This window comes from Veillonella magna DSM 19857, from assembly GCF_000428745.1.
Classification (GTDB): domain Bacteria; phylum Bacillota; class Negativicutes; order Veillonellales; family Veillonellaceae; genus Veillonella_A; species Veillonella_A magna.
In genome coordinates this window covers 1-57,671 of the sequence record NZ_AUAN01000003.1, presented here as the reverse complement: position 1 = coordinate 57,671, position 57,671 = coordinate 1, and the positions used below count along the sequence as shown (strand labels likewise).

Genomic DNA, 57,671 nt, shown 5'->3' with positions numbered 1-57,671 from the left:
ACGATCACTGCCTGTGTCCCCAACCGCTGCGCCGCCAAGGCCACACCTTGCGCATGATTGCCGGCGGAGGAAGCGATAACACCGCGCTCCTTTTCTTCCTTCGTAAGCTTGGCAATCTTGTTATAGGCACCGCGTAATTTAAACGATCCCGTACGCTGTAAGTTCTCCGGCTTGATGTACACATCATTGCCGCATTCGTTGGAAAACACCGTACTATGGATGAGCTTTGTTTTTACCGTAACGGTACTCAAGCGCTCCCGGGCTTCCATGAAATCATATAGTTTATGCATTCTTATATCCTCTTAGTTTCTCATCATATAGTATCTTTTTTCTCTTTAATGTTTTCCCTCTAACGTTTTCCCTCTGACTTTTTTCACGGGCTTTTTTCTTCCCCGTATTCTCTCCATTTCTCTCCCGTCCATTGCTTATGCCGGTCGTTAGTGCTCCCCGCTTGCAGCCTCCACCTTAATCTTCAAAAATTTCGATAGCTCCTTCGGCTGCCGAAGATACATGGGCTGCATACTTGCGAAGATAACCGGTTACATTTGCTTTATACGGCGGTAATGCTGCCTTGCGGCGGGCAATTTCTTCATCGGAAAGTTTAACATTCAAACGACGATTCGGGATATCGATTTCGATGATATCACCGTCTTCGACTACGGCGATGGTGCCACCGGCGGCTGCTTCCGGTGAAACGTGACCGATGGAAGCACCGCGCGTTGCTCCGGAGAATCGACCGTCCGTAATCAATGCTACGTCTTTGCCCAATCCCATACCGGTAATCGTTGCCGTCGGCGTTAACATTTCTCGCATACCCGGACCGCCCTTCGGTCCTTCGTAACGAATTACCACTACGTCACCGGCTACAATCTTGCCACCGGTAATAGCTTCTACCGCTTCTTCTTCATTGTTGAATACCTTGGCCGGACCACTGTGAACAAGCATTTCCTTGTCAACGGCCCCTTCTTTTACAACCGATCCATCCGGTGCCAGGTTGCCCTTTAGTACCGCAATCCCACCGGTAGGATATACCGGCGCATCAAAGGGATGAATTACATCTTCATCCAATACCTTAGCGCTGTCTGCCACAACACCTTGTGTAGTAAGCATTACATTCTTGGCATCCTTCTTTAAGCGTCCATTATCGGCTAAGCGTTTCATCACCGCAGGGATACCGCCGGCTGCATGTAAGTCTTCGATGAAGTACACACCAGACGGTGAAAGCTTAGACAACTGCGGCGTGTTCTTGGCAATCGTATTGAAATCATCTAACGTAAGCTTCACACCGGCTTCATGTGCTACGGCCGGTAAGTGAAGCGCCGTATTGGAGGAACCGCCCAGTGCCATATCGACCGACACCGCATTGAAGAAGGCATCTTCCGTCATAATATCCTTCGGTCGAAGATCGGCGGCCAACACTTTCATAACCTGCATGCCTGCGCGTTTTGCCAAGCGAAGTCGTTCGGAATACACTGCCGGCACCGTACCGTTACCGGGAAGTCCCATGCCGAGAACTTCCGTCAAGCAATTCATGGTGTTCGCCGTATACATACCGGCGCAGGAACCGCACGTCGGACAAGCACTTTCTTCGATGGCTGCCAATTCTTCTTCGTCCATGGTACCCGCTTCATATCGTCCTACCGCTTCGAACACATCGCTCAATCCGATTTTCTTACCATTGTGCACACCGGCAAGCATTGCCCCACCGCTGACAAACACGGAAGGTAGATTCAAGCGAGCCGCAGCGATAAGCATACCCGGTACCACCTTGTCACAGTTCGGAATGAATACCATGCCATCAAACGGTGTTGCCATGGCTGCTGCTTCAATGGAGTCCGCAATAATATTACGCGTTACCAAAGAATACTTCATGCCGATGTGGTTCATGGCTAAACCGTCGCAAATACCAATCGTATTGAACTCCATCGGAATACCGCCGGCTTCGCGAATCCCATCCTTTACGGCTTGCACCAAATTTTTCAGATGCATATGGCCCGGAATAATTTCGTTAAAGGAATTGGCAATCCCGATAATCGGTTTACCCATTTCTTCATCAACAAATCCCAATGCTTTCAGCAAGGATCTATGCGGTGCTCTGGCTACGCCTTTTTCTACATTATCGCTTCTCATCATCGTAATCCCTCCATTGTGTGTTCGTGCACAACTATAACTCTCTCAACTTTCGCAACCTCGTTGCGTATGACGTATATATAATGTCTCTCTCATCTCTCGCCCGTGAAGGCCTCTCAATTCCCCGCATGAGCTCTCTCCTTCTCATGTGGTTCTCTCTCTTTTTCCTATGGCTTGTTATCTTGTATCTACCTTCTTTTACCTACAAAAAAAAGACGATTTCCAAGGAAATCGTCTTAAAAGCCATATATATCTAGGTTCCTACCGCGAGCTTTTATCACGGTACCCCGTATCCCCGAAAAAGGGAACGCCAAGCAACCGTATCAAGTACGGCTCGCACGGGCGGGGGTAAATGAATTCATGTTAAAAGCTTCTAAGACGGACGCTGTTAAGTTTTGTGTTTCGCTAATAATGCTAATAATGACTAGAATGCCAATAATTAGCAAGCTAATAATGACCAAAACCACTGCTAACATGATGTCCTCCAAAAACTTATAACCAATTCACCTATCCGCACCGACAAAACCAAATCGGTGCGGGATACGCCCACGCATCTCGACCTGCTACCGATCCGCTATATTCATAACCATCCGGATTAACCACATCCGTTTTACTTATTAATATAACGATTTCATAATCAGCAACTATATAATCCGTATATCACGTATCACTGTCCATTATAATAGCACTAACCGATGAAAAGCGCAACTAATTTCTAAAAAATATTTTTATTTTTTACACATTGTCCTTATTCAGTAGACTATGGCGATGACTGTACAAGGCATAGATCACAATTCCCAAGAGGCTCCAGCCGGTGAACAAGTACAGTGTATGCGATGATAACTGGGAAAATACAAATCCACAGAAAAGGAGTCCCAACGGTGCCACAATGTACACTGCAGGGCAACGGAAATCCCGATGCTCCGTAGGATATACACGGCGCAATACTAAAATCCCCGCACAGGAACACATAAAGGCAAAGAGCGTTCCGGCACTGCACATTTCCGCTACGATATGAATCGGCGTAAAACCGGAGATTAATGCGACCACTGTCCCCACAATCATAGTGATAATATGCGGTGTGCGATACTTACTGTGAATGCGGCACAATGCTTCCGGAATCAAACCATCACGGCTCATGGCGTAAAACGCCCGAGTTTGTGCGTAAATCATAACCAACAGCACCGTAGACAAGCCACACAAGGCACCGGTCCCCACGATGGCCGATCCCAGACGCGAGCCGATGTATTCCAATACGAAGGAAGCCGGTGCAGCCGTATCCAATTCGGGATAGGGTACAACGCCGGTCATCACCGCACATACGGCAATGTACAAAATAGTACAAATAATCAAAGAAGCAATAATCCCTACGGGCATATCACGACGAGGATTTTTTGTTTCCTCCGCCGCCGTAGCTAAAGCATCCACGCCAAGGTAGGCAAAGAATAAAATCGCCGTACCTGCCGTTACCCCTTGCCAACCGAAGGGCAGGAAGGGATCCCAGTTCGCTACATCCACATGAGGTCCTGCTAAAAACAAAAAGAGAAAGATGGTTCCGATTTTAATAAACACCAAGGTCTTATTCACGCGGGCGCTTTCACGAATCCCCAAGACCAATAGCACCGTCACAACCAAAACCGCCAGCATGGCCGGCAAATTTACAATGCCCCCTTCGAAGGGCACCGTGGTAAGCGACTTCGGTATATCAATGCCGGCGGAGTGCAAAATTCCTACCAAGTAAGCCGACCAACCGCCGGCTACGGCACTGGCACCGACGGAATACTCCAGGACGAGTCCCCATCCGACCCACCAACCGAAAAATTCTCCCAGCGATGCGTACGTATATGTATAAGCACTACCCGACACCGGAATCAACGACACCAATTCGGAATAGGCTAAGCAAACGAATGCACAGGTAATCGCAGCCAGTACAAAGGACAACATCAATCCCGGTCCCGCATATTGCGCTGCGCCGATGCCCGTCAATACAAAAATTCCCGTTCCGATAATAACACCCAAGCCGAGCAATGTAATATCCAGTGCACTCAGTGCTTTAGACAGCTTCTTTTCATTCGATGCCTGCACCAAGTCGGTCAAGGGCTTCCTACGTAACCAATCCATGGTTAATCCTCCTATCCTACAACAAAACTACATGTCCCATTATACACTAATCCGCCCTACCTGCCTAACGATATTCGCCATGCTGTTCTTGATAATAAAAGAGCAGCCATACGAGGAATTTTATAATTCCTTGCATAGCTGCTAAGTGAATAAAATCTGCTATTTTACTATTGCAATCTACCGTTTTACCATTGCCTTATGAATAAGACCGATGATAAAACCGGCTACGGCAAAGGTTACCCAACCCATACCCACTGCGTGGAACGGAACCTGCTGCTGGAAGAATGTTTCCAAACCGCCAAGACTAACGCCGGCCGTTTCGGCACCGCTTACCAAGGCAGCGATAAAGGTTAAGCCAATGCTCCATGCATATACACACTGACGACCGCCGAAGGCATTATTAAGAAATGCTAAGGCAATAATAACAATCGTCAACGGATACAAGAACATGAGCACCGGAATGGCGGATACGATAATCGTCTTCAAGCCGAACATGCCGATGAAGAAAGACACTACCGCAAAAAGAACGGCATATGCTTTGTAGCCCAATCCACCGAATACGCTGTGGAAATAAGTAGCGCAAGAAGTGATAAGACCAATGCTGGTGGTCAAGCAAGCCAGCAATACGATAACCGCCAAAATCATAGCACCTAAGTTACCGAATAAAATCTTCGCACTATCTGCCAATACAGGAGCACCTGTATCAAGGATACCCAACTGCTGCACACTGGTTGCACCGATGTTGGCAATGAATACATACACAAAGCCTAAACAACCAACGGCGATAAGCCCGGCTTTAAAGGTAGAAGCCGTAACTTCCTGTTTTGTCTTGGCGCCGGACAGCATAACAAATTCGATAACCAAAATACCGAATACCAACGAAGCCAACGCATCCAATGTGTTATAACCATCCAAGAAACCCTGTAGTACGGCAATACCGGCAGTACCGTATTCCTTTGTCGGTGCCTGGTACGCCCCCATAGGATCAATTAAAGATTTAATGATTAAGACAACGATAGTGACTAGCAACGCCGGCGTCAAAATTTTACCGATACGCTGAACCAACTTTTGCGGATTGATTGCCAACCATAAGGATACGACAAAGAATACAATTAGGAATATAGTCTGTGCCATATCGCTGCCACCATCTACCAAGAAAGGTTTAATCGCGATTTCATACGACACTGTACCGGTACGCGGAATAGCAAAAGCCGGTCCAATCGACAAGTACAACAAAATTGTAAAGATAAGTCCGTAAGCGGGGTGAACGCGGCTGGCCAACTCCTGTACGTTTTTACAACCGGAATAACCCATGGCCATAACGCCTAATAGCGGCAAACCTACCCCCGTAATGATGAAGCCCAATACCGCCCACCATACATTTTCACCGGCATGCTGTCCCAAGGACGCCGGGAAAATCAAGTTGCCGGCACCGAAGAACAAAGCGAACAGCATTAAACCGACAGCGATATACGCCCTGTTGTTTAATTTCACATCATTGTGTTCCATACTACCATCCTCCCTCTTAAAAATATAATTCGTAGCTAAGATTATACAACGCTTTTCCTCAATAGACAAATGTATTCTATAGATTTTTCTGCAAAAACGTATTACAATTTAGCATACTTGTCCTCTGAAACAGGATTTTATCGGTCTATGTCCTATATACACAAGCCGACAACCCCGTATCCTGTCTTCATAAGACGCACTTTGTCCACCCTATGAGTAATACTTATTCATCAACGCGTACATTTACCTTGACATCATAGAAAGTACTTCCCCAAGCGCAATCCGTCGGCCTGTCCGCTGTTAATGCATTTATGCCGTGCTCATCATCGGAGGAATATTTTTGCCACCACACACCATCGGATACTACCGTTCCCGGCAACACGGCTTCATCCGTAGCCAGTGTCATTCGCACCTCGCCGCGGTCATTGTAAAGAACAACTTTCGCTCCGTCACGAAGCTTCTTTTTATCCATATCTGCCGGATGCATACGCGCTTTCATCAAAGGGCCGTCACTGATAAATACACGTTCATTAAAGGATGAATCCAAAATGCGAGGGTCCGGTCCGTTGATCAACCAAAATTCCGCCTCGTCTCCATGAGGGGTGGTGTAACGCGGCATCGGCTCTTCATCGCGGTCCGTCCAAAGTTCAATCTTGCCGGACGGCGTTTTAAACTGCAACTTATAATCCTCGGGCAATGTCATCTCCACCGGTTGTCCCTGCCAAATTTTTTCTTTTTCTTCTCCCGTAAGTGTCGTATCTGCCAACATGTGAGCAATCAATTCTCTTTCGGAACAAGTGAATACAGGATGATCAATGCCCATTGCTCCGGCCAACAGGCGCATAACCTCCCAGTTGGATTTACTTTCACCGACAGGCGCAATCGCACGCCAACCGCAGCCGATGGTGTAATGCCCATACGAATTATATAGATCATCATGCTCCAAAGAAGTCGTTGCGGGCAACACGATGTCTGCGTATCTTGCCGTATCCGTCATAAATCGTTCGTGAACCACGGTAAACAAATCCTCTCGCGCCAATCCGCGGCGCACCAGATTTTGATTCGGCGATGTAATGGCCGGATTTGAAGAATAAATATACAAACAGTGCAGTGCCTTCTCACCGACTTCATTTAACGCTTCCCCCAGACGAATCATCGGCACCAAGCGCGTTTCTTTCGCCGCGTATCGATCCCAATCCATTATGTGTCCGCCTACAAAACTACTGCCGCCGGCACTACTCAAAAAGCCGCCGCCCTTACGAGCATACGCACCTACCAATGCCGGCAATGCAACGATACACCGCACAGTCATGGCTCCGTTGCCATAGCGCGACAAGCCGCTGCCCAATCGGATAAACGGTGCTCTCGCTTTGCCGTATGCCTGTGCCAACGCTTCAATATCCTCTGCTTCGACACCGGTAATTTGCATGGCCCATTGAGGCGTGCAACCGGGTAATATCTCTTCTACGAACTGTTCATACCCCTGCACGTGTTCCTTTACAAATTCTGTATCTATCAATCTATCCCGTACCAAGATATGGGCCACCGCCAATGCCAACGCACTGTCCGTACCCGGCCGCAGTTGAATTCCATGGTCTGCTTGACGAAACGATACCGTTTGACGCGTGTCAATCACCCATAACTTGGCCCCGTTTTTTCGGGCTGCCGTTGCATCATGTAAGCTGTGAAGATTTGTCGATGTAGCATCCAGCCCCCAAAAAATTACCATATCACTATGGGCCATCTCCTGCGGTCTGGTTCCCAAGGTTTGTCCCATAACCGCTTGCCAACCATAGCTCTTCGCCGGCGAGCAAATGCCTCGATCCTGGCGTGTAGCCCCTAAGATAGCAAACAGCGGATTACCGGCCGCTTTCTGCACCAATCCCATCGTCCCCGCATAGGAATAGGACATAATACTTTCACCGCCGTAATCAACGATACTCTCGTGAAAACGCGAAGCAATCTCTTCGATAGCTTCCTCCCAACTAATGGACGTAAATCGTCCTTCTCCCTTGGCACCGGTGCGACGAAGCGGTGTGGTCAATCGCTCCGGGGAATGTACTGTTTCTTCATAATGTTGCATTTTCATGCATAACGTACCGCGCGTAAACGTGTGCTCCGGATTTCCCTGCACCTTAATGACTCTATCGTTTTCCGTAGTCACCACGAGTCCGCAAGCATCCGGACAATCGTAAGGACACACAGAGGTATGTTTTACTTCCATGGGTATCACTCCTTTTCTCTTTGTATCCTAGCATATCCACTGTTAAAAAACTATCGTTTTTATCACATCTCCATTCCCGTGGATTCCATTGGGACTTGTCTTTCCACTAAGTTTTATAAAAAGAAACCACATCAAATAATCGATTCCAGTAGAGCTACACCGAATGATCTACGCCGGCAGAGCCACATCGGCTAAGCTCCATCGAATAAACTACCCGAATAACCTACTCCGATTAACCTACTCCAAATAATCTACTCCAATAATCTACTCCGAATAACCTGCTCCGGCTACGCTATCCAAGGCTCTTCCTGCATAAAAAATTCTGTGCAATACGCGGATTATGATGATGCCCGTAATGACAATTAAGAATACTCTGCGCCATATGCTCTCTACGCAAAAAGAGAACCCTCCGAAGAGGGTTCTCTTTTTACATGGCTAAGTACCGATCAAGATATGCAGTAGTAAAATCCCTGTACAGCTTGAAATTTCCAAAGCCACTCCTTTTCTAGACATCCTATTAGATGATACCTTGTCCGATATTGAGATAGCAGATGATACCGGCTACGATAACGTAGAGCAAGAAGTATTTGAAGATATGACGCATAATGGAGCTAGGTTCAATGCTGTCATGCAATTCCTTTGCTTTTGCTGCATCAATCTTATTTTCTTTTACATATTCATCGAGTGCCGGAGCAACGGCGCCGATAGCGATAGCAATACTCTGCGGCGAGAACATTTTACCGATACCGGTAGCTGCCGAGCTTGCTGCGGTAAGCCACAATGCCAATTCGCCATCGCCAGGGATTAATTTCTGAGCAGCCGCCGTCTGCAATGGTCCAAACAATACGTTGGAGTTTGTACCGGAACCTGTCAAGAAGGAGCCCAACGCACCGATAAGAGGAGCAAATGCCGGATACAATGTACCGGTTGCTGCCACAAGACCGTCCGCAATATTTGCTGTCATGCCACTGTAGGTCATGATTTTTGCAGTTACAACTACAGAGATAATCGTAATGTACGTAAATTTCAAGCCATTGAAAGTCTTGCCCAATACACCGAGCATTTCACCAAATCCGGCTTTCTGTACAGCACCGCCAATGAAAGCGGACAAGAAGATCATGATACCCGGAGTAGCAATCCATACGAAGGTGTACGGTTTAGCACCAGGGCCTGCATAAATCGGTACAGACGTTTTAATCGCACTGAGCGGACCATTGATAGCCGGTACCAATTTAGAAGTTAACAATAACAATACGAAAATAAGGATGAACGGCATAGCCGCTACGAAGCCTTCACCGCCGGAAATTTTCTGCGTTTCGGATTTAAACTGATATTCCGGATTATTCGTCGGCAATACCTTTGCGCAAATACCGATGGAAGCCATCATAACGATGGAGGATACGATAACAGATAATTCCGGGCCGGCTACTTTATTGATGAATAATTCAGGAATAGCCAATGCCAAACCGGAAATCAAAGTGGTAAGGAACACACCTTTCAGTGCCTTTACGCCACCGCCGATAATCATAACTACGAAGAACGGAGTTACAACGTTAAGAATGAATAATTGCAGTGCAATAGACGTACCGAGCAAATTAAGATCAAGTCCCGTCAAGGAAGCCAACGTCGTCGGAATACCAATGGAACCGAATGTAGTCGGTACGGAGTTAGCTACCAAGCAAGCCAAAATAGATTTCAACGGGTCAAAGCCAACGCCAACCATCATAGCTGCCGGAATAGCAACGGCAGTACCGAAGCCGGCCATCCCTTCCATGAAGCCACCGAAGCCCCATGCAAGAAGTAATGCCAATAAACGCATATCGCTGGTTACGGAAGAAAGCATAGCTTTAATCGTTTCCATAGCTTTGGTATGAACTACCAAGTTATATGCAAAAATTGCAGCGGTAATAACAAGTAAAATAGGCCAAACTGCCAGTGCCACACCTTCCAGTGCACCGGAGAGCATGATAGCCGAATCTTTACCGTAAGGTACTACGGCAATAATAAAGGAAATAATAGCGGCTGCTAAACATGCTTTCCATGCCGGCACTTTCAACACTGCCAAGGCAACGATGAGCCACAAAATAGGCAATAATGCGAGTGCAATAGTCATTTGTGAAATCACCCTTTCTCACTACTTATAGAGTACAAATTTATCCTTAGTTCAATATAAAATTCTCATAGTACATACTGTACATAACTTTTTCGAAACCATAAGGTTAAAAAGAAAGAGGAAATCACTAAATCCCCTGGATTTCCTCTTCTTCTTATACAAAACGAGGCTTCGACCGACTTCTGTACTGACTGTTTCACAGCTCTGTCATGTAAGAGCATCGTCGATTACGCATCGACTCGTATTCAGTTGTATCGGCCGAACACCATCGCTTCTATGCCTTATTTCACTGTTTACTGTTTGACAATCGTCAAATTAGTACGTAGCTTTTACGCCTTCTACTGGCGGTTTGTAATCGCCGAAGTATTTGGAGAAGTCAAGACCTAAGTACTGGCAAAGGTCATATACTTCCGTCATCGTCTTATCGATTACAGGGATACCGTTTTCTTCGCGGTCCTTAATAGCTTCCATTTCTTTTTCGCCATGAGTATAAATGCGAGTCTGACCTTCAGCTTTAGGAGCTTCACGCAATTCCTGGAGGTACGTGGAGAAATGTTTCTTAATAGCTTCCGGATCACCGAAGAATGCAGGGTTAATAGCCATGAAGCCGTGGCAAATGTTGGATTTGCCGCCAACCATACATTTGTTGGAAGTACCACCCATGGAAAGGATAGCTGCGAACAATTCTACAACCATGCCGTTACCATAACCTTTGTGGGAACCTAATTTTTCAGTGCTGCCGCCGAGAGGCATGATACCGCCGCCGATATGAGCGGAGATGTTAGCCAATACGTCTGCTGCATCAGTGGACGGGTTGCCGTCTTTGTTCAATGCCCAGCCGTCCGGCAAAGCTTTACCCAATTTGTTGTACATTTCGAGTTTACCACGAGTTACTACTGTAGTGGAAGCATCGAAGAAGAAGTTGTACGGATCAGCCGGTGCTGCCCAAGCCTGCGGGTTAGAACCCAACATAGCTTTACGAGCATAGGTCGGAACCATGATAGCTTCGGAGTTAGTGCAGGAGAAGCCGATTAAGCCTTCCTTAACTGCCATGTTAGCATAGTAGCCGGCAATACCGTAGTGGTTGGAGTTACGTACAGAAACGATACCTACGCCATTTTCTTTAGCTTTTTTAACAGCCAATTCCATAGCGAAGTGACCGTTCAACTGACCCATAGCTTCGTGGCCATCGATAACAGCGGATACCGGTGTTTCGAAAACAACTTCCGGTTTAGCGTCAACTTTGATCGTACCTTTTTCGATACCTTTGTGGTAACGAACCATACGCTGCATACCATGGCTTTCGATGCCGTATAAGTCAGACGTCAAAAGTACGTCTTTAATAATTTCAGCATCGGATTTGGAGAAACCGAATTTTACGAAAGCGTCTACACAGAGTCTGTTGAGCTGGTCATAAGAGAATTTTACGTATCCCATTTTACAAACCTCTTTCCAAATAAACATATACCTGAATAAGTCCTGCCGATTGAGAACTTATTCCCTTCTAAAGACATGCTCATTATAGCACAGGCACATTAATAGTTGAATAGCACAGGCGGCATAAAACGCAAAATAACGTTACTAAATCCGCATAGCTCCCTCATTTTTGACGATTAACTGACGATGTACAGACGTGCCCAAGCCAGTACTAAAGGGACTTTTATAGACAATGACTTTTACTAATAGCAAGTATGAATTCGAAGGGTTATCCCGGGGATTTCTTACTATTTTTTCTTTGTTAACGCATTATTTATCGCCGTTGACACCTTAAATGCCTCATCGGCATTGTCTGCCGTTACCAATGACATCGTCCCCATCATAACTTGATTACCGTTAACCGATGTAGCCGTTAATTGATTATCATGCGCCAATCGAGCCAACTTGCCGGCTACCAAAAACGCCCGCATTTCGTCCGTGTAGCGTCCCATAGTAGTACCGGTGTAAACAGCCTGCTTATTTAGATATACTGTCTTGTCCTTCACATCCACTTGCTTACGGCTGTATTCATACATGCGCTTTACATTATCCCTAATACGATCACTGGTCTTTGGATGATTGTTCGGGGACAACACCTTCGACAAGCCTTCGTGATACAAGTCGCCGTACTTAGCTCTTATAACCGCCATCGAGCTGGGCGCACCTCCCAAATTGTAAGGCGAGTCGGCCAAAATAACAAAGCCTAATTTATCCGCATCCTTTTCCTGACCCATGGTGAATACTTGATTTTCCATGTACTGCCCGATAATACCGCCCAGCATCTGTCCGGCTCCGTCGGCTCCGGATGTAGCCATGCCGATGGCTGTGGCCAAGCCTACGGATTTCTTAGCTCCATGGACCAAATCCTTGTGCTCGCCATGACCGATTTCATGAGCCATAATATAGGCAAGTTCGTTATCATCCATAGCATCCATAGTGCCTGTATTGACAGCCATAACGCGACCAAAGGTCATAAACGCATTGATGTCCGGATCCGGTACGACGTAAACCACGTAATCACGTTTTACCTGCGGTGATGCTTCGAGTGTTCCCAAGATTCGATCCACCCGTTCTTGATAGGCCGGGTTGTCATAAAAACCGGTTCTGCGTTTCGTTTCTTTCAGCATTTCCGCCTGTCCTTCATCGGTGTCGTCGATTTTGGACAGCGCCGTCGATACATAGGCCATGGATGCCGCACCTTGAAACAATATTTCCCACGGTGACGCTGCCTGTGCCGCCGGCATATACATGCCGCTGCCCAGCCCCAATGCTACAGCCCCTGCAATCAAACCTTTTTTCCATCGATTCATGGGAATCCCTCCTTATTCGTTACGATAACTTACATCGCGGAAGCGCGTAAACTCGCCTTGGAACATGAGTTCCACCGTTTTGAGCGCCCCGTTACGATGCTTACGGATAATAACCTCCGTAATATCACCTTTCTCGGTATTTTCATTGTAATACTTATCACGATACAGGAATGCTACAATGTCCGCATCCTGTTCCAAGGATCCCGATTCGCGCAAATCACTGAGAATCGGTCGTTTATCCGTACGGCTTTCCACACCGCGACTCAACTGCGACAACGCAATGAGCGGTACATCCATTTCACGGGCGATTAATTTAAGATTACGGGAAATTTCGGAAATTTCTTGCTGCCGATTATCGCTGTTGCCGTGACCGCGTCCCTGCATAAGCTGCACATAGTCGATTACCACCAAATCAAGGCCGTGTTCTACCTTGAGTCGCCGCAGCTTGGACCGCATTTCCTGTGCCGTCAGCCCCGGCGTATCATCAATGTAAAGCGGTGCTTTACTCATCATATCCGCCGCCTTGATGACCCGTGCCCAATCATTCGGTTCCAGCTGTCCCGTGCGAAGCTTTTCCGAGCTCACCTCTGCGACGGACGATAAAATACGATTGACCAGTTGCTCCTTAGACATTTCCAAAGAGAAAAAAGCTACCGTCTTTTTTGCCAAAATGGAAACATTCTGTGCAATATTCAACGTAAACGCCGTCTTCCCCATACTCGGACGCGCCGCGATGAGGATGAGGTCCGACTTCTGCAAGCCGTTGGTGACTTCGTCCAAATCGTGAAAGCCCGTAGGCAAGCCCGTCAGATATCCTTCGTATTGTTGAATTTCATTGATTCGTTCCATAGATTGCTGAACAACCATCCCCATCGGCGTAAACGTACTTTCCGATTTTGTTTGGCCGCTTACATTGAGCACTAGCTGCTCCGCTTCATTAATGATCGACTGCGGTTCTTCCTCGCCGGCATAGCTCATACCTACAATTTTGTTGCCCGCATCGATAAGCCGACGGAGCTGTGCCTTTTCACTGACAATACGTGCATGCGCTTCCACGTTGTACGCTGCCAAGGAGTCTTCCGTAAGCGACGTAATATACGCAATGCCGCCTACCGTTTCCAATTTGCCCATACGCGTCAATTCATCGGCTAACAAAACAAAGTCGGCCCGCCGCTCCGTATGAATGATATTTTGCAAGGCTTCATAAATCACGCGATGTGCATCGCGATAAAAATCCTCTGTCTTAACGATGGTACTCACCGTATCATACGCATCCTCACTGGTAAGCAGCGCTCCCAATACGGCCCGCTCCGCTTCTATACTGTGTGGCGGAATACGTGCTTCAGCCATAATTTACCCCTTTCCGCACGGCCCATGCCATGCTGCCTCTTAGGCATTTTGCAACAAAAGAGGGCATCCGCCTCACATCACTCTGACGGATGTACGGATACCCTATACGTAACTTGTAGCTACCAATCCAACTTGATTTGATTAGTATGCGCTCCGCTTAGCCGGCTACAACGTCTACCTTGATAGTCGTCGTAATTTCCGGATGCACGCGGATGACTACATCATGAACGCCCAACGTTTTAAGCGGTTCTTTGATTTCGATTTTCTTTTTGTCTACGTCTACCTTCACCTGAGATGCCAATGCATCAGCAATATCCTTAGCCGTTACGGAACCGAACACGCGACCGCCTTCACCCATCTTCACGGGAATGGTAACGGATACCTTAGCCAACTGACTGGCCAAGATTTTAGCTTCATCCGCATCCACCTGCTTCTTATGTGCGGCCGATGCCTGACGCTGCTTGGCATTGTTCAAGTTTGCCGGCGTACCTTCCAGGGCCTGCCCTTTTTTGATGAGCACATTGCGGCCGTAGCCTTCGCTTACTTCTACGATTTCCCCTTTTTTACCTACTTTTTTTACATCTTCCAGCAAGATTACCTTCATTCTTCCTGTTCCTCCTTCTTCATCTGTTCCACGGCTTTCAGCGCTTCCGCCTTCACGGCTGCCTTGGCCTCTTCTATGGTCATATGTGAAAGCTGTGCGCCGGCGACAGTGCGATGACCGCCACCGCCTAAGGCTTCCATAATCAACTGTACATTTACATTGCCTTGCGAACGCGCACTGACACCGATAACATCATCAGGCAAGTGATACAACACAAAGCTGGCTTCAATGCCTTCAATGGTAATCAGCACATCCGCTGTTTGCGCCGCCAAAATAGACGGCCCCTTTACACCGCCGGGGCATACCGTAAAGGCCAAGCCTTCCGTGCGCTCTGCTTCCGCCAACATTTGCGAACGATACTGCATCGCTTCAAAGCTTTCCATAAAGAGATGGCGCACAATGGATAAATCCGCACCGGAACGCCGCAAGAAGGACGCTGCATCAAAGGTGCGCGAACCGGTTTGAACGGCGAAGTTTTTCGTATCCACCACAATACCCGCGTATAACGCACTGGCTTCGATAACATTCAGCGAAATCGGTTCCGCAAAGTATTGAATCAATTCCGTCACCAATTCACTAGTCGACGACGAAGCCGGTTCCAAATAGGTAAGCAACGGCTTTTCGATAAAATCTGATGCCCGGCGATGGTGATCGATAACTACGCGGCGTTTTGATTTTTGAAGCGCCTTTACTGCCGCCACCATGTCGGGGCGATGCACATCCACTACAAATACCAAGGTATTGTCCGTCGTCAATTCCTCCGCTTCCTGCGGCGTTACCAACAGACGAGCAAAGGTGGGCTCTGTGGGGAATAAATCGGATAATTTTTTAATCGCCACCGTCTGATCGCTTACGGCGACATGCACAATCTTGCCGGCTGCCTTGGCCATGGCCGCTACACCGATGGCCCCGCCGATGCTGTCATAATCTTCCCGTTCATGGCCCATGACGATAACATTGTCCGCATCATCCATAAGCTCTTTAATGGCCTGTGCCACCACGCGAGCGCGCACACGGGTATTCTTTTCGGACCCCTGCGTCTTGCCGCCGTAGAAGGTCAAATCGGATCCGATGTACACACTGGCCTGATCGCCACCGCGGCCCAATGCCAATTCTAATGCCGACCGCGCCCGTTCCGATTGTTCTTTAATGGACGGTTCGCCTGCGGCAATACCGATACTGATGGTGGCCGGTATGCGGCGACTGGTAGGAATGCTGTGTACCCGTGCCAACAGCGGAAAGTTGTGAGCAATCATATCCGTTAGGGCTTCTTTGGAAATACAGAAGATGTACGAATCCTCCGCATAGTTCCGGATGAAGCCGTCATATTTATCGATTTCTTCCACTACGGCATTATTGATTTCTGCCCACAAGTTCGTGTATTCCACATCGCTAAGACCCTTCGTTACATCTTCGATATTATCCATCATAAGAAAGCCGAAAGCCGGTGCCGATGCTTCCGCATCCAGGCGCAACTGTTCCGATTCGGTAATGTCATCAAAATAAAAGGCCATATACGATTCCAGCTCCGCATCCTCCGACTCGGCATAGGCATGCGGATTTTCAATGTACTTGTAAATAACGCGGAAGTACCGTTCATCAATATGTTCGTTAAAGTGGCCGGACTTTCCCCAAATTTTATCCAATCGCAGCGCCGGAATAAAGCTGTTCAATCGCTGTGTCTTATCAAGATCTACGGTAAGCCAATCGCGAAATACGCTGTTGCACCAACAAATGCGCGCCTTGCTGTCGATGATAACAATAGCCGTCGGCAAATTTTGCAGCGCAAAGCTGGACGCCTGCGTAACGCCCTTGGCAATGGCATCAAACTGCTCCTTCCAAATGCGTTGCTCCCGTCGCACCGCTTTATGATTATACAAATAAACGGCAATGACAAAGATAAAACTCAATACCGCAAAGGGCCAGCTTAACCACGCAATTACAGCCAATAAAATAAGCACTACGCCGATGGTCGTACGCGTCAATATTCTAAAAAAATCTCGTTCTGAATTCATACGATGTCCCTGCTTTCTTCTCAGTCTTACTCAGACCGCTTAGCAAAGCGGTTTCGACAATCCAGTAATATATCAAGGGCTCCCAAAATGACCGCCGTCATCTGCATGACAAACAGCATGGCCATCAAGAAGGTTCTAAGCACGGGCCCCAGTCGATAGCTTTTGCATAAACTCCAACCGCAGGCCAGTCCCTGCAACGCCAGAAGCAGACCGCCGATCCACCACATATTAAGGCTGACCAAGGACAGCCATTCGATAGAGCGCGTATCGCCCCAGTACATCAGGAGCAATCCTAAAATATAAATGTACAGCACCGCTACGGGCATGCGCCACCGAGATAATCCCGGCAGCTGCCGATCCATACTGCCTGTTCGGCGCAATACCATCGCCGTCAAGCGGCATGTCAAATACGACAAAATTCCCATGGCTGCAAAGCAAGCCGTCAACAGCGTGCGACCGATAAACTCGATTTGCCGCTGCATGTTTTGCGTCATTTCCTGCAGCTGCGATGCCGTCATGCCCTGTGCCGTATACATGTCGACGACGTTCTTCATGGCCTCCGATTTTACGGATTCCCACATGCCCACATAATCTATGTTGAGCAAGTACATGCCGCCTACAATTTGCAGCACCGTTGCCACCGTAGCCACCACGGCAGGAATCCCTACCAAGCGGCCCAGGCCCCAATGCTTACTAAAACCATGCCCCACCAAGGCACCAGGCAAGGCAAAGGTCAATCCTTCCGCCAAAGCCACCATGGGCGATAACAAAAAGGACAAGGCAATGGTCGAACCGATGACGGCCAATATACTCCATCGCACACCATGCCGTACACCGACCACCGCAACCGTAGTGGGCACAACAATGCTGCTCAAAAATCCCATGAGCGGAATGTTCGTACCGATAATGGTCAATACCATAATTACCGCCGTTAAAAACCCGGTTTCCACAACGGCTCTCGTCTCACTGTATTTCATATAAATCTCTCCGTCTTTTATTTGCCCAGGAAGCTGCGTTTGGTTACCGCCATCCCGAGCAAGTTAGTAGTTGTTGCCTCGCTTCATTACCTATGAGTACTCATCTCGACTCATAATCTATGAGTACCGATTTTGACGCATTACTCATGAGTCCCCATCGCGACTCATAGCCTATGAATGCCGAGTAACATATACCTATTATAAGAAATTTTATAGAAAAAATATAGTGCTTGCCCTACACCGTCTATCAATCAAGATTCATCGGGTCTCAATCATCCCAATCCTTTTCCTGATTCATCATCGAAAATCCTTCTTGGTTATTCATGGAGTATCCGTCGGTGCGTTCATATTCCATTTCGCCTTCTACGATTTCAAAGGGTCGCGTGCGCATCGCTTTTACAGCACCCCAAGGACGCTTTAACGACAGCTGCTGTCCGGAGTCGGCTAAGATCCACAAGATGGGATAGCCCTTGGGATCGACGGTAAGCCGCGGTTCCCCTTTGCCGTCCGTAAAATAAATAAGCACGTCAATCTGATGCTCGTTGCCATAAGCAATCACCGGCGAGAAGGCCGTACCGCCTCGCGCTGCCAACCGAGATTGCACATCCTCCGGTCGCTGCACCGTATAGGTGCGCCGGATTTGATCGTCACATTCGACGATCGTAATTTCATAATCGTAGCTTTTCACCAAGCGAAGCACTTCGCGCAGTGCCTCCGTAAACGCCGCATCACTAATACTGCCGCTGCAATCGAGAGCGACCACAATGCGCGCCCGATGCTTTCTAAGCTGTCCCCGTAAATCGAGCCGTTCCGGCTGTCGCCGATGGCGACGGGTATTGGTTTTCTTATAGCCGCTTACTACGCGTCCCAACATGCGTTTTAAATACAACTGCCACGGCAAGCCTTCCTTTTGCTCTGCCAATAGCTTTAGCAGCGGTTCCATATACCCCGGCGTGCCGCCCTTTTGCGCGGCCTTGGCAGCCTTCTCCGTAAACTGCTGCATCAAATCGCTTTCCACGGGAATCTCTTCCCATTCATCGTGAGTATGCGCCGCATCGAAGGAGGTAGCCACCTCGTACGCATCGCGATCGCTCCATATATCGCCCACCTCTGCACAGCCGTCCGTTTCGCGAGCAATATCGATGGCTTCCTCGATGTGCTCAATATAATATTCCAAGCTCTTAAAGGGCAACAGCTCCAAACCGTATGCAGCGTTAACGCCCTTCACCGTTACGGCCTCATCGGGAAGCTCCGTCAAATATCCGTTCACCACCAAATCCATAGCCAAGTTAATGGCCAGCGGACTGTATTGCTCCCGCAAGCGGCGAATGCGCAGCGGATGAAGGGCTACGACGTGAAGAATTTCATGGCGCAGTGCCGTCATCATTTGCTCCGGCGTAAGCGTTAAAAATAAAAACGGATTAAACCGAAGCACGTAACGCGTATCTTTAAAGGTAACCCCCGTGGCATCCGTCAAATGCCATGCCAGGGTCTGTCCCATTTGAAACAGGAAGTAGCCGTAAAAGGGATCCTCATCGACGAGGCGCCGTCCTACGGCAGCTACAAGCGAAAAGAACCTCGCTTCATACGCTGCTTTTCGTTCCGCTTCCTCGCTTGTCAGCGATGCGTCCCGCCAGTATTCGCTGCGATGATTCTCCACGGCATCCTTTGTTTCTTCATGCAGCCTGCCGATGCGCTCACGCAGCGGCAACGCCTGCCACTGTCTTTCAGTCATCATACCGCCTCATCTCAATCGCGTTGCATTGCGAAATACATATCTACAAAACCATCGTAGCCCTTGGCTTTATCGTACACATAAGGCAATGTATTTTTCATATCCTTCATAATCCCCAGCCGCAAATCTTCCGGGTACAGGCCTAACCATTCCACCAAGCGCTGCAAAACTGCGCTTTTATCACCGGCCCATACCTCATGACGCTCTTCCATATAGCGCAGTACATGCTTGGCTGCTAGGTAAAGGCGCGTCGGTGTTTCCTTTTGAATCCATGCGGCGACCTGTGCCATATCCGCATCTGGTCCGAACACATCGTCAAAGCCGAGCAAAGGCTGACGGTCGCTTTCAATGAAAGCCATAAATTCACGGGCAATCGCCGTGCCTACATTACCGCGCACCACATTGTAAAAGACATCGCTGCCGAAAGCGTCCGCATCTGCCATGTAAGCGCGATACAAAGCGGACACGCGTTCATAGCTGCGCGGCGTCGCCTGCAGATCGTCGGTATTACTCTTATTCAAATATTCCGGGAAGGTGGCGATAAACTCAATCACCGTTTCATCCAAACCTTCTTCGGCGGCCCAATCGAGCCATTGCAAATAATCCGCTTCCATGGTGAGCCAAACAAAACGATTTTGCTGGGCCACGTCCATTTCCACCGTCTGGTATTCATAGCGATCTGCCGGATTCATGGCCGCTACGATATGCACTTTGTCCGGCAACACAAAGCCGTTGATTTCCCGATTCAAAATCAAATTCATCAGCTCCTGCTGCACCGCATGTTCGCAGCGATTGATTTCATCAATAAAGAGGAGCACCTCCCGACCGGCCGCGGTTTCCTCCGCTACGCGGCGCAACAGATGATGCACCGCATACACGGTAACGCGCATCGTATCACTACTGTTTTTTTCCGGGGACACAACCGTAGGCAAGCCACCGATTTCGCCTTCTTTAAGCAAATTGCCGTCGATAGTCACCACCGACCAGCCGTGCCGTTCTGCCAGCTTACGCGCCAACGATGTTTTGCCGATACCCGTATCGCCTACGAGCAGCGGTACCTGTCCGACGGATAATACCAACTCTACACTTTTCATGGTATCTCTGAAATTCATATATACACCTCTCAAAATTTTAATTTTTCATCCATGGCAACCCGCCGTGCCTTAGCACTGCCATGCGTGTCGATAATCAGCAGCGGATTCACGGGAAAGCTCACCGCATGAATATCAAAAATACGGCTGCTTACCAAATGACGAATGTAGCTTTCATCCACATCGGGATCGGCCACTACATCCTGCAACGCCTTCGTCAAACGCCCCACGTCGATAACCAAGGACGGCGGCAAATATTTGCCTACCAAACAGTTTGCCTTCAACATGTCCAGCGCCGTATCCTCATCGAGATCCGTCACCAAACGCGCCGCTCTGGCATCTTGCCGCACTGCTTCCAGAATCGCCGACAGTGCCGGGTGCTGTATGTAGCGCAAGGCCTGATAATTTTCCTTCACCGCCGCCATCTGCACCGCTTCCGACGGATGATCCAAAAACTTAATGGCATCGTAATTGTGTGTCACCGCCAACAGCTGTAATTCCTCAGATGGCTCCGGAATGTATTGAATGGCCCAACCGGACTGTGCCAAGGCTGCGTGAATCAACTCATCGTCGGGATTGTCGATTAAGGATAAATTGTTCCACCCTCGATCGACTACATAGCGCAGCAGCTCCTTACTGGGATGCGCAATGTATTGCAACGCCCGTGGCATGGAGTCCACCGCTGCCTTCATCATTTCCTCCGTAGGTTCCTTGATATGTTGAATGACCAACCCATTTTTACGAAGCGCAGTCATTTTCATTTCATCCGTAGGAGTATCCATGTGGGCAATCGCATACGGATTGACCTGTAAAATTGCTAATTGTTTATCATCACTCATCGTATTTCCCTCATCATATTTCCCTTATCGAATATATTCGTTCTATCGTTATATGATACCACTTCTCATTTGTTTTGCCTATAAGAAATAGCCGGGCACACAAAATGATGGTTACCTATGCATCGTCCGGATCCTGGCGGCACAGCTTGTCAATGGCAAGACATGCAAAACGGTCGCCGCCTGTTAAGCAACGACCGTCTGTTGGATGTACCTGCGTGATGATACGCCATCCATCCTTATATACTATTTTACACAGCGCGACTACGTAGCGTATCCAACGATTCGCTCATACATCCATCGACTTGTACCCGCTGCACACGCATCAACTTATACGTCTTGAATAATCGGCAAAATCATCGGGCGACGACGGGTTTTTTCATACAAGAATTTACCCAATGCATCCCGCACCTGCTGCTTAATCGTAGCCCAGTCTTTGATGTTCTGCATTTCACAGCGTTCCACTGCCGCTTCGGCGCGATGCTGCGCTTCCTTCATCAAATCCTCCGCATCCCGTACATACACAAAGCCGCGGGATACGATATCGGGACCGGACACAATAGTGCCGGACGCACGATCCATAGCCATCGCTACGATAACCATACCTTCCTGTGCCAACTGCTGGCGATCGCGAATAACGATATTGCCTACATCGCCGACGCCGAGACCATCTACGAACACCTTGCCCGCCGTTACATGACCGCCTTTTCGGGCCGTGCGACTGGTAAACTCAAAAATCTGACCGTTATCGCCGACCAGCACATGATTCGGTTTCACAATGCCCATGGACACCGCCAACTCACCGTGCTTTTTAAGCATGCGATACTCGCCGTGTACCGGAACAAAGAAGCGCGGGCGCACCAAATTGAGCATCGTCTTCAAATCTTCCTGACTGCCGTGACCGGATACGTGAATGCCGCGATCCTTGCCGTAAATAACATTAGCACCCAAGCGAAGCAGGTTATCGATAGTGCGACCTACGGCCGCTTCGTTCCCCGGAATCGGCGTAGCCGAAATAATAATCGTATCGTTCGGCGTAATTTCTACACTGCGATGATTATTGGTGGCCATGCGGGACAGGCCGGCCATCGGTTCGCCTTGGCTACCGGTGGTTAAAATCATAATTTCTTCATCGCGGTAACGATTCATTTCGTCCGCATCGATCAAGGTGCCTTCGGGAATATTGAGATAGCCTCGCTCCACGGCAATTTCCGTAACATTAACCATGCTGCGACCGAGCACCACTACCTTGCGATGGAAGGCTACGGCAGCATCAACGGCCTGCTGAATACGCGACACGTTGGACGCAAAGGTAGCCAACACAACGCGGCCCTTGGCTTCCCCTACCGCACGCAAGAGCGCCGGTCCAACCGTACTTTCCGATGGCGTAAAGCCCGGCTTTTCCACATTGGTAGAGTCGGACAGAAGTGCCAATACACCTTTATTGCCCAATTCGGCAAATTTATGAACATCCATCAGCTTGCCGTCTACCGGCGTCTGGTCGATTTTAAAGTCCCCCGTATGAACTACTGTGCCTACCGGCGTTTGGAAATAGATAGCACAGGCGTCCGGAATGGAGTGGTTCGTCTGGATAAAGCCTACCTTGAAGGCACCGATGCGAATTTCATCGCCGGCCTTCACCGTATTCAGCTTATCCGCGCTGACATGGTTTTCCCGCAGCTTGCCTTCGATAAGACCACACACCAAGTTCGTCGCATACACGGGCACGTCGATTTCCTTCAGCAAATACGCCAACGAACCGATATGGTCTTCGTGACCGTGCGTAATAACTACGGCGCGCACCTTGTCTTTGTTCTCGATCAAATAACTCATGTCCGGAATGACAATATCCACGCCGAACATGTCACTGTCCGGGAATGCCAAACCCGCATCCAAAACGATAATGTCGTCGCCGTACTGGAACACAGTCATGTTCTTACCGATTTCGCCAAGACCGCCCAGCGGAATGATCATGAGCTTTTCCTTTTTGCCCGACGTACTTTCGCGATGCGTCGTACGCGTACTCTTAGTCGTGCGAGTGCGCGTTGTCTTTTCATTGGCACCGGTTGCTTTTGTTTTATTGGCTGTGCTGCGCGTAGTGCGACGCGCCGTATGCTGTTCACCATCGGCGGCTACGGTGCGACTCGTCTTGCTCGTGCGGCGAGTCGTACGCTTGGTGGTTGCATCGCCGTCTGTTTTACTTGTCGTGGTGCGACGGGAACGGCGCGGTGCAGCTTCCTTACGGGCATCGCCCTTAGTACCTTCACTATGATTAGCGGTGCGGCGCGTACGCTTTACTTCTTTCACCGGCGCATCTACCCCGGCCGCTTCCTGTAATACCGATTCTAATACGGCAGTCATTTCATTTTTTGTTGTCATAAGTATATACAATCCTCCTATAAAAAAGAGGCCAGCCTTACGGCTGACCTTGCAAGTATCATTTGAACATACCAAAATAGAGTGTCCCTTATAGGTACACCTGGTATACGTTGTGCAATTAGTCCGAACAATATACGCTGCAGGTCAATCACGAGCAACTACCTTAGACCTACCCAATATATTTTGTCCTAAGCCGATCAAATACGTTGCTATTAGTATACCACAAATTATTTCTTCGAGGAAAGTAAAACCTATGGAACGATGAAAAAAATTTTCAATTTGTATAATTACCTATTTGCACGATTCGCTGCTCATGTATGGGCTACCTGTCTTCCTTATTCGATGCCCATGTATCACCGTGCATGGCAGCCGTTGCCACCATATCCCCAAACTGTGCCTTGTACAGCGTCGCACCACCGTTGGCCGGATGTCGCAGCGGCGTTGCCTCCACGCCAAAGGCAGCCAGCGTCTGCGCCGCCTTTTGACCGACCGCGAGAATGCGGCATGCACCGTTTAATTCCAGCAGCGCTTTCGTGTACGGCCATCCGGCCGTAAGCTCTGTCGGTGTCGGTGTGCGATTAGACAAGGCCTCGTCCGCTTTGTGAGGATGAAAGGGAAAGATATTCCACAGCAACACGCGGTACGGGTCGAGACCATTCTCAATTATTGCATTCCACACGACGGTATCCGTCGGTTCGTTAAAGCCCTTCGTTCGCTGCGTTGCCTTCGTAATGAATGGGCTGTCGCTGCGGCTTGTCCGCATGGCTTCGCCGGGAAAAATCACGGACGGCGAAATCGTCGGATGTTCCCCCAGCAGCATGCGTTCACAAGTAATGGCAATCCCCGTAAAGCGACCGCCTTGGTAACCGATGGCTTCCGCCACAACCACATAAGGGCACCGACCGAGGCGCGGTGTCAAATAGGCCGCCAGCTGTCTGCGGCGAATGGCCGGTGCTTCCGGTCCTATGTCGTATCGCTCATCGTAATCACGCCACGGATTATACACCTGCGGCGCTTCGCAGCCAGCCAAGCTGTCAATAAAATTCGCTATGCTGTCCTTCATCAATTATCTCCCATGGTAACCAAGCCGCTGCCTGTCATAAAAATGATAACCCCCGGCTCTTCCGCATACACGCGGAACAATCCCATCAGCGGTGATTGCTGTAAATACTTCAGCGACCTACGCGGTACGATGACCAACGCTTGCTCCTTGCTCAATTGGGCATAGGCTTCCTGCTCGGATACGATGGGCATTTTATACTTGCCATTCCACAGGGCACTGCGTTTTTCCTCCGGTGCATAATCGCTGTTGATGCGAATCACTTCGCGATCCGTGTAATACACCAAGGACGTACTGTAACCATCGTAATAATATACCTGTCCGCGGAAGGCCTCCACCGCCGGTACGTAATCCACCGAGGAGCGGCGAATCACCAGCGGTGCCACGCCTTCGTAAATCACCACGCCGGCAATGAGCATCGTCACCAAGCCGATAACCGCCGGCAGTAAATAGCGCTTACCGTTAAAGTAACACGCCAGCAGTAATACAATGCCGACACCTACCAGCACATACAGCAAATACCAAAAGCCCCAGCCGACAAAGTAACTGCCTACGGCCAACAGCCCCCACAGGAAGAACGTCGGTCCCATCAAGATCCACCACAAGCGGCGATCGGCGCCGATGCGCAAGAGCTTTACAATGCCTACAGCCCCTAAAAAGCTGAACGGCACCAAGCTGATAAATGTGTATGTCGGATACTTGGTAGCCATCAATGTGTAAAAGAGAATCGTCCCCCAGCCGGCAATCATGGAGAACAAATAAAAATCGGAACGCTGGCGCCAACCGTAATACATACCGTAAATAACGGCGCCCGTCCAAGGCAAGGAAGCCGCCGGGAACAATGCCAGGTAATACCACCAATGATTATCCGCCGGATGCTCGGACTCTAGGGCCCGACCTATGTTATGCAAACCTAAAAAGCCGTCTACAAATGCTTGCCCGTGTGTATGATACATATAACCGTACCAAGGCCCGGCCACCAACAAGAAGACCAGAATCCCTTGCCACGAAAACAGCAATCGCACCATGCGCCACGACCGCATCACACCGGCATAGACAAGGAACAACAGCCCCGGCAATACGACGCCCACCGGCCCCTTGGCCAACACGCCGATACCGGCAAAGAGATAGGCAATGACAATCCACTTGGTACGTCCTTCCGCCAAACCGCGATACGCATACCCAAAGGTACCTACCGAAGCCAAAAGTAATGCCATATCCGTGACGATACCATGGGCCAAAATCCAAAACTCCAGCGATGTACCCAGTACGATGGCACTCCAAATCGCCAGCAGACGACGACCGGATATACTGCGTACCAGCTGGTACATCCACGCCACCGATAACGCGCCCAATAGCCCCGACGGCAATCGCGCCGCAAAATCGGAAATGCCGAACAGCTTGTACGACAGCGCAATCAACCAATATATCAACGCCGGCTTATCATACCAATACTGGTGAAAAATCTGCGGTGACAACCAGTCACCGGATATCACCATTTCCTTTGCCGTCAATGCATACGCAGATTCTACGGGGTCCGTTATCGGCAACGATACGTTGCCGGCCACATACATAACCAAGGTGACAATAAAGAAAACTATGGATAATCGATGTATTTTCACGTCTTCCTCCGCCTACCTCTCTTCCTGCCTCTGCTTACGCCGCTTATGTCTGATCAACCAGTACACGCCGATAAGGGCAAACACCACAATCATCGCAATAAGCAATTCATGATTATACGCGATTAAATCTTTCCAATGCTCACCTAATTTAACACCTAGCCATACCAGGAGGAGCGTCCACGGAATCGTTCCCAACGTCGTCCATAAAAGGAAGTGAGGCATAGGATACCGCGCTACCCCTGCGGGGAATGAAATAAAGGTGCGCACCCCGGGCAACAAACGACCGATGAACACCGCCGCGCCGCCGTATTTACCGAACAAGGACTCCGCCATGGCAAACTTCTTTTCGTTGAAAAAAATATACTTACCGTACTTTAACAGCACCGGTCGTCCACCGTATTCCCCGAGCCAGTACGATAACACCGATCCTACAATGCCGGCAAGCACGCCGACGATCATCGTCGTCGTCATATCGAATACACCTTGTGCAATCAAATACCCGGCAAATCCTAAGACTACTTCACTGGGAATAGGAATATTTGCATTTTCCAACACCATGGCAATAAACATGGCCCAATAGCCGTACTCGTGCATAAACATAATAATGTAGTCCACGTCACTTATCTCCTTTATACGTCGTAATACAACTGTCGCACCGTCCCGAAACTCACGGCGGCGATGTGGCGTTTTATATACACGCACTCATATACAGTTCATTGTAACACACATGAGACCTATACTCAAATACTCAATACTGCCGTCTTTAGCGAAAGTACGGTGCCTTCTCATGGCGGCAATGCATTACAACAATGCTGTCACCGTCTCCGTTTAGTACGAATGCGCTTCGTGATTTTTGCCGCTATCCGATTATGTCCGCCTATGCTATACTGAGGGCAATCCGCCACAAGAGAAATAAATAACGTACCTGCGGCGACAATTCGTACCGTTTTCCCTGCGAATTGTAACCGTCTTGTCAGCTCGGCTCGCGCACAACGATCTGCGCTGTCTAACTTTTTACAAACTTTGGAAGGTGATTGCTATGAAAAAACCACGTATCGGCTTGTCCGGTAGTCATATTGTCGATACCGCCGGTGTATGTCCCGGCTATCGTCGCGCTTTTGTAAACCACGATTATGTACAGTCCGTCATCAATGCCGGTGGCACTCCCATCATGCTGCCCTTTACCGATGACGAAGAGGTTGCCAAAGATATGATAGCTGCCGTAGATGGCCTTCTCCTCACCGGCGGTCATGACGTGTACCCCCTTCATTACGGCGAAGAACCGCTGCAGGGCATCGAAGATGTATGGCCCGAACGGGATCGCTTCGACTTCGCTCTCCTTGAAGAAGCACAGCGTCGGCGCTTGCCCATCATGGGAATTTGCCGCGGTCACCAAATCATCAATGTCTATCACGGTGGCTCCTTGTATCAGGATCTCAAGTATGACGATTGCTGCACACTAAAACATTCTCAGGACCAACGCCCCGACCTGGCTACGCATACCGTTACCTTAGAAGGCGATTCGCATCTGGCTCGGCTGCTGAGCACTACGAGTATCGTCACCAACAGCTTTCATCATCAAACCGTCCGCCGCGTCGGCGAAGGGCTGCGCGTCACCGGTCTTGCCAAGGACGGCACCGTAGAAGCCATGGAGGGCACCGAGTACCCCTATCTCATGACCTATCAATTTCACCCGGAAATGATGACGGCTACTGCCGATTTTGCCAAACGCATCTTTGAAGACTTTATCCAAGCTGCACGTCTATAAATGTTCGCCACAATCGATAGCATTCATTGCCGTCAGCTCTTCTTAGTGTCCATTGCCATCACCGCGTTGTAACAGTCATCGCTATTACTACTTCGTCACAGTCATCGCTATCAGTGCATTGTAGCATTCTATACTTTGCCTGTCTGTACTCAATGCTGTACTCAATGGTACCCAAACATAATCGGCAGACCTTCAGCATCTACATAGCTGCCGTCACCGGCGTCTATATCCCCATACTTTTTCGGTGGCATCTGCTCATCAGGTGATGCTATCCGCTCGTTAGACGGTGCTATCTACTCGTTAGGTGATGATGTCTGCTTCTTAACGATTTGACATCGCTCCCAGCTTCGCACCACCGCCTTCCAGTTTTTCATCTTCGTTTCTCCTACAAACCAATCCCGACGTTGATAGTAGTCTACAAATTGTTTCGGGTCCACCGTCTCTACCTTTCTTTACACTTTCTTTAGAGATAGATTGTCTTGTATTGTATTGTCTTGTTTAGGTTTAGCTAAAAAAGTTGCGTCACTTTTTTCCTCCGTTTTTTCCATCACCCTTTCCATAGGGCTTTCCATAGGGCTTTCCATGGTACTTTCCATAGAGCTTTCCGTCATACTCTCTATGGTGCTTTCCGTAGAACTTTCCATGGTACTTTCTATAGGGCTTTCCGTCATACTTTCCGTAGGGCTTTCCATAGTACTTTCCGTAGGGCTTTCCATGGTGCTTTCCGTAGACGTTTCCTTAGGTCTTTCGTTGGTTCTTTCGTAAGTTCTTTCATCGGTTCTTGTATCGGCTTCCTTATTGGTTCCTTCAACAGTTCTTTCATTGGATCTTTCATACGCCCTTTGGGTAGTTCTTTCAGAATCGTCCTTCCCCGCGGTCGCGTCAATCGCCCGTTCCTTCGCCGACGACACGGCTCCAAAGCTGGCCAGCGGGTTGAGCCGATATACTGCCGAGTGGTCCATACTTCCCTTTCTATACGCAATGCGCCCCATGCGGCGTAACTGCTCTCTGGCCTTGCGAATGGTCGGCGCCGATAGCCCCGTGCTCAGCTGCAAGGCGGACATGGATAAGTCAAATTCCTCTTTCCACCCGCACAGATTGTTATAATGAAACAGCGAATGCCAAACCAACCTAGCTGACGGCGATACATTGGGATGCACCAACAACCAATTCTCGAATTTTTTAAATTCCTCAATGAAATTCATGGACAAATACCTCCTCTAAATGAATTAGGTCCTCTCCCCCTCACTTATTACCATCCAGCAGATGTAAACTTGTAAACGCATTTTAAAAAAAATTTTTAAAAATTTTAAATTCCGTTGCAGTGGGGCAGCAATCCAACATACAAAATTTCTGTATGCTTTTACAAAATAAAAAATTACCCCTCCACTTATTACAGGCAAAAAGCGGCCTAGTTTTAAACATAATTATTTATACTTTTTTCACAATACACCCGTAACTTACCTGACCAAAACTCTTATGAGCGTAGAAAGCGACGTCCATAGCTTTCATTAGTAAGTACACCGACTTAACCGAACAAGAAATTCATGACCTCGCCAAAGAACATAATTTACTATAACCCATATAACTAAGAGGGGCACTCATGTTGATACCTGAGTGCCCCTCTTTTCTCTTTCTTTCTAGTGAGGAGAAGGAAGGAGACTATCAGCATAAGGAACGCTCTTCGATAGACCGAGCTTTCACTGCTGATAGTCTCCTTCTTTTATATATTCCTTCGCAAGACTTGACCTCTGAGATATATGCGCATCGCTTTATTTAATTACCCTTATACTTCTACGCGCATTTCCTTATGAGGTATGCCGTCTTCCATAAATTCGTCAGAAATAACCCTAAAGCCTACGTTTTCATAAAACGGCTGCGCATAGCTTTGCGCTTCGATTGTAATATAACGTGCCCCCAAATCATGCTTGGCACAATTCATAGCTTCTTTTACAATCTGCGTGCCCAAACCGCAGCGACGTCGCGCGGCAATGACACGACCGAACGAAGCATGTCCGTCCGCTTCGTTTTTCCAATACACCCGCGAGTACGCAACGGGCGTACCCGTTTCATCGGCAAGCCACAGATGGTACGATCGCAAATCACGCTCATCCACCTCTTGATACGGACAAGCCTGTTCCACTACAAATACCGCCACCCGCAACCGGTAAATGGCGAACAGCTCCTCCACGGTTAATTCACTAAATCGTTTTTTATGTATTGTCCATGTCGTATCCTGTGTGTTCATCAAATGTTCGTCCTTCCTCTCGGCTTCTCTTGCGCTTGGTATAGTAGTATTCAAATCATCACGCGTATCTACGCATCCCCCTATCATTATGCGTATTGGCTCATGTTCCCATCATCACTTTCAGGCACATACCCCCATCATTACTTTCATTTGTTACTATCTGTATCATCGCCCTTGTACGTGTTACTTCCTTTTATGTTATCGCTTCAACAACTCCCGGACATTGATATAGGGATTCGTATACTGCCGATTCATAAAGTCAATGTAGCCCATGCGAATGGCACCGGTAGGACACCAATGAATGCACGCCAAGCAATGGATGCAGTGACCACGCAGTTTCATCTTCCCCGCATAGGACTTACGCGCCTTTGCTGCCTTATCTTTCTTTTTCTTCTTTTCCTTAAAATACATATTTTCTACCGGACAAAGTCGTCCGCATAATCGGCACCGAATACAACGGTAGTGATCAATTTTCATCGCCACCACGGGACTGTCCAAATAAATCTTTGACAGTTCTGTCTTTAGTGCCATTTTGTAACTATACGGCTCCTCTTCATGACTGCGCCGACGACCTTTCACCGCTTCGGCAATCCTAGCCAACCGTTCGTCCAATGTATATAAACTGGTTAAGTCATAGGGACGATGAATGATCGGCCCTGCGTTGTCCGGCACCATAACCATCGTGTTGTACACGAGGTCCCACCCCTTTTTTAAGCATGCCCGGCGCAGGTTTGCCCGCGCATTGCCCTCGGCACCACCGTAAGTAATGAGTCCGTAAAAGTACGTCTGCCCAAAGGAACCGCTGAACCTAGCGCGCCGAAACCAATCCTTCACAGCATCGGGAATATCAAAATTATGCACCGGTACAACAAAACCGATGGACGGCGCGCTTTCAATGACAGGATGGGACTCATGAATATCCATGAGCCGCACCGTATCGTCCAACAATGCGGCCAAACGCTTCGCCACATCCAGTGAATTGCCTGTTCCCGTGAAATAGTATATCATGCGACTCCCTCCTTTAGGTGTTAAGCGTAATGTTTTTATATACTTCATACAAAAATGTAGACTCTGCCACATGTATAAATTTTTATACTATAATAGTATCACAATCCTATCACGGTAAGTGCATTACCATTATGAATATTTTGTGCTATATAAAAAATCCCAATCTAACGTTTGAAAGGAGTGCCCCTATGTTTGCTTATATCGGTTGCCGCACCACGTCATCTAACGGTAACCGCTGACAATCGTCATGTATACCTTGTCAACGAAAAGGGAAATGCTGTTACCGTTTACGATTACGACGGCGCGACCGGCTCTGTCGTACCTCGTCAAATTCTTCCCTCTTTGCCCGACACCTACACCGGTCAAGGACAGGCCAGTGCCATTATTCTTCATCCCAATGAAACATTTTTATACGCTACGAATCGCATTCATAAAAGTGTGACCATCTACAAACGCGATGTACGCACCGGCTACGACAACACCTTCATATGCTTTATTTTAGAAACAATACACAATGCCCCAAAGGCTAGACTTTAATCTAACCTTTGGGGCATGTCAGTATTCTTCAAGGCTTCCTATTTTTTATTGTTTATCCATCACATAGTCACGCACAATATGATTACTCATAAGTAATTTCATAATGCCTACGCCGATGACCGTCACCGCAATCAGCTCACCGATGCCGATATACAGCATGGTCAACAGTAATTCGCTGTCAAAGGGAATTTCTCCCAAATACGCCAACTCCAAGCCGATAATAATTCCGTTGGAAACCACCGGCATCAGCGAAGCTTGCCAAACAGTACGGCAATAGCGCATCGCATATAAAGCAATACAGGTGGCCAGCGTGCCAATGATCATATCCGTAAGACCAAAGGGACTTCCTATATTGGCGATAAAGCAGCCAATCACCAAGCCCGGAATATAGCGCGGATTATAAAACGCCGCCAATGTTAAAAATTCCGAAATGCGCACCTGAATCGGCCCATAACTAAGCGGTGCCAGTCCCAATGTCAACGCCGCATACAGCGCTGCCATACAGGCATTCATAATCATTGTTCTCGTATTCCACATACAAAAACCTCCTCTTGATTTTTATTTTTAGGAAGTGGGTGCCAAGATAAACACTTCCTGCGTCGGTCCATTGTAACATAGGTAAGGTAGCCTAGCAACCGGAACTTCTGCTTTTTTCTTTCCGAATTACCTACCGAATTGACGGATGTTTCTATTCATATAACTTTTTCTGTAAATATATCGTAGTATGCGCCTTGCCTTTTTTTATAAGCCGAGTACAATGAACCTATAGTCAGCCTTCTAAACAATGTCATTGGAAAAGAGGAGCCTACCATGAAAACGCTAAAAGAATTTAAAGCAGAACAGATGAAAGATAAAGAGTTCGCTCGTGCCTATGAAGAATGTCATGCCATGCCGCTCTTTAACGATGCTATACCTTTAACCGATACTAAGTACTTCCCCGATTTTACTCAATCCTTTATCCAGACTGACACAAATGTTTTTATTAATACTTTATACAAGCTAGTACCGGGCAAACCACCGGTACTCCTTCTCCACGGCCATCCGGAAACTCATTTGATTTGGCGTTTTATGGCCAACAAATTAACAAAATACTACTCTGTTATTATGACTGATTTACGCGGTTACGGAGATAGTTCAAAGCCGCAAGGTCTTCCCGATCATTCTAATTATTCAAAACGGATAATGGCCCAAGATCAGATAGCGGTAATGGAAGAACTTGGTTTTTCTTCATTTCATATCGTAGCCCATGATCGTGGTGCCCGCGTAGCCCATCGCTTAATCGCCGACCATCCGCAAGCAGCCATGTCCTGCACGTTAATGGATATTCTTCCTACTTACGAAATGTATGAAGACACCAACAAGGAATTTGCCACAGCGTATTATCATTGGTTTTTATATATTCAACCTCACGGATTACCGGAAAAATTGTTAGCTGCCGATCCGGATTTCTTTATTCATTTCAACTTGGATAAAAAGGTAAGCCCTGCTGCACGTCATCGCTTTTCAGAGGATGTATTAAATGAATATATTCGTTGTTTCTCCGATCCGAAGACGGTTCACGGCATAGCCGAAGACTATCGTGCATCAGCCTCCATCGACATCCAATACGATGTAGAAGACATCAAAAACAACGTAATACTTCATACTCCACTCCTAGTTCTCTGGGGAAATAACGGTATCGTTGGTAAGCTATGGGATGTAGTAGCCGGTTGGAAAGAAAAAGCATCGAATGTCGTGGGCTACGGCATTCCTGATTGCGGTCACTTTGTTCCCGAAGAGCAACCTGAATTTGTCTTGGAAAAGCTTCTTCCCTTTTTGCGTAGCTACGATAAATAAATGGTTCCTTTCTCGCCTTCATCGCATCATCAACGGAAGAGATCCATCCGTTAATATACATTAGAAGACATCCATTCGCTAACGCAAGTCATAAAAGCCCCCGTAACTAGTACCCGTACGAAGAAATCTGGCAGCCAACAGGACTGCCTAACAAAAATAATCTCTTTTCTTACTCATCAAACACGGTAATATCCTCACCGTCCAAAATACGATTAATGTTTTTCACGGCGCAGAAGTTACCGCACATACTGCAGGTATCTTCCTTTTCCGGCTTGGAGCTTTCCCGATAGCGATGCGCCTTCTCCGAATCGATAGCTAACTCAAACTGTGCCGGCCAATCAAGAACGCGCCGTGCTTCCCCCATCTTGTAGTCCCATTCGATAGCGCCGGGAATTCCCTTGGCAATATCCGCCGCATGGGCCGCTATCTTCGTAGCCACAATGCCTTCCTTTACATCCTCCAGGTTCGGCAAACGCAAATGCTCCGCCGGCGTTACATAGCACAAAAACGCTGCGCCGGATGCCGCCGCCAATGCCCCGCCGATGGCAGACGTAATATGATCGTAACCGGGCGCAATATCCGTTACGATAGGTCCCAACACGTAGAACGGTGCCCCGTGACATAATGTCTTTTGAATTTCCATATTCGCCGCTACCTGATTAAGCGGTAAATGACCGGGCCCTTCGATCATAACCTGTACGTTCTTATCCCATGCGCGCTTCGTCAATTCGCCGAGGGTAATCAGCTCTTCGATTTGCGCCGCATCCGTACCATCCTGTAAGGATCCCGGACGGCAAGCATCGCCGAGGCTCAAGGTTACATCATGGGCCGCGCAAATATCCAGCAGCTCATCGAAATATTCATAAAACGGATTTTCGCGGCCGGTCATCTCCATCCACGCAAACATAATCGACCCTCCGCGGGATACAATATTCATTTGCCGCTTATTCTTCTTGAATCGTTCCGCCGTAGCTTGATTGATACCGCAGTGAACGGTCATAAAATCCACGCCGTCTTCCGCATGCATGCGCACCACATCCAGCCACTCTTCGGCAGTAATGTCCTTCAGCGCCTTATGGTAATATACCACCGCATCATAAATGGGCACGGTCCCGATCATAGCCGGACACTTCGCCGTTAAATGGCGACGGAACACCTTCGTATCACCGAAGGAGCTAAGATCCATAATCGCCTCTGCCCCCATATCTACGGCCGTCTGCACCTTTTGGTATTCCATATCAAGATCCGTAAGATCCCGCGATGTGCCAAGGTTAACATTGATCTTTGTCCGCAGCATAGAACCGATGCCTTCCGGACTGAGCGCACGGTGATGCACATTGCAAGGAATGATTACCTTGCCCTCCGCTATAAGGCGACGAAGTGTCTCCGGTTCCATATGTTCCTTTTCGGCAACCACTTTCATTTGCGGCGTAATAAGGCCTCTGCGCGCTGCGTCCATTTGTGTAGTAAATTTCATAGTGAGTCTCCTCCTGTAACAAACGACTACGCACCACTTCACCGGAAGTGATGCAACAAAAAAGAGAGGCCCTGATGAAGGGGACCTCCCAAAAATGTCTGTCCGTTTGCTTCCTACGTTGGCATTACCCACATCAGGTTACGGGTCGAAGCGCTAGCTTCCTCTCAGCCGACTCCATTGTCAGCTCCCCGGATTTTTAGTTCGCTTTCAGTATAAAAGTAAATATTTTTTCTGTCAACAAGACTATGCTACCATCTATTGCAATCCACCAAGTATAAAAAGTTCGTCCTGTACAAACCCACCCCACTTCTAACTAAATTAATACCTCGTTTTGATAGACTGTTGAAGACAAAATAATCTCTACCGGCAACGCTATACAAAGTATACAAAATCCTATACAACATCATGGGGGTGACAACTTTCTATATCTATCCGTCATACGCATGGATGCCGGTATACGACTGTATTTCCTTGTCAAGTCGCTACGCCCTTACAGATTTCTCATAGAAATGCCACCGAACTTGCATAAGGCTATGCCAATTTTGCGGTTGTCTAATCACGATATTGATAGTATAATTTACGTTGTCTTTTTCACTATATTGTGGATGGATATAACTTTATATAAAACAACCTACTATATATTGATTTTAAATTTAGCCGTATAATTGCGATACGTACCGCCGTTACGGGCTTCTTTGGTCAATGCGTAGGTTATGTATTTGTGTATATATCATCATGTAGTACCCTCGCTTCGGCAGGGGTATTTTGTTGTCTAACAAGTAAGGAGGATCTACCGGCAATGGGAATAATGATTAAAAAACGTGACGGACATTACGAGCCGTTATCCGTCGAAAAAACAAAAAAGATGATTGCCTTCGCTTGCCTGGGGTTGGAAGAAACCTGTGACCCTATCGAGCTGGAAATGGATAGTAAGCTGCAGTTTGTAGACGGCATGAGTACGAAGGAAATTCAAAAAATCCTCGTGCAAACCGCTATCGAAAAGGTCATCCAAAAAACCGACGACGGTTTCGGCAACATGGTCAATCGCATGAATCAGGATTGGCAGTTCGTCGCCGCTCGTCTGTTCCTGTTTGACCTATACAAGGAAGCCGCTATTAATCGCAAATACAAAGCCTTCGGTTACGGCAACTTTACCGCGCTTGTACAAACCTTGGTAGAGAACGGTCGTTATGCTGACTTCTTCCTTACCGAGTACTCGCCGGAAGAATTGGAAGAGCTCGGCGATTACATCAAGCCGAAGCGCGACTATCTGTTCAACTACGAAGGCATCAAGCTCTTGGCCGACCGCTATTTGGTAAAAGGCTATGACAAAGAAATTTACGAATTGCCGCAGGAACGCTTCATGGCCATCGCCATGCATTTAGCACTGATTGAAGGAGATCGCAAGGTAGAGTTTGCCAAAAAATTCTACGATCTCATGAGCCAGTTAAAAATGACTACCGCTACGCCGACCTTGGCCAATGCAGGTACGCCGTTCCATCAGCTGAGCAGCTGCTTCATTTCCGGCGTTGACGACAACCTGTGGTCCATTTACGATGTAAACTGCAAATTCTCGCAGGTGTCCAAACACGGCGGTGCCCTGGGGATTTACCTCGGCAAGGTGCGTGCACTAAACAGTGACATCCGCGGCTATAAAAATTCCTCCGGCGGCGTTATTCCTTGGGTTCGCCTTTACAACGATACGGCCGTTGCCGTTGATCAGCTAGGCAAACGCAAAGGCGGCGCTACGGTGACCCTTGATATTTGGCATAAAGACTTTTACGAATTCGTTGAGCTTCGCACCAATAACGGTGACGATCGCCGTAAAGCCCACGATATTTTCCCGGCCATTTCCATTCCGGATATTTTCATGGAGCGCTTGCTTGCCCGCGAACATTTCACTCTGTTCGACCCGCATGAAGTAGAACGGGTCATGGGATTTGCCTTGGAAGACTTCTACGACTCTGACGACAAAAAAGAATTTACCAAGCACTATCTCATGTGCGAACAGAGTCCGGACCTGCACGGCATCGAAGTAGCCGCTTTGGACATGATGAAGAAAATCATGCGCAGTGCCGTAGAAACGGGAACGCCTTTTATTTTCTTCCGCGATACCGTAAACCGCATGAATCCGAACAAGCATGCCGGCATGATTTACGCCTCCAACCTGTGCCACGAAATTGCACAGAACGTAGGCTTCTCCAAACAGGGCGGTGAAACCATTCATCCGGACGGTTCCATTACGACCACCACGATTACCGGCGACATGGTTACCTGTAACTTGAACTCCATCAATCTCGGCAAGATTACCGATGAAGAGTTGGAAGAAAACATTCGCCTCCAAATTCGCATGTTGGACAATGTTATTTCCATCAACCAGTTCCCGGTATCGGAAGCCCGCGTTACCAGTGAAAAATATCGCGCCATCGGTCTCGGCACCAGCGGGTACCATCACTACTTGGTGCGTCACAACCTGACTTGGGAAAGCGATGCCCATATCGAAGCAGCGGACAAGCTCTTCGAAGACATTGCGTACTACGCCATCAAGGCATCCATGGAGTTGGCCAAGGAAAAGGGGTCCTACCCGGCCTTTGAAGGATCCGAATGGCAAACCGGTAAATACTTTGAACGCCGCGGTTATACATCGCCCCGTTGGCAACAGCTAAAGGCGGACGTCGCCAAGTACGGTATGCGCAACGGCTACCTCATGGCCATCGCCCCTACGGGTAGCACGTCTAACATTGCCAACACCACCGCCGGTATCGATCCGATTTTCAAAAAATTCTTCATCGAAGAAAAGAAGGGCAGCTTCACACCAAAGACCGCACCGGATCTCGATAACAGCACCTTCTGGCTTTACAAAGAAGCGCACACCATTGACCAGCAGTGGAGCATCAAGGCCTGCGCTGCCCGTCAGCGTCACATCGATCAGGCGCAATCCTTCAATTTGTACATTACACCGCAGATGAAGGCCAAAGAAATTCTCGACCTCTATGTAGAGGCCTATAAGCAAGGCGTTAAGACGATTTACTACATTCGCAACCAGTCTCTTGAAATGGACGAATGCACCAGCTGCTCGTCTTGATGACACCGGTCGCCCTCACGCATCCGCTTGCGAGTACTGCACACAGTAACCGGTCCTCCGGAGGATGCCGAGCACAGTGACTACTCCTTTTGATAGCACTAGGCGCGGTGCCCAAGCTATATTATAATAAAAGTAACCGTATGTACGGGCAGTGTTTCACTGCCCGTCTGTTTATCTGATACCCATTACCTAGAAGGAGGTTCTTCCTAATGGATAAAAAATTAATATTCAACGAACACGGCGATCGTGGTACGGAAAGCATGATCGGCGGCAATACTACTAACCTGCGCGAATGGAACCGCATCAAATACGATTGGGCCAATACATTGTATCGCACCATGCTCAACAACTTCTGGATTCCCGAAGAAATTTCTTTAAACGAAGACGTTAAGCAGTTTCCTTATTTGACGGACAGCGAACGCCGCGCCTTCGATAAAATTATTTCCTTCTTAAACTTCCTCGACTCCATTCAAAGTGAAAATCTGCCGAACCTGAGTCGCTACGTAACGGCAGCCGAAGTAGCTTCGCTGCTCAACATCCAAGCGTTCCAAGAAGAAATTCATGCCCAAAGCTATTCGTACATTCTCGACACCGTAACCAATCCGATCACCCGCGATCAGATTTACGACGAATGGCGCACGGATGAACACTTATTGAATCGAAACCGCTTTATCGCCGACATCTATCAGCGGTTCAGCGACGATCCGTCGGAACATAATTTCATTCGCACCATTATGGCCAATTATATTTTGGAAGGCATTTACTTCTATTCCGGTTTCAGCTTCTTCTACACCTTGGCCCGCCAAGGCAAGATGACGGCTACCAGTACAATCTTCAAATACATTAACCGCGACGAAGTAACGCATCTCATTTTATTCCAGAACATCATCAAGGAACTGCGCACGGAGCGACCGGAATTATTTACACCGGAACTGGAAGACGAATTAGTCGACATGCTGCGCCAAGGTACGGAGCATGAAATCGCATGGGGTCAGTACATTACGGATGATAAGATTTTGGGCATCAACAATGTCCTTATCGAACGCTACATTAAATACCTGGCTAACCTGCGTCTCGATGCGATCGGCCTCAAGCCGCTCTACCCGGACATCAAGGAAAATCCTATGGCTTGGATTGAAAGCTTCTCCAATCTGAACAGCACCAAGACGGACTTCTTTGAAGCGAAGGTAACCAATTATACGAAAGCAGCCGCCTTCGACTTTGACGACTTGGAATAAGCATTGGTTTGAAAAATTTTTTGTTTTTCTAAAAAATACACTTGCTTTTTATATGCGTATGGCGTTACAATATTGCCAACACTTAAGCAAAAGGAGCGTGAATACGATGCATAACCGAGTAATGAGCAGCCCATACTTTTTTTGGTATTACTTCTTTACCAACTCTATTGGTAAGGATTGTTTGGGCTGCGCTAAAACTTCGGTTAAGTAATCCAACGCGCTTATAAAGCCAAAAGGCTACCCGTACATCCTTACGGGTAGCCTTTTTATTTTGCTGTAGCGTGTAACTATATTGTGTAGAATAGTAGAATGGTACATTGTTTTGGAGGTCATAACCATGATTGTAACAGTAAAACAAAACGCAAGAGAAGAAGAGATTCAGAGTTTAATTTTATGGCTGGAGTCGTTCGGCCTGCAGGTGCGTACATGGATTGGGGAAAAATATACCCTTATCGGTTTAATCGGTGATACCTCCTCTCTCGACGGCCGACTCATCGAGTCTATGCCGGTAGTAGAAAAAATTACGCGCATTCAGGAACCGTACAAAAATGCAACGCGTCGCCTTCATCCGGAAGATACCGTAGTCGATGTAAGCGGTGTTAAAATCGGCGGTGGTCACTTCGCTATGATCGCCGGCCCGTGCTCCGTAGAATCTCGCGAACAAATTATTGATATTGCCCAACAGGTAAAAGCATCCGGTGCTACCATCCTTCGCGGCGGTGCGTTCAAACCTCGTTCCTCCCCGTACTCCTTCCAGGGCATGGGGGCCGACGGTATTGAATTATTGTTAGAAGCAAAAAAAGAAACGGGACTGCCCATCGTATCGGAAATTATGGACATTTCCCAGTTGCCCCTATTCGAAGACGTAGACATGCTGCAAATCGGCGCGCGCAATATGCAAAACTTCACCTTGCTCAAGGAAGTGGGCAAATTGGATAAACCGGTCCTCTTAAAACGCGGTCTCAGTGCCACATACGAAGAGTGGTTGATGGCAGCAGAATACATTATGAGCGAAGGCAACCATCAGGTAGTGCTTTGCGAACGCGGCATTCGCACCTTCGAAACGAAAACGCGCAATACCTTGGATGTCACCGCCATTCCCATGATGCACGAGCTGACGCATTTACCGGTAATCATCGACCCCAGTCATGCCGCCGGCATGAGCCGCATGGTACATCCCTTATCCTTGGCCGCGACCGGTGCCGGTGCAGACGGTTTAATCATTGAAGTGCACAACAATCCGGCCAAAGCATTATGCGACGGACCGCAAGCCTTGACACCGGATGCCTTCGATGAAGTCACTCGCGATGTAACAGCTTTGCGCAATGCGCTTCGCCGCTAGGAGGCTCTCATGAAAGCTTCACTGCATCACCCAACGAACGAATCGGTCACAGCAACGCACACCGCCGGCACGGAAGCACCGGCGCTTCACAGTGACACGCGGCGCATTGTGGTTCATACCGAGCCGGCCTATACCGTTCACATCGAACACGGTCTGTTAGCCACCGTCGGTCATCATATGCGTGCGTTGGCCGTAGCCGGTCATCCTGTCATCATTACCGACACCCATGTGGGACCTTTATATGTGGATAGCCTCGTAAGCAGCTTACAAGCCGCCGATTACGAGCCCTTGGTATATACCTTGCCGGCGGGGGAAGAATCAAAAAGTCCGGAGCAACTACTGCACATACTCAACTTTTTAGCCGATCACTGCATAACACGCCGCGATGTTCTCATTGCCCTCGGCGGTGGAGTTGTCGGTGACATTACCGGCTTTGCCGCTGCCACTTACATGCGCGGCATTGCGTACGTGCAGATTCCCACGTCGCTATTGGCTATGGTCGATTCCTCCGTAGGCGGTAAAACAGCGGTTAATTTACCGGCCGGTAAAAATTTGTGGGGTGCCTTTAAACAGCCTCGTGCCGTATTTTGTGATCCCGATGTGCTTCACACCTTACCCAGGGAAGAATTCATCGGTGGCTGCGGTGAAGTTGTGAAGTACACCTTTCTGGATAATCCGGCCTTACTGGGCTTGCTTACTAAGGAGCCGTTAACACCACAAAGCTCACATCTGACCGATGTCATCGCCCACTGCGTTGCCGCCAAGGCACGCATTGTAGCGGCGGACGAAACGGAACAAGGGCAGCGCCAATTATTAAATCTCGGTCACACCTTGGCGCACGGCTTAGAAAAATACAGTCATTACACGATGCCTCACGGCTACGCCGTTGCCATCGGGATCGCCTTGATGGCTCATTTGGGATTCACCCATTACGGTCTGCCTGCCGAAGAATATCGGCAGCTCATCGAACTGCTCCGCGCTCATCATCTACCGGTGACGACCGAGGTGCCGCTGGACTATGTATTGGAAGCTGCCCGTCACGACAAAAAAAGTCACGGTCTTGATGTGACTATTATCGTACCTACATCACACGGTCACAGTGAACGCATCACTGTACCGCATGCAACCTTGGCCGAACAATTAACGGCCTCCTTAGCCGATGTTTGATTACTATACCATTAAGCAACACATAGTATTTTTAACATTGGATGAGTCTATAATCGGATCAGCCTGCCGTTGATGTATACATCGTACCCTTACTATTCAATTAGTAGGTACACATGTAATTGAATTGGCATGTAGGTATATAGTATATAATTGATTACTGTATATTACGTTATTATACGTTACTAAAGGAGATGAACTATGCGCACCATTACGGCTGCTATTCCCGGCGGCACAATTAAGGCCATCCCTGCGAAGGCTCATGCGCACCGCGCTCTTATGGCGGCCGCGCTGGCAGACTCCGCTTCTCATATACGATTTCATCGCTCGTCTCGCGACATCGATGCTACCATAGATTCCCTGTGCGGCTTAGGCGCTACCATCGAACGAACCGAAGACGGTGTTCGTGTGCATCCTATTACAACGCCAGCTTCACCGGGGCAAGTACGTCCCCATGAATCGGGTACCACCTTACGTCTGTTACTTCCCGTGGCCGCTGCTTTATGCCGCACCACCGAAGTCGATGCAAAAGGTCGTTTGCCGCAGCGTCCGTTAGAGCCCTTACTGGGACAGATGAAAGCACACGGCGTTACCTTTTCCAAGGATGCGCCTCCCTTCACCATGACAGGACTCCTTTCGGGAGGTACCTTCTCCATGGCCGGCAACATTAGCAGCCAATTCTTCTCCGGTTTGCTTCTCGCCGCTCCGCTGATGGGGGAAACTACCGTCATCAGTGAAGGTCCCTTGCAGTCGCGTGATTACGTGCGCCTAACCATTCGCGTCCTTCAGGATTTCGGCGTCACCGTCAACGTAACCGGCGATACCTTTCATATTCCCGAAGGCAGTCACTATCACGGTGTAAAGGACTATGCCATCGAAGGGGATTGGTCGAACGGAGCCATTTGGCTCGTAGCTACGGCACTGACCGGGCAAACCTTTACGGTAACCGGACTCACTGCCGATTCCGTACAAGCCGATCGCCGCAGTGCCGCCATTATCGAGAAAGCCGGCACTACCTTAACTTATACTGCCGAAGGACTTACCACCACCGGCAAAGCTACCCTGCCGCTTAACGTAGATTTAGAGCAATGTCCGGATTTGCTTCCCATCTTGTCCATCTTAGCTTGCGGCATCGAAGGACGAAGCCGCTTCTTCAATGGCGCGCGTTTACGTCTCAAGGAATCCGATCGCCTGGCAGCCATGGCGGAGATGATTACCTCCCTCGGCGGCAGTGCTCACATCGACGGCGACACGCTGTATGTAAACGGCACCGGCCGACTTACGGGGGGCCGCGCCCATTGCTATAATGACCATCGCCTTGTCATGGCCGGCACGTTGGCGGCCCTCATCAGTGACAATCCCGTCACCCTCAGCGACAGCGAAGCCATTACTAAATCGTATCCGCAATTCTTTGATGATTGGCAAGCGTTAGGAGGTAACAGCTATGAGCTCTGATTTCGGTACTCACATTCACATATCCACCTTCGGTACATCCCACGGCACCGCTATCGGTGCCGTCGTTGACGGACTTCCCTGCGGACACACCATTGATTTGGAAGAACTGCGCCGCTTTATGAAGCGCCGCGCTCCCGGTCAAAGCTTAGTCACCACACAGCGCAAGGAAGCAGACGAACCTATATTTCTATCTGGCATCGTAGACGGTATGCTCAGCGGATCGCCGTTAGCCTTTTATATTGCCAATACCAATCAGCAATCGGCAGATTACAATAATTTGCGCGATGTACCGCGCCCATCGCATGCCGATTATACGGCGCGCGTGCGTTACGGCGATAGCGTGGACATGCGCGGCGGCGGTCACTTCTCCGGTCGTCTTACGGCACCACTATGTTGTGCCGGCGGTATTGCCTTACAGCTTCTCGCCAAGGAAGGTATTCGCGTAGGTGCGCATCTACGCCGCTTAGGCACGGTGAACGATGACGAAGTAAGCTACACCGCGCCCGATATGGACGCCCTTCACAAGGCTGGCTTTGAAACCGTTGCCATGCTATCCCCTACGGCTCGCCTGAACGCTATCAATTTACTGGATCGCCTGCGGAACGATTCCGATTCCACCGGCGGCATCATTGAAGTATTTGCCACCGGCATCCCCGCCGGTATGGGCAATCCTAACTTTGACGGCATCGAAAATCGTATGAGCCGTGCCATCTTCGGTATTCCCGGCGTAAAAGGTGTTGCTTTCGGCACCGGCTTTGATGCCTGTGATCATCTGGGCAGTGAAGAAAACGATCCCTTTGTATTGGAAGACGGCATCGTAAAAACCATAACCAATCACTGCGGCGGTATCCAAGGCGGTATTACCAACGGTATGCCTATTGTCTTGCGCGTAGGTATGAAGCCTACCGCTTCGATTTCAAAACCACAGCCCAGCTTCTCCTTTGAAAAGCAGGAAAATACGTCCCTCTTAATTAAAGGTCGTCACGATCCGTGCATTGCCGTGCGCGCTGTTCCCGTTGTGGAAGCCGTCGTGGCCCTCGTTCTGTTAGACTTTTTAGTAGAAATAAAAAAGGAGCTGCGTTAACCAATGAGTCATACACCGGCCTTCGGACTGCTGGGGCGAACCTTGGGTCATAGTTATTCCCCCGAGATTCACGCAGCCCTGGGCAATCCCGTTTATACCTTATTTGAAAAAGAACCGCATCAGCTGGAACGCTTCTTAGCCGATCCGGAGCTGCGCGGTATTAATATCACCATTCCTTACAAACAAGATGTCATGCCCTATTGTACGCGTCTATCCGATACGGCCAAAAAAATAGGCTGCGTAAACACCATGGTCCGCCGCCCTGACGGTTGGTTCGGGCATAACACCGACTACAACGGCTTTGTATTTTTATTAAAGAACGCCGGCATCGACGTAGCCGGCAAGGATGTTCTTATCCTCGGCGACGGTGCAACATCCGGTACAATCCACACGGTAGTAACCGATTTAGGGGCCGCTCATACCACACATGTATCACGCCATAACGCCCCGTTCTATGAGGACATTGCCGACTTTTACGATACTGCACAAATCATCATCAACGCCACTCCCGTAGGCATGTATCCCAAATCACCGCGCCGCCTCATAGATATTCGCCCCTTCAAACACTTGGAAGGCGTAGCCGATGTCATTTATAATCCGTATCGCACGCAGCTTCTCATCGATGCCGAAGAGATGGGTATTCCCTACAGCGACGGGTTACCCATGCTCGTTGCCCAAGGCGTGTACGCTGCAGAATTATTTATGAATACACAGTTTCCCATCGAACGCATTCGCGAAATGATTACCGCCATGCGCTCGGCACAGGAAAATATTATTCTCATCGGCATGCCCGGCGTGGGCAAGACAACTATCGGCGAAGCCTTAGCCAAAGAGACCGGTCGTCCTTTACTTGACTGCGATGCCATCTTTGAAGAACGCTACGAACATCCGTCACAATACATTAAGAATCACGGCGAACCCGCCTTTCGCGAGAAGGAAACAGAAATTCTAAATGATGTGTGCAAAGAAACCGGCGCTATCATCGCCACCGGCGGCGGCGTTATCACCCGTCCCGAAAACTATGCGTTGCTTCGCCAAAACGGACGCATCTATTGGATTCAGCGACCGTTGGAATCATTGGACACGGCGGATCGCATTCTCTCCACCGGCGGTATCGGCCGACTTCGTGAACTGGCTCGCGTGCGCTATCCTTTATACGAAGCCTTTTCGCAAGCCCAATGTGACTGCACCGATGCCATGGCCGCCGTGCGCTTCATCAAGGAGGAGTTTTATGAACATTTTAATCATCAACGGTCCTAATATCAATCTGTTAGGACTTCGCGAACCACAGCTGTACGGCAGCACCTCCTACCCGGCCCTCTTGGAGCGCATCAAAGCCCATGCGAATCATTGCGGCGTAACCGTTACTTGCCAGCAAAGTAATCATGAAGGGGATTTAGTCGATTATATCCAAGCTGCCTACGGCGTATACGATGGCATCGTCATCAATCCCGCCGCCTATACGCATACATCGGTAGCCTTGCTGGATGCACTAAAAGCTGTCGGCATTCCCACGGTGGAGGTGCATATCACCAACCCGTTGGAACGCGAAGACTTCCGACACATATCCTATGTAGGCTACTATGCGGAAAAAACCATCCGTGGTCACGGCTTGGATGGTTACATCGAAGCCATGGATTACCTCATTGAACGCTACGGGGGATAAGGTAAGCATTTAACTATGACGACTCTACCCTAATTGAATGACTAATACGGAGGAGTGTTATGTTATGAAAAAAATTATATCCATCTTAAGTCTATTTATTATGTTAAGTTGTACAGGCTTGGCTCAAGCAAAATTACCAACTATTGTTTTACCGGTAGGAGAAAATTATATTCTGGGTATTACTCATTACATACCTGAAAGTCAATTGATTAATTATATCGGAGAACCAACAGAGCGGTATCATGGTAATATTAATGTCAATGGCATGTATAAGGGGCCAGATAAAAACAAAGGCGGATTTAATTCTGTTGTAGAAGATAAAGAGATTTTATTTTATAAAGGATTAGGTTTTATTGCCGGTCGTTTTACGAACGATCCAACTCATAAGAAACTTGTGATAGCCACCGTAATTATTGATCGTAGTGCAGTTACAAAAAGAGGATTAGCCGTCGGTGACAGTGAAACAAAATTATTAAACTTATATGGTCAACCCACAGATTTGGATGTAGAAGGTGGCACCGGATATGTGGGAAATCACAAAATAAAGTATGAGTTAATATATAGGTATTCTGTTTCTACTGGTAATGGTGTTATGGATTCCGTATCCCTTGATATGTATGTGAATAAAGGAAAAGTCGTAGCCATTACAACCACGTTATAATACCCGCAAAACAAATAAGTTAACCCCTTACTGAAAAACCGCTATAACATTAGATAACTCTAGTGTTATAGCGGTTTTATATTTTTATTCCAAAATTCCAACAGCTACCAAGCAACTAACACTAATCTATTTTCTATTTCAAACTCATCTATGCACACGGATTAATTTTTGGTCAGTGTTTAGCTAGTTTGGTCAGTGTTTGGTTAGTTGTTTGGTCAGTTTTTAGTTAATTTAGTCAGTTGTTTACCTACCATAAATCACCGGTTACATCTGTATTTTCTATCACAATATCGGTTACTCGGTTATTGTCGTTGTAACCAAAGGTAATACCTGTACGATTACCCGAAGGATGGTCTAGAGAACCGTATATCCAGGCTTGTTTTTCTTTAATAATAAAATCCGGTGTTCCGTATACCTCATACACTTTTTCGAGAGAATCACCTACGGCAACACCCCTGGCAGTTGTAGCATCCCTATTGGTTAGCACTATGTTGGCAACTGTTGCATTATTACCTCGACCAATTAGACCAAAAGCAATCCCACCATACCTGATTATTGCAGACAGGCCATGCTTTTGATTTTCCCAACTGTCCGGCTTCCCCAGGCTTTTTATCACCGCAGATACCGGGGTACCAATATTGACACCAATAACATTCATATCCGCCGCACTCGGCGCTGTACCGAACGATTTCCCATAATCGGCACGAGTGAGTGTGTACTTAGGACCGCTCGGTAATGCAGCATCAGCAACTGTTGTTGCTCCAATAAATCCGACCAATCCCATAACACCAAACAACGAAACTATCCATTTAGATTTCACTTCATTTCCCCCTCTCTCCCTAGGAGCTATCTGCTATGATCTCTATACAATGTTCCCTTGTTTAATTAATTGCTAGAGAATATTGAACCTTAACTTACATCATAAACGCCTAGAAAGCACACCGTTATAATCATCCTACTTATTTTTTATAATCACCTTGCACAACTGAATCACCGGCATCGGTAAATACGTAGTCCGTAATATCCCATTTCTTCGTATCCACGTATTTCTTTTGGAAGTAATCCTTAATGTGCTGCTGCATTTCTTTCTTGAACTTCGTCAAGTCTCCGTTTTCTACAGGAGCCATTGTCTGATTACCGGAAATTAGATTACCTGTCTTACTGTCTAACGTAAATTCAGTACCTTCGTCCGTATATAGCTTGCCATCCCGTTCCGTCATCTTGACCGCTTCCATATCCGTAGGAAGATGTTTAAATTCAAAATCTATTTCTACCTTTGGCATTACACCTGCCGCGTTAGGCTTCTCCGGAATCATGGACAACCAATAGAAAAAGCGATCACCTTTGGCATATTCTTCTTCGTTCAACAATTTAATATCTTTCTTCACATATTTATATTGTCTGAACGTAGATTCATAGGTATGCTCACTTTTCTTTGTCATAGTAATGACATACAGCATATCCGAATCATAATTATAATCGACATTCTTCTTATTCGGTTGCATCACATACGCCCATGTGCCTTCAAAATTAGTGGACGATAAGGAGCCACAACCGCCGAGTACCAACGCACACAGCATGAGCACCATAGCAATGACTACACTTATGTATTTTCTCATCTATAACTCCCCCTTATGCAGCCGCTTGTCTGCGACGGTACCATACAAAACCACCGGCTACTACAACGATAGCCAAAACACCGCCGATGATCATCCCCCACGAACCGGATTTCTTAAATTGGAATTTAATCGGCGTACCTTGTGCGAACACAATAGTATCATCGCTCTTCACCATGCCCTTGCCTACGCTTTCTTTAATGATGGTACCCGGTACGGTAATCGTCGTCGTTCCCGATGCTTGTCCCAAATTAAACATGTACACATCCGGATCGTCGCCATACGGATAAATTACATTAATCGCTTTGTCTCCATTGCTGCGTCCAAAAGCAATCTTACTAATCGATGCTAATTCGTCTTTGTTGGCAAACTTCGTTTCCAGTTTCCAACTTTGTGAACGCATTCCCGGCGTATCTCCGCTGATTTCTTTACCCGTTGCATCTACCGGTACCAGCTTAATTTTTGTCACATCAATGGATTGTGTACCTTCCTTTTTATCCGCCACCGCACTTAAAATATCGTCTTTACTGATCGGTGCCGGCGCTTGAATGGTAGCTTGCCAACTGCCACCAAAATCGGAATCCACCTTAATCTCCGATGTCACCTGCGCACAACCGGCTAGCAGCAGCGCCATAACAAATACACACAATAGCATGAGTCGTTTCATAACATCCTCTCCTTACATAAAACAAGTTTCTATACCAAATAGTATATTTAATTATGCTTTTAGTGTATCATCAGATGTCGAGTGGTTCAACCTCAATAAAAATTATCAGCAATGACACTATGTATCTATATCTGTAGTTTCTTATATTATAGTAAGTTTCTTCTTATATATCTGGATAGATAAAAATTATATTGATAGGATGGTTATGTATCGCAATAACGAAGTTCTTACAATAAACAGCTCCTCTTAATTTATATTTTAAAGTGAATATCTTTCTAGCTTCTTCTGTACAATATCCATTCCTTTCCATAGTCCCTGATATGTTGGACTATTATAGCCTGAGTTATCATGCATATAAAAAGGAGTCCAACTATTACCGGCATTATAAGAAACATATGCAATATCTTTAATAAAAGGAGGTAATACAACTTTCTTATCATCTATATCCACACCGTGCATTCCATGCCCATCCTTCATTTCCGGGATATAAAACCATATTACCTTTGGCACTTTAACCTTTTTTACATTTTCATTCCCTGTAGACGCATCATAGGAAAAAGAAACCCCCACTTCACTTTGAGCCCAAACTACCCCACCATGCTCAGAAATATATTTTATTACCACAGAGCTTGTATCAAGATAAGTAGCATAATCCATATGTCCATAAAGGATCGGATATGAAGTATTCCCATATAAATATTGCGGATAATTTGCAGCCATAACAGAGGAAGCTGATAACACAGCTCCTAAAATCAATGTTGTCCAAACTTTTTTCATAATCATACACACTCCTATCATGATCTAACAACTAGCAGAATATATTTACTCCCTCCATCACTACCCCCTACCATGTTTACTTACAATTTTTCGATAAACAATAAACTTATACATATTTACCAACTACAATACACTTATTTTATGACTTTACAATAACTCATCAGTCAGTAATTATCAAGTTTCTTTGTATCAATAAAGCCTTCTTGCATCACACTAGCAAGAAGGCTTTATTTTAAAATTCATATAACTAACTCATACAACTGTATTTTCTATTATGATTAATGACTGTCTCTTCTATCATGACGTGAACGACAATCAATGTTCCTAACCGCCCGACCCTTATGTCACCTATCGCAGTTGATGACTAAGCCATCTCGCCGATGACTTCTTTCAAAATCCCCACGGCTTTTTTCAGTGTATCCCGAGGAATATTCAGCGCCGGCAATAACCGCACTTTATTTTTGGCTGTCAGCACCACTACACCACGGTTCAGACATTCTTTTGCTATTGTTTTTGCATCGGCTGTGGTTTCAATCCCCACCATCAAACCCATACCGGAAATGCTGAGCACGCCGGGTGCTCCGGTTAATGCTTCGCGAATGTACCGTCCCTTTGCTTTCACTTCGCGTAACAAGGCATCATCGATACGGTCGATAACCGAAATAGCTCCGGCTGCACAAATCGGGTTGCCCCCAAAGGTAGAGCCGTGACTGCCCGCATCAAGCACGCCTTCGGTCTTGTCGTTAAACATGGTGGCACCCATGGGAAGTCCGCCGGCAAGGCCCTTCGCGGTTGACACGATATCCGGTGCAATGCCAAATTGCATGTAACTGTAAAGAGTGCCTGTCCGTCCGTTCCCGGTTTGCACTTCATCTACCACCACCAAGATGTCATGCGCCGCCGCATAGTCTGCCACCTGTTTCACATACCCGGCATTCAAAGGCATAACGCCGCCTTCGCCTTGAATCATTTCCATCATAATAGCGCATATAGATGAATCCGAATCCACCAATTGTTTAAAGGCATCGAAGTCATTGGCCGGTACATGTGCAAATCCTTTGGTGAAGGGATGGAAGTGCTGATGGAACACGTCCTGTCCCGTAGCTGCCAAGGTGGTAATGGTTCGTCCGTGAAAGCTGTTCACCAAGGTAACTACCGTCGTCCGTTCGTCGCCGTATCTATCAGCAGAATATTTTCGCGCTGCCTTAATGGCGCATTCGTTAGCTTCCGCACCGGAGTTAGAGAAGAATACTTTCTTCATGCCCGTCTTTTGACATAGCTTTTCTGCCAAGGTTGCCTGTGGCAATGTATGATACAAATTCGATACGTGATTCAGCCTCTTCACCTGATGAATGACGGCTTGTTGCCATAGGGCATCACCGCTGCCGAACGCAGTCACGCCGATGCCGGATCCTAAATCAATGTATTCCTTTCCCATCGTATCGTATAAGAGCACGCCGTCACCTTTTTCAAAGCACACATCAAAGCGTCCGTATGTATGAGCAATATAGGTTGTATCCAGTTCTTTATAGGATGGTGCACTTATAGGGGAAGGCGCTTCGTCCGCTCCGCCCATATCGTACGCAAACGAGGGTTCCGTATCTGTTGATGTCGTATGTTCTCCGGCACCGTATAGCGTAGTATCCGTCATTATAACCATTATCGGTTCGTTTATTTCCATATATCCCATGTAACTCGCCTCTCTTTATTCTTTTACAAACATGGTGCCCAAACCTTCGTTGGTAAGCAATTCAATCAGTATGGCATGCGGGATTTCACCATTGATAATAAATACTTTCTTTACCCCTTTTTGAATGGCTTCGATACAGCATTCCACTTTGGGAATCATCCCTCCTGCAATAACGCCGTCCGCTACCAGCTTGGTCGTATCCGCTTCGGTCAGCTTCGGCACCAGTGATGTGGGATCGTCCTTATTGAGCATAACGCCGTCAATATTTGTCATGGCTACCATGCATTCCGCTTGTAAAGCGCCGGCAATGTAAGCGGCCACCGTATCGGCGTTAATGTTATAAATCGTGCCGTTATCATCGACACCGACGGAAGCGACTACGGGGATATAGCCATTATCCACCAATGCTTTAATCAGTCCCGTGTCAATGCTGTCGATAGTGCCTACTAAGCCCAGGTCTTCACTTTTTTGATGCACCTTAATCATAGCACCGTCGACACCGCAAATGCCGGTAGCCTTGCCGCCAAGGCTTGCAATGTGTGCCACCAGGCTTTTATTCACGCGCCCAGCCAATACCATTTGCACCACATCCATCGTGGCTTCATCGGTAACACGCAGGCCGTTTTTAAATTGTGAGGCAATCCCCATCTTGCCCAGGGTATCGTTAATGTCCGGCCCACCGCCGTGAACTAGTACGACTTTAACTCCCACTAATGAAAGGAGCAACAAATCCTGCATGACGGATTGTTTGATTTCTTCGTCAATCATGGCATTGCCGCCGTATTTTACTACCACATAGGTGTTCGTATATTCTTTAATGTACGGTACCGCTGCGGTCAACAACTTGGCCCGCATTGCATTTGATATTTCATTCATTGTCATAGTTCTTCCCTCTGTCTTTTCCATATACCTAAGCACTGTATCAACTGTTCGTCCATTCATGGTTCTTTTCTGTGATAAACAATACGCCCCGAAGCGCAAAGGCTCGCTGCGTACTTTCTTTTTCCTCACGCACTACAATGCCAAGCCCGTTGTTTCCGGCAAGCCCAACGCAATGTTCATACACTGCACCGCCGCACCGGATGCGCCTTTGCCAAGATTATCGAAGATGGCATGGACAACCACGCGGTCCTCGTTGCCCGTGACTTTAATGATCATACTATCCTTACCGCTGTTGGTGTTTGCTGCCATACAGCCTGCATTGCCCTCATTGCTGAGTGACTCCACCGTTATCAGCTTCGCCTCTTTATAGGCAGCTTTCAAGGTACTTTCTACATCCGCCGCCGTACCGTGTAAAGCCGCTGTCTGAAATCCGATGCTGACGATCATACCACTGTAGTAATCATCGACGATGGGCATAAAAATCGGCGGCATACCGAGGCCCGTATGATGAACAACTTCCTTCAGATGTTTATGCATCTGCCCCATGCCGTAATGACGCGGTGCATATAAGTCTTGCGACTTATCGGCGCTTTCATAGTCGGCAATCATCGACTTGCCGCCACCGCTGTACCCGGTTAAGGAGGTTACCGTCACCGGATAGGTGGCCGGTACGATGCCCGCCTTTACCAGAGGATGAAGAATGGCTACCATTCCGCTGGCATGGCAACCGGGTACGGCAATGTGTTTCGTCGTAGCAATGCCTTTGCGATAGTCGTCGCTCAATTCGGCAAAGCCATAGGCCCAGCCCGGCGTCGTTCGATGAGCCGTGGAGGCATCGATAATGCGGCAAGGCAACTCACCGATGGCATCGACTACGTCGTTAGCCGCCGCATCCGGCAAACATAAAAAGACAACGTCCGCTTCTGCAGCCAAATCCGCAATTGCCGTTTTATCTTTACGCTTCTCTTCATCAATGGTAAGCACCTCTACATCCGGTCGCGCCGCCAATCGTTCGTAAATACGCAGTCCCGTCGTTCCTGCCTGTCCCACGATAAATACTTTGTGCATTGCTGTCGCACTTGTCATTACCTTTTCCTGTGCCCCCGTCATTACTGTCATTCCTCTCTTTCTATTTCAACGGATAGTCGCCGTAGGTAGCAACCATCACCGCTTTAATCGTATGTAATCTGTTCTCTGCTTCTTCAAATGCCAACGACTGTTCGCTTTCAAACACATCGTCGGTAACTTCAATGCCATCAAGACCGAAGCGTTCAAAAATATCCTTGCCCACCTGCGTATGCGTATCATGAAAGGCCGGTAAGCAATGGCAGAATTTTGTTTGTGCCTTACCGGTCATCGCCATCATGTCCGATGTAATGCGGTACGGCGTAAATTGTGCAATACGTTCGCCCCACAGTTCGTAAGGATCACCCATGGTTACCCACACTCCGGTGTAGATGACATCCGCATCCTTCACACCGGCAGCCACATCATCTGTCCAAGTAACCGTGGCGCCCGTTTCCTTCGCCACCGCTTTACATGCCTTTACAAAAGATCCTTCCGGGAAATATTCCGCCGGACCTACCAATCTAAAGTTCATCCCCAGCTTTACGGCACCGGCCATCAACGCATTGCACATATTGCATTGACCGCTGCCTACATACACAAAGGTTACTTCCGATAAGGGTTTGTCCAATTGCTCCGCCAAGGTGAGGAAGTTAGCCAATGTCTGTGTCGGATGATCCGCATCGGTTAAGCCATTCCATACCGGCACGCCGCTGTAATCGGCCAAAAGCTCTACCGATTCCTGGGCAAAGCCGCGGAATTCAATGCCGTCAAACATAGCGCCCAAGACACGCGCCGTATCCTTTATGGATTCCTTTTTGTTCATCTGGCTGCCCGTCGGTCCCAAATAGGTAGTGTGCGCTCCTTGATCGGCAGCTCCTACTTCGAAAGCGCATCGCGTCCGCGTGGAATCTTTTTCAAACACAAGAGCGATGTTCTTCCCTGTCATGAGCGGTACTTCGCAGCCGGCTTTTTTATCTGCTTTGAGCTTTGCCGCCAAAGCTAAGAGATAGGTAATTTCTTCCGGCGACAAGTCCAACAATGTTAAAAAGTTGTGCCCCTTCATCGTATTCGCCATGCTTATAAGCGAGCCGTCCGCATCGGTTACGCCTATATTCTTCCACGCCTTATGCATCAGTGCATATGCTTGTTGTTTCCCTTGTAAGCCTTCTATATGTAATGTCATCGTAATCCCTGTCCTCTCTGTTATCTAACCTAAGGTGTATCTGTTCTCAGTCTGCCGATTTTGTTTCTAAAAGAACATCCGCCGCGGCTCCGCACATAACGGTGACGCCGGTTTTTAAAATTGTTTCATCAATGATAAAGCTAGCATTATGTAACGCCAGACAGCCTTCGTAGCCGGTGCCGAGCCAGAAAAAAGCACCCGGTTTTTCGGCAATGTATGAAGAAAAGTCTTCCGCACACATCGACGGATGTTCCGGAGTAACTGCCGTAATTCCATATGATGCGGCTACCTTGCGCAGTCGCTGTGCGGAAGCGGTATGGTTCACCGTTGCGTCGTGGCCGCGTTTATAGGTTAGCTCGGATGTAGTATGGAAAAGCATATCCAGTGCTTGCAGTGATTCAGCTAGGCGCGTTTCAATATAATCGCGCTTCGCCGGTGCAAAGGTACGGCATGTCCCTTCCAGCGTAACCTCACCGCAGCCTACGTTATATCGATCGCCGCCGTTAATCGTGCCTACCGTAACCACGATGCTTTCCATCGGATCTGTTTCACGGGCCACAATGGATTCGATGCCCGTAATCCAATTCGCCGCTGCCACAATCGCATCAATACCATTGTGCGGTTCCGCACCATGCGTGCTCTTGCCGGTGATAGTTACATAAAAATGATCCGACGCTGCCATCATCGCTCCGTCACGCACACCTACCGTACCTACCGGCAATCCCGGCCACACATGAAGTCCAAAGATTTCATCCACTTCATCCAGTACACCGGAAGCCATAATGTTCTTGGCTCCGTTAATAAGCGCTTCCTCTTCTGCCGGCTGGAATACAATATACACGCGACCCTGCAAAAAATTCTTTACTTTGTTCAGTACAGCGGCAGCTCCCAAGGCAATGGCCATATGACTGTCATGACCGCAAGCATGCATCACGCCATCATGGTGCGATGCAAACTCCACACCTGTCTGTTCCTTCACCGGCAATGCATCCATATCGGCTCGCAGTGCCACTGTCTTTCCCGGCTTGCCGCTGTCGATACAGGCCACTACGGCATGACCGAATACCTGATCATTGTACGGAATTCCTAATGTATCCAACGTTTGCTTTATGTATAGCGATGTGTTCTCTTCTTCGCCGGATAGCTCCGGATGTGCGTGTAAATAGCGTCGCCACTCTACTACCTTAGGCTCTATGAAAGCAACTCCTTCTTTGATTAGTGCCTGTATGTCTTCATGGTTACTTCCATGATTGCCTTTATTCGTATCTATTTCTTCATGTGTTCCTTCATACGCTGTCATTTACGTTACGCCTTCTTTCTTGTGATCAGCCATTCGCGGCTATTTATTTTTATAATCAGTTTTGTATTTTTATTCCAACGTTAGCGTAATTCTAGCACTACCCAAAGAATAATGCAAGCATTATTTTATATTTATTCAAAATAAAATGAATTTTTATAAAACAAAAGGCCTTCGATAAAATCTCGAAGGCCTTGTTAATTACAGATATCCTATGAAGTTACGTACACCATATAACGCCATACATTATGCAAAATCATACGTATCCTATAAAATTATGTACATCATGTAAAGTCGCACGCATCCTATAAAACCATAGGCATACTTTAAAATTGTACATATCATGTAAAGCCACAGGTATGCTATAAAATAAAAAAGCTTTCGGCCTACACCGAAAGCTTAGATTGCATGGCGGAGAGAGTGGGATTCGAACCCACGGTGCGTTGCCGCATCACTGGTTTTCAAGACCAGCTCCTTAAACCACTCGGACACCTCTCCATACCTTGTCATTGTATCAAACTACAAAGTTCTTTGTCAATGAAAAACACCGATACAAAAACTCCCGCCGGAGCTTAGTTGCTCCAACGGGAGTTCTCTTGGAAAGGAATTATTATATATGGATCTCATGCAGATCCTATAGCACTACGTTATTACAACAGTACTGCCGTAATATGCACCATAACCACAATCGACAGCTTACGCTTCGATAGCAGTTACAACGCCGGCGCCTACAGTGTGGCCGCCTTCACGGATAGCGAAACGAAGACCTTCTTCGATAGCGATCGGAGTGATCAATTCGATATCCATAGTGATGTTATCGCCAGGCATGCACATTTCAGTGCCTTCCGGCAAGTTGATAACACCGGTTACGTCCGTTGTACGGAAGTAGAACTGCGGACGATAGTTGGAGAAGAACGGAGTATGACGGCCGCCTTCTTCTTTCGTCAATACGTACACTTCAGCTTTGAACTTAGTGTGTGGATGAATGGTACCCGGTTTAGCAAGAACCTGGCCGCGTTCGATGTCTTTACGGTCAACACCGCGAAGAAGAGCACCAACGTTATCGCCGGCTACTGCGGAATCCAAAGTTTTGCGGAACATTTCCAAACCGGTTACAACGGACTGGGACGGTTTTTCCTGCAAACCAACGATTTCAACAGTGTCGCCTACTTTGATTTCGCCACGTTCAACACGGCCGGTAGCAACCGTACCACGACCGGTAATAGTGAACACGTCTTCGACCGGCATCAAGAAGGTCTTATCGGTGTCACGTTCCGGAGTCGGAATGTATTCGTCAACAGCGTTCATAAGATCGATGATCTTATCAACATATTTCTGATCGCCTTCGAGGGCTTTCAAAGCGGAGCCTA

At 47.9% G+C, this 57,671-nt stretch carries 48 protein-coding genes and 1 tRNA gene (1 of these 49 running past the window's edge); 12 read left to right on the top strand and 37 right to left on the bottom strand.

What is annotated here, in order from left to right:
• The 20 genes from ilvA to G344_RS0100150 all read right to left on the bottom strand — a co-directional run.
• Positions 1–290, bottom strand: partial view of a threonine ammonia-lyase gene (ilvA, locus tag G344_RS0100245; protein WP_028254431.1) — the beginning only. Its footprint begins 943 nt before the window's first position; 290 of the gene's 1,233 nt are visible here — the first part of the coding sequence; the start codon lies at positions 288–290; its stop codon lies beyond the left edge, outside the window.
• Between the two features lie 175 nt (positions 291–465).
• Positions 466–2,130, bottom strand: coding sequence for a dihydroxy-acid dehydratase (gene ilvD, locus G344_RS0100240; RefSeq protein WP_211219539.1), 1,665 nt, complete (start codon positions 2,128–2,130; stop codon positions 466–468).
• Between the two features lie 323 nt (positions 2,131–2,453).
• Complete coding sequence (locus G344_RS11815) at positions 2,454–2,606, bottom strand: hypothetical protein (RefSeq protein WP_156886117.1); 153 nt, start codon at positions 2,604–2,606, stop codon at positions 2,454–2,456.
• Between the two features lie 259 nt (positions 2,607–2,865).
• Positions 2,866–4,251 (bottom strand): amino acid permease, encoded by a 1,386-nt coding sequence (locus G344_RS0100230; RefSeq protein ID WP_028254429.1) that lies wholly within the window; start codon positions 4,249–4,251, stop codon positions 2,866–2,868.
• A gap of 177 nt (positions 4,252–4,428) precedes the next feature.
• Positions 4,429–5,760: a branched-chain amino acid transport system II carrier protein gene (brnQ, locus tag G344_RS0100225; RefSeq protein WP_028254428.1), complete on the bottom strand. Its 1,332-nt coding sequence runs from the start codon at positions 5,758–5,760 to the stop codon at positions 4,429–4,431.
• Between the two features lie 223 nt (positions 5,761–5,983).
• Positions 5,984–7,984, bottom strand: coding sequence for a molybdopterin-dependent oxidoreductase (locus G344_RS0100220; RefSeq protein ID WP_028254427.1), 2,001 nt, complete (start codon positions 7,982–7,984; stop codon positions 5,984–5,986).
• Between the two features lie 517 nt (positions 7,985–8,501).
• Positions 8,502–10,106, bottom strand: a complete 1,605-nt coding sequence (locus tag G344_RS0100215) for an L-lactate permease (protein ID WP_028254426.1) — start codon at positions 10,104–10,106, stop codon at positions 8,502–8,504.
• 306 nt (positions 10,107–10,412) lie between these two features.
• On the bottom strand, positions 10,413–11,534 hold the full coding sequence (locus G344_RS0100210; protein WP_028254425.1) for an Ldh family oxidoreductase: 1,122 nt from the start codon (positions 11,532–11,534) through the stop codon (positions 10,413–10,415).
• 287 nt (positions 11,535–11,821) lie between these two features.
• The gene (locus tag G344_RS10315) at positions 11,822–12,883 is read right to left on the bottom strand and encodes a M48 family metallopeptidase (protein ID WP_051245595.1); all 1,062 of its coding nucleotides are present in this window, start codon (positions 12,881–12,883) and stop codon (positions 11,822–11,824) included.
• A gap of 12 nt (positions 12,884–12,895) precedes the next feature.
• Positions 12,896–14,233 carry a replicative DNA helicase gene (dnaB, locus tag G344_RS0100200; protein WP_028254424.1) on the bottom strand — a complete coding sequence of 446 codons (1,338 nt, stop codon included), beginning with the start codon at positions 14,231–14,233 and terminating at the stop codon, positions 12,896–12,898.
• Positions 14,234–14,390: 157 nt separating this feature from the next.
• A complete protein-coding gene (gene rplI / locus G344_RS0100195; RefSeq protein WP_028254423.1) occupies positions 14,391–14,837 on the bottom strand; it encodes a 50S ribosomal protein L9 in 447 nt (148 codons plus the stop codon).
• Positions 14,834–16,852, bottom strand: coding sequence for a DHH family phosphoesterase (locus G344_RS0100190; protein WP_028254422.1), 2,019 nt, complete (start codon positions 16,850–16,852; stop codon positions 14,834–14,836). The genes rplI and G344_RS0100190 overlap by 4 nt, the downstream gene beginning before the upstream one ends.
• A gap of 26 nt (positions 16,853–16,878) precedes the next feature.
• A complete protein-coding gene (locus tag G344_RS0100185) occupies positions 16,879–17,829 on the bottom strand; it encodes a DUF2232 domain-containing protein (protein WP_028254421.1) in 951 nt (316 codons plus the stop codon).
• Between the two features lie 268 nt (positions 17,830–18,097).
• Positions 18,098–19,567 (bottom strand): vWA domain-containing protein, encoded by a 1,470-nt coding sequence (locus G344_RS0100180; protein ID WP_028254420.1) that lies wholly within the window; start codon positions 19,565–19,567, stop codon positions 18,098–18,100.
• An 11-nt stretch (positions 19,568–19,578) separates the two neighbouring features.
• On the bottom strand, positions 19,579–20,676 hold the full coding sequence (locus G344_RS0100175) for an AAA family ATPase (protein ID WP_028254419.1): 1,098 nt from the start codon (positions 20,674–20,676) through the stop codon (positions 19,579–19,581).
• Positions 20,677–20,687: 11 nt separating this feature from the next.
• Entirely contained in the window at positions 20,688–21,494 is an 807-nt protein-coding gene (locus tag G344_RS0100170; protein WP_028254418.1) for a hypothetical protein, read from the bottom strand.
• A gap of 327 nt (positions 21,495–21,821) precedes the next feature.
• The gene (locus G344_RS0100165) at positions 21,822–23,870 is read right to left on the bottom strand and encodes a ribonuclease J (protein ID WP_239447770.1); all 2,049 of its coding nucleotides are present in this window, start codon (positions 23,868–23,870) and stop codon (positions 21,822–21,824) included.
• Positions 23,871–24,192: 322 nt separating this feature from the next.
• Positions 24,193–24,933 (bottom strand): uracil-DNA glycosylase, encoded by a 741-nt coding sequence (locus G344_RS10310; RefSeq protein WP_051245593.1) that lies wholly within the window; start codon positions 24,931–24,933, stop codon positions 24,193–24,195.
• Positions 24,933–26,552, bottom strand: a complete 1,620-nt coding sequence (locus tag G344_RS10305; RefSeq protein ID WP_071838072.1) for an ArnT family glycosyltransferase — start codon at positions 26,550–26,552, stop codon at positions 24,933–24,935. Before G344_RS10305 ends, G344_RS10310 begins: the two co-directional genes overlap by 1 nt.
• A gap of 12 nt (positions 26,553–26,564) precedes the next feature.
• A complete protein-coding gene (locus tag G344_RS0100150; RefSeq protein WP_028254416.1) occupies positions 26,565–27,167 on the bottom strand; it encodes a DedA family protein in 603 nt (200 codons plus the stop codon).
• A 424-nt stretch (positions 27,168–27,591) separates the two neighbouring features.
• Here G344_RS0100150 and G344_RS0100145 point away from each other — a divergent pair, with 424 nt between their 5' ends.
• Positions 27,592–28,320, top strand: a complete 729-nt coding sequence (locus G344_RS0100145; RefSeq protein ID WP_028254415.1) for a gamma-glutamyl-gamma-aminobutyrate hydrolase family protein — start codon at positions 27,592–27,594, stop codon at positions 28,318–28,320.
• Positions 28,321–28,613: 293 nt separating this feature from the next.
• Here the strand turns inward: G344_RS0100145 and G344_RS11810 are convergent, their stop codons facing one another.
• The 4 genes from G344_RS11810 to G344_RS0100125 form a co-directional block, all read right to left on the bottom strand.
• Positions 28,614–28,757, bottom strand: coding sequence for a hypothetical protein (locus tag G344_RS11810; protein WP_156886116.1), 144 nt, complete (start codon positions 28,755–28,757; stop codon positions 28,614–28,616).
• 15 nt (positions 28,758–28,772) lie between these two features.
• Positions 28,773–29,525: a hypothetical protein gene (locus G344_RS11340; RefSeq protein ID WP_051245591.1), complete on the bottom strand. Its 753-nt coding sequence runs from the start codon at positions 29,523–29,525 to the stop codon at positions 28,773–28,775.
• A gap of 581 nt (positions 29,526–30,106) precedes the next feature.
• The gene (locus tag G344_RS0100130; RefSeq protein WP_051245589.1) at positions 30,107–30,568 is read right to left on the bottom strand and encodes a GNAT family N-acetyltransferase; all 462 of its coding nucleotides are present in this window, start codon (positions 30,566–30,568) and stop codon (positions 30,107–30,109) included.
• 198 nt (positions 30,569–30,766) lie between these two features.
• The gene (locus tag G344_RS0100125) at positions 30,767–31,576 is read right to left on the bottom strand and encodes an EFR1 family ferrodoxin (protein WP_028254413.1); all 810 of its coding nucleotides are present in this window, start codon (positions 31,574–31,576) and stop codon (positions 30,767–30,769) included.
• Positions 31,577–31,768: 192 nt separating this feature from the next.
• Here G344_RS0100125 and G344_RS0100120 point away from each other — a divergent pair, with 192 nt between their 5' ends.
• The gene (locus G344_RS0100120; protein ID WP_028254412.1) at positions 31,769–32,113 is read left to right on the top strand and encodes a lactonase family protein; all 345 of its coding nucleotides are present in this window, start codon (positions 31,769–31,771) and stop codon (positions 32,111–32,113) included.
• 45 nt (positions 32,114–32,158) lie between these two features.
• Here G344_RS0100120 and G344_RS0100115 read toward each other — a convergent pair whose 3' ends face one another.
• Positions 32,159–32,650 carry a QueT transporter family protein gene (locus G344_RS0100115; RefSeq protein WP_028254411.1) on the bottom strand — a complete coding sequence of 164 codons (492 nt, stop codon included), beginning with the start codon at positions 32,648–32,650 and terminating at the stop codon, positions 32,159–32,161.
• 273 nt (positions 32,651–32,923) lie between these two features.
• Between G344_RS0100115 and G344_RS0100110 the strand changes: the two genes are divergently transcribed.
• Positions 32,924–33,949: an alpha/beta fold hydrolase gene (locus tag G344_RS0100110; RefSeq protein WP_244869470.1), complete on the top strand. Its 1,026-nt coding sequence runs from the start codon at positions 32,924–32,926 to the stop codon at positions 33,947–33,949.
• Between the two features lie 169 nt (positions 33,950–34,118).
• Here the strand turns inward: G344_RS0100110 and thiC are convergent, their stop codons facing one another.
• Positions 34,119–35,426 (bottom strand): phosphomethylpyrimidine synthase ThiC, encoded by a 1,308-nt coding sequence (thiC, locus tag G344_RS0100105; RefSeq protein ID WP_028254409.1) that lies wholly within the window; start codon positions 35,424–35,426, stop codon positions 34,119–34,121.
• Positions 35,427–36,225: 799 nt separating this feature from the next.
• On the opposite strand from thiC, the gene G344_RS0100100 reads away from it, so the two are divergent.
• The 9 genes from G344_RS0100100 to G344_RS0100060 all read left to right on the top strand — a co-directional run bounded on the left by G344_RS0100100 (position 36,226) and on the right by G344_RS0100060 (position 47,121).
• The gene (locus tag G344_RS0100100; protein WP_028254408.1) at positions 36,226–38,511 is read left to right on the top strand and encodes a ribonucleoside-diphosphate reductase subunit alpha; all 2,286 of its coding nucleotides are present in this window, start codon (positions 36,226–36,228) and stop codon (positions 38,509–38,511) included.
• Positions 38,512–38,720: 209 nt separating this feature from the next.
• Positions 38,721–39,749, top strand: coding sequence for a ribonucleotide-diphosphate reductase subunit beta (locus tag G344_RS0100095; protein WP_028254407.1), 1,029 nt, complete (start codon positions 38,721–38,723; stop codon positions 39,747–39,749).
• A gap of 337 nt (positions 39,750–40,086) precedes the next feature.
• Positions 40,087–41,091, top strand: coding sequence for a 3-deoxy-7-phosphoheptulonate synthase (gene aroF / locus G344_RS0100090; protein ID WP_028254406.1), 1,005 nt, complete (start codon positions 40,087–40,089; stop codon positions 41,089–41,091).
• 9 nt (positions 41,092–41,100) lie between these two features.
• Positions 41,101–42,258, top strand: coding sequence for a 3-dehydroquinate synthase (gene aroB / locus G344_RS0100085; protein WP_083963019.1), 1,158 nt, complete (start codon positions 41,101–41,103; stop codon positions 42,256–42,258).
• A gap of 198 nt (positions 42,259–42,456) precedes the next feature.
• Complete coding sequence (gene aroA / locus G344_RS0100080; RefSeq protein WP_028254404.1) at positions 42,457–43,710, top strand: 3-phosphoshikimate 1-carboxyvinyltransferase; 1,254 nt, start codon at positions 42,457–42,459, stop codon at positions 43,708–43,710.
• Positions 43,700–44,794, top strand: coding sequence for a chorismate synthase (gene aroC, locus G344_RS0100075; RefSeq protein ID WP_028254403.1), 1,095 nt, complete (start codon positions 43,700–43,702; stop codon positions 44,792–44,794). Before aroA ends, aroC begins: the two co-directional genes overlap by 11 nt.
• Before the next feature lie 3 nt (positions 44,795–44,797).
• The gene (locus G344_RS0100070) at positions 44,798–46,054 is read left to right on the top strand and encodes a shikimate kinase (protein ID WP_028254402.1); all 1,257 of its coding nucleotides are present in this window, start codon (positions 44,798–44,800) and stop codon (positions 46,052–46,054) included.
• Entirely contained in the window at positions 46,026–46,460 is a 435-nt protein-coding gene (locus tag G344_RS0100065) for a type II 3-dehydroquinate dehydratase (protein WP_028254401.1), read from the top strand. The genes G344_RS0100070 and G344_RS0100065 overlap by 29 nt, the downstream gene beginning before the upstream one ends.
• A 64-nt stretch (positions 46,461–46,524) precedes the next feature.
• Entirely contained in the window at positions 46,525–47,121 is a 597-nt protein-coding gene (locus tag G344_RS0100060) for a hypothetical protein (RefSeq protein WP_028254400.1), read from the top strand.
• Between the two features lie 247 nt (positions 47,122–47,368).
• Here the strand turns inward: G344_RS0100060 and G344_RS10290 are convergent, their stop codons facing one another.
• From G344_RS10290 to G344_RS0100005, 11 genes are all read right to left on the bottom strand, one after another.
• Positions 47,369–47,941 (bottom strand): hypothetical protein, encoded by a 573-nt coding sequence (locus G344_RS10290; protein ID WP_051245587.1) that lies wholly within the window; start codon positions 47,939–47,941, stop codon positions 47,369–47,371.
• Between the two features lie 139 nt (positions 47,942–48,080).
• Entirely contained in the window at positions 48,081–48,740 is a 660-nt protein-coding gene (locus G344_RS0100050; RefSeq protein WP_028254399.1) for a hypothetical protein, read from the bottom strand.
• Positions 48,741–48,753: 13 nt separating this feature from the next.
• Positions 48,754–49,404, bottom strand: coding sequence for a YajG family lipoprotein (locus tag G344_RS0100045; RefSeq protein WP_028254398.1), 651 nt, complete (start codon positions 49,402–49,404; stop codon positions 48,754–48,756).
• Between the two features lie 258 nt (positions 49,405–49,662).
• Positions 49,663–50,181 carry a hypothetical protein gene (locus tag G344_RS0100040; RefSeq protein WP_156886115.1) on the bottom strand — a complete coding sequence of 173 codons (519 nt, stop codon included), beginning with the start codon at positions 50,179–50,181 and terminating at the stop codon, positions 49,663–49,665.
• 364 nt (positions 50,182–50,545) lie between these two features.
• A complete protein-coding gene (locus tag G344_RS0100035) occupies positions 50,546–51,757 on the bottom strand; it encodes an acetylornithine/succinylornithine family transaminase (protein WP_051245629.1) in 1,212 nt (403 codons plus the stop codon).
• Positions 51,758–51,886: 129 nt separating this feature from the next.
• Positions 51,887–52,747, bottom strand: coding sequence for an acetylglutamate kinase (gene argB, locus G344_RS0100030; RefSeq protein ID WP_028254395.1), 861 nt, complete (start codon positions 52,745–52,747; stop codon positions 51,887–51,889).
• A 138-nt stretch (positions 52,748–52,885) separates the two neighbouring features.
• Positions 52,886–53,872, bottom strand: coding sequence for an N-acetyl-gamma-glutamyl-phosphate reductase (gene argC / locus G344_RS0100025; RefSeq protein WP_244869469.1), 987 nt, complete (start codon positions 53,870–53,872; stop codon positions 52,886–52,888).
• Positions 53,873–53,882: 10 nt separating this feature from the next.
• Positions 53,883–54,884 (bottom strand): ornithine carbamoyltransferase, encoded by a 1,002-nt coding sequence (gene argF, locus G344_RS0100020; protein WP_478201829.1) that lies wholly within the window; start codon positions 54,882–54,884, stop codon positions 53,883–53,885.
• Positions 54,885–55,050: 166 nt separating this feature from the next.
• On the bottom strand, positions 55,051–56,304 hold the full coding sequence (locus G344_RS0100015) for a M20 metallopeptidase family protein (protein ID WP_083963018.1): 1,254 nt from the start codon (positions 56,302–56,304) through the stop codon (positions 55,051–55,053).
• Positions 56,305–56,710: 406 nt separating this feature from the next.
• Positions 56,711–56,799: transfer RNA gene (locus G344_RS0100010), tRNA-Ser, on the bottom strand.
• Positions 56,800–56,997: 198 nt separating this feature from the next.
• The coding region (locus tag G344_RS0100005; RefSeq protein WP_028254391.1) for an EF-Tu C-terminal domain-related protein at positions 56,998–57,671 on the bottom strand (674 nt) is incomplete at its 5' end.

Coding starts and splice junctions, on each gene's coding strand:
- aroC (WP_028254403.1), top strand. CDS start 43,700: ATGAGCTCTGATTTCGGTACTCACATTCACATATCCACCTTCGGTACA.
- brnQ (WP_028254428.1), bottom strand. CDS start 5,760: ATGGAACACAATGATGTGAAATTAAACAACAGGGCGTATATCGCTGTC.
- ilvD (WP_211219539.1), bottom strand. CDS start 2,130: ATGAGAAGCGATAATGTAGAAAAAGGCGTAGCCAGAGCACCGCATAGA.
- G344_RS0100070 (WP_028254402.1), top strand. CDS start 44,798: ATGAGTCATACACCGGCCTTCGGACTGCTGGGGCGAACCTTGGGTCAT.
- argB (WP_028254395.1), bottom strand. CDS start 52,747: ATGAATGAAATATCAAATGCAATGCGGGCCAAGTTGTTGACCGCAGCG.
- G344_RS0100190 (WP_028254422.1), bottom strand. CDS start 16,852: ATGAATTCAGAACGAGATTTTTTTAGAATATTGACGCGTACGACCATC.
- G344_RS0100145 (WP_028254415.1), top strand. CDS start 27,592: ATGAAAAAACCACGTATCGGCTTGTCCGGTAGTCATATTGTCGATACC.
- G344_RS11340 (WP_051245591.1), bottom strand. CDS start 29,525: ATGAATTTCATTGAGGAATTTAAAAAATTCGAGAATTGGTTGTTGGTG.
- G344_RS0100130 (WP_051245589.1), bottom strand. CDS start 30,568: ATGAACACACAGGATACGACATGGACAATACATAAAAAACGATTTAGT.
- G344_RS0100065 (WP_028254401.1), top strand. CDS start 46,026: ATGAACATTTTAATCATCAACGGTCCTAATATCAATCTGTTAGGACTT.
- G344_RS0100170 (WP_028254418.1), bottom strand. CDS start 21,494: ATGAGTGATGATAAACAATTAGCAATTTTACAGGTCAATCCGTATGCG.
- G344_RS0100060 (WP_028254400.1), top strand. CDS start 46,525: ATGAAAAAAATTATATCCATCTTAAGTCTATTTATTATGTTAAGTTGT.
- G344_RS11815 (WP_156886117.1), bottom strand. CDS start 2,606: ATGTTAGCAGTGGTTTTGGTCATTATTAGCTTGCTAATTATTGGCATT.
- G344_RS0100095 (WP_028254407.1), top strand. CDS start 38,721: ATGGATAAAAAATTAATATTCAACGAACACGGCGATCGTGGTACGGAA.
- G344_RS0100110 (WP_244869470.1), top strand. CDS start 32,924: ATGAAAACGCTAAAAGAATTTAAAGCAGAACAGATGAAAGATAAAGAG.
- G344_RS0100050 (WP_028254399.1), bottom strand. CDS start 48,740: ATGAGAAAATACATAAGTGTAGTCATTGCTATGGTGCTCATGCTGTGT.
- dnaB (WP_028254424.1), bottom strand. CDS start 14,233: ATGGCTGAAGCACGTATTCCGCCACACAGTATAGAAGCGGAGCGGGCC.
- G344_RS0100175 (WP_028254419.1), bottom strand. CDS start 20,676: ATGAATTTCAGAGATACCATGAAAAGTGTAGAGTTGGTATTATCCGTC.
- G344_RS0100045 (WP_028254398.1), bottom strand. CDS start 49,404: ATGAAACGACTCATGCTATTGTGTGTATTTGTTATGGCGCTGCTGCTA.
- G344_RS0100035 (WP_051245629.1), bottom strand. CDS start 51,757: ATGGGCGGAGCGGACGAAGCGCCTTCCCCTATAAGTGCACCATCCTAT.
- rplI (WP_028254423.1), bottom strand. CDS start 14,837: ATGAAGGTAATCTTGCTGGAAGATGTAAAAAAAGTAGGTAAAAAAGGG.
- argC (WP_244869469.1), bottom strand. CDS start 53,872: ATGACAGTAATGACGGGGGCACAGGAAAAGGTAATGACAAGTGCGACA.
- G344_RS0100015 (WP_083963018.1), bottom strand. CDS start 56,304: ATGACAGCGTATGAAGGAACACATGAAGAAATAGATACGAATAAAGGC.
- G344_RS10315 (WP_051245595.1), bottom strand. CDS start 12,883: ATGAATCGATGGAAAAAAGGTTTGATTGCAGGGGCTGTAGCATTGGGG.
- aroF (WP_028254406.1), top strand. CDS start 40,087: ATGATTGTAACAGTAAAACAAAACGCAAGAGAAGAAGAGATTCAGAGT.
- argF (WP_478201829.1), bottom strand. CDS start 54,884: ATGAAGGGGCACAACTTTTTAACATTGTTGGACTTGTCGCCGGAAGAA.
- G344_RS0100220 (WP_028254427.1), bottom strand. CDS start 7,984: ATGGAAGTAAAACATACCTCTGTGTGTCCTTACGATTGTCCGGATGCT.
- G344_RS10310 (WP_051245593.1), bottom strand. CDS start 24,933: ATGAAGGACAGCATAGCGAATTTTATTGACAGCTTGGCTGGCTGCGAA.
- aroA (WP_028254404.1), top strand. CDS start 42,457: ATGCGCACCATTACGGCTGCTATTCCCGGCGGCACAATTAAGGCCATC.
- G344_RS0100040 (WP_156886115.1), bottom strand. CDS start 50,181: ATGAAAAAAGTTTGGACAACATTGATTTTAGGAGCTGTGTTATCAGCT.
- G344_RS0100230 (WP_028254429.1), bottom strand. CDS start 4,251: ATGGATTGGTTACGTAGGAAGCCCTTGACCGACTTGGTGCAGGCATCG.
- G344_RS0100165 (WP_239447770.1), bottom strand. CDS start 23,870: ATGACAACAAAAAATGAAATGACTGCCGTATTAGAATCGGTATTACAG.
- thiC (WP_028254409.1), bottom strand. CDS start 35,426: ATGAAATTTACTACACAAATGGACGCAGCGCGCAGAGGCCTTATTACG.
- G344_RS0100210 (WP_028254425.1), bottom strand. CDS start 11,534: ATGGGATACGTAAAATTCTCTTATGACCAGCTCAACAGACTCTGTGTA.
- G344_RS0100100 (WP_028254408.1), top strand. CDS start 36,226: ATGGGAATAATGATTAAAAAACGTGACGGACATTACGAGCCGTTATCC.
- G344_RS0100115 (WP_028254411.1), bottom strand. CDS start 32,650: ATGTGGAATACGAGAACAATGATTATGAATGCCTGTATGGCAGCGCTG.
- aroB (WP_083963019.1), top strand. CDS start 41,101: ATGAAAGCTTCACTGCATCACCCAACGAACGAATCGGTCACAGCAACG.
- G344_RS0100185 (WP_028254421.1), bottom strand. CDS start 17,829: ATGAAATACAGTGAGACGAGAGCCGTTGTGGAAACCGGGTTTTTAACG.
- G344_RS0100180 (WP_028254420.1), bottom strand. CDS start 19,567: ATGATGACTGAAAGACAGTGGCAGGCGTTGCCGCTGCGTGAGCGCATC.
- G344_RS0100125 (WP_028254413.1), bottom strand. CDS start 31,576: ATGATATACTATTTCACGGGAACAGGCAATTCACTGGATGTGGCGAAG.